Annotated in this window: 53 protein-coding genes and 1 rRNA gene (1 of these 54 only partly in view); 22 read left to right on the top strand and 32 right to left on the bottom strand. The window is 67.0% G+C overall.

Annotated features, from left to right (window positions below; translation table 11 throughout):
- Window positions 1-3: 3 nt before the first annotated feature.
- Window positions 4-116, top strand: a 5S ribosomal RNA gene (gene rrf / locus E6O51_RS12490).
- A 162-nt stretch (window positions 117-278) separates the two neighbouring features.
- Window positions 279-728: a MaoC family dehydratase gene (locus E6O51_RS12495; RefSeq protein WP_136385326.1), complete on the top strand. Its 450-nt coding sequence runs from the start codon at window positions 279-281 to the stop codon at window positions 726-728.
- Between the two features lie 69 nt (window positions 729-797).
- On the opposite strand, the gene folE2 is transcribed toward E6O51_RS12495, so the two are convergent.
- From folE2 to E6O51_RS12515, 4 genes are all read right to left on the bottom strand, one after another.
- Entirely contained in the window at window positions 798-1,607 is an 810-nt protein-coding gene (gene folE2, locus E6O51_RS12500; RefSeq protein WP_136385327.1) for a GTP cyclohydrolase FolE2, read from the bottom strand.
- A 72-nt stretch (window positions 1,608-1,679) separates the two neighbouring features.
- Window positions 1,680-3,542 carry a 1-deoxy-D-xylulose-5-phosphate synthase gene (gene dxs, locus E6O51_RS12505; RefSeq protein ID WP_136385328.1) on the bottom strand — a complete coding sequence of 621 codons (1,863 nt, stop codon included), beginning with the start codon at window positions 3,540-3,542 and terminating at the stop codon, window positions 1,680-1,682.
- Window positions 3,543-3,562: 20 nt separating this feature from the next.
- Window positions 3,563-4,462 carry a polyprenyl synthetase family protein gene (locus tag E6O51_RS12510; RefSeq protein ID WP_136385329.1) on the bottom strand — a complete coding sequence of 300 codons (900 nt, stop codon included), beginning with the start codon at window positions 4,460-4,462 and terminating at the stop codon, window positions 3,563-3,565.
- Window positions 4,459-4,698, bottom strand: coding sequence for an exodeoxyribonuclease VII small subunit (locus E6O51_RS12515; protein WP_136385330.1), 240 nt, complete (start codon window positions 4,696-4,698; stop codon window positions 4,459-4,461). The genes E6O51_RS12510 and E6O51_RS12515 overlap by 4 nt, the downstream gene beginning before the upstream one ends.
- Window positions 4,699-4,825: 127 nt before the next feature.
- Here E6O51_RS12515 and E6O51_RS12520 point away from each other — a divergent pair, with 127 nt between their 5' ends.
- Window positions 4,826-5,926 carry an aromatic ring-hydroxylating oxygenase subunit alpha gene (locus E6O51_RS12520; protein ID WP_136385331.1) on the top strand — a complete coding sequence of 367 codons (1,101 nt, stop codon included), beginning with the start codon at window positions 4,826-4,828 and terminating at the stop codon, window positions 5,924-5,926.
- Between the two features lie 55 nt (window positions 5,927-5,981).
- Here the strand turns inward: E6O51_RS12520 and ispH are convergent, their stop codons facing one another.
- The 7 genes from ispH to tsaE form a co-directional block, all read right to left on the bottom strand.
- Window positions 5,982-6,920, bottom strand: a complete 939-nt coding sequence (gene ispH, locus E6O51_RS12525; protein ID WP_136385332.1) for a 4-hydroxy-3-methylbut-2-enyl diphosphate reductase — start codon at window positions 6,918-6,920, stop codon at window positions 5,982-5,984.
- A gap of 80 nt (window positions 6,921-7,000) precedes the next feature.
- Window positions 7,001-7,429 (bottom strand): FKBP-type peptidyl-prolyl cis-trans isomerase, encoded by a 429-nt coding sequence (locus E6O51_RS12530; RefSeq protein WP_136385333.1) that lies wholly within the window; start codon window positions 7,427-7,429, stop codon window positions 7,001-7,003.
- A complete protein-coding gene (lspA, locus tag E6O51_RS12535) occupies window positions 7,426-7,938 on the bottom strand; it encodes a signal peptidase II (protein WP_230976784.1) in 513 nt (170 codons plus the stop codon). The genes E6O51_RS12530 and lspA overlap by 4 nt, the downstream gene beginning before the upstream one ends.
- The gene (gene ileS / locus E6O51_RS12540) at window positions 7,931-10,732 is read right to left on the bottom strand and encodes an isoleucine--tRNA ligase (RefSeq protein ID WP_136385334.1); all 2,802 of its coding nucleotides are present in this window, start codon (window positions 10,730-10,732) and stop codon (window positions 7,931-7,933) included. The genes lspA and ileS overlap by 8 nt, the downstream gene beginning before the upstream one ends.
- A gap of 12 nt (window positions 10,733-10,744) precedes the next feature.
- Window positions 10,745-11,695, bottom strand: a complete 951-nt coding sequence (locus tag E6O51_RS12545) for a bifunctional riboflavin kinase/FAD synthetase (protein ID WP_136385335.1) — start codon at window positions 11,693-11,695, stop codon at window positions 10,745-10,747.
- A gap of 71 nt (window positions 11,696-11,766) precedes the next feature.
- Window positions 11,767-13,092 (bottom strand): N-acetylmuramoyl-L-alanine amidase, encoded by a 1,326-nt coding sequence (locus E6O51_RS12550; protein ID WP_136385336.1) that lies wholly within the window; start codon window positions 13,090-13,092, stop codon window positions 11,767-11,769.
- Window positions 13,041-13,562, bottom strand: a complete 522-nt coding sequence (tsaE, locus tag E6O51_RS12555; protein ID WP_230976785.1) for a tRNA (adenosine(37)-N6)-threonylcarbamoyltransferase complex ATPase subunit type 1 TsaE — start codon at window positions 13,560-13,562, stop codon at window positions 13,041-13,043. The genes E6O51_RS12550 and tsaE overlap by 52 nt, the downstream gene beginning before the upstream one ends.
- A gap of 39 nt (window positions 13,563-13,601) precedes the next feature.
- On the opposite strand from tsaE, the gene queG reads away from it, so the two are divergent.
- Both queG and murI read left to right on the top strand, forming a co-directional pair.
- The gene (queG, locus tag E6O51_RS12560) at window positions 13,602-14,639 is read left to right on the top strand and encodes a tRNA epoxyqueuosine(34) reductase QueG (protein ID WP_230976789.1); all 1,038 of its coding nucleotides are present in this window, start codon (window positions 13,602-13,604) and stop codon (window positions 14,637-14,639) included.
- Between the two features lie 83 nt (window positions 14,640-14,722).
- Complete coding sequence (gene murI, locus E6O51_RS12565; protein ID WP_136385339.1) at window positions 14,723-15,526, top strand: glutamate racemase; 804 nt, start codon at window positions 14,723-14,725, stop codon at window positions 15,524-15,526.
- A gap of 15 nt (window positions 15,527-15,541) precedes the next feature.
- Here the strand turns inward: murI and E6O51_RS12570 are convergent, their stop codons facing one another.
- From E6O51_RS12570 to E6O51_RS12580, 3 genes are read right to left on the bottom strand one after another with little or no spacing between them, the layout of a single operon-like run.
- A complete protein-coding gene (locus tag E6O51_RS12570; RefSeq protein ID WP_136385340.1) occupies window positions 15,542-16,399 on the bottom strand; it encodes a sulfurtransferase in 858 nt (285 codons plus the stop codon).
- Window positions 16,396-16,758 carry a SpoIIAA family protein gene (locus tag E6O51_RS12575; RefSeq protein ID WP_136385341.1) on the bottom strand — a complete coding sequence of 121 codons (363 nt, stop codon included), beginning with the start codon at window positions 16,756-16,758 and terminating at the stop codon, window positions 16,396-16,398. The genes E6O51_RS12570 and E6O51_RS12575 overlap by 4 nt, the downstream gene beginning before the upstream one ends.
- A complete protein-coding gene (locus tag E6O51_RS12580; RefSeq protein ID WP_136385342.1) occupies window positions 16,755-17,684 on the bottom strand; it encodes a DMT family transporter in 930 nt (309 codons plus the stop codon). Before E6O51_RS12580 ends, E6O51_RS12575 begins: the two co-directional genes overlap by 4 nt.
- A 100-nt stretch (window positions 17,685-17,784) precedes the next feature.
- On the opposite strand from E6O51_RS12580, the gene glpK reads away from it, so the two are divergent.
- The gene (glpK, locus tag E6O51_RS12585; RefSeq protein ID WP_136385343.1) at window positions 17,785-19,287 is read left to right on the top strand and encodes a glycerol kinase GlpK; all 1,503 of its coding nucleotides are present in this window, start codon (window positions 17,785-17,787) and stop codon (window positions 19,285-19,287) included.
- Complete coding sequence (locus E6O51_RS12590; RefSeq protein ID WP_136385344.1) at window positions 19,284-20,834, top strand: glycerol-3-phosphate dehydrogenase/oxidase; 1,551 nt, start codon at window positions 19,284-19,286, stop codon at window positions 20,832-20,834. Before glpK ends, E6O51_RS12590 begins: the two co-directional genes overlap by 4 nt.
- Here the strand turns inward: E6O51_RS12590 and E6O51_RS12595 are convergent.
- Together E6O51_RS12595 and E6O51_RS12600 are read right to left on the bottom strand one after the other, a co-directional pair.
- Window positions 20,819-22,159, bottom strand: coding sequence for an ATP-binding protein (locus tag E6O51_RS12595; RefSeq protein ID WP_136385345.1), 1,341 nt, complete (start codon window positions 22,157-22,159; stop codon window positions 20,819-20,821). The two genes, E6O51_RS12590 and E6O51_RS12595, sit on opposite strands and share 16 nt — an antisense overlap.
- Complete coding sequence (locus E6O51_RS12600; protein ID WP_136385346.1) at window positions 22,156-22,926, bottom strand: response regulator; 771 nt, start codon at window positions 22,924-22,926, stop codon at window positions 22,156-22,158. The genes E6O51_RS12595 and E6O51_RS12600 overlap by 4 nt, the downstream gene beginning before the upstream one ends.
- 195 nt (window positions 22,927-23,121) lie before the next feature.
- On the opposite strand from E6O51_RS12600, the gene E6O51_RS12605 reads away from it, so the two are divergent.
- Window positions 23,122-23,679, top strand: a complete 558-nt coding sequence (locus tag E6O51_RS12605) for a Spy/CpxP family protein refolding chaperone (RefSeq protein ID WP_136385347.1) — start codon at window positions 23,122-23,124, stop codon at window positions 23,677-23,679.
- A gap of 103 nt (window positions 23,680-23,782) precedes the next feature.
- Here the strand turns inward: E6O51_RS12605 and aceA are convergent, their stop codons facing one another.
- From aceA to clpS, 4 genes are all read right to left on the bottom strand, one after another.
- Window positions 23,783-25,096, bottom strand: coding sequence for an isocitrate lyase (aceA, locus tag E6O51_RS12610; protein ID WP_136385348.1), 1,314 nt, complete (start codon window positions 25,094-25,096; stop codon window positions 23,783-23,785).
- 291 nt (window positions 25,097-25,387) lie between these two features.
- Window positions 25,388-25,867 (bottom strand): ribonuclease E activity regulator RraA, encoded by a 480-nt coding sequence (gene rraA / locus E6O51_RS12615; protein ID WP_136385349.1) that lies wholly within the window; start codon window positions 25,865-25,867, stop codon window positions 25,388-25,390.
- Between the two features lie 106 nt (window positions 25,868-25,973).
- Complete coding sequence (gene clpA / locus E6O51_RS12620; protein WP_136385350.1) at window positions 25,974-28,250, bottom strand: ATP-dependent Clp protease ATP-binding subunit ClpA; 2,277 nt, start codon at window positions 28,248-28,250, stop codon at window positions 25,974-25,976.
- Window positions 28,251-28,559, bottom strand: a complete 309-nt coding sequence (gene clpS, locus E6O51_RS12625) for an ATP-dependent Clp protease adapter ClpS (protein WP_136385351.1) — start codon at window positions 28,557-28,559, stop codon at window positions 28,251-28,253.
- A 448-nt stretch (window positions 28,560-29,007) separates the two neighbouring features.
- Between clpS and E6O51_RS12630 the strand changes: the two genes are divergently transcribed.
- Window positions 29,008-29,211 carry a cold-shock protein gene (locus E6O51_RS12630; RefSeq protein ID WP_136385352.1) on the top strand — a complete coding sequence of 68 codons (204 nt, stop codon included), beginning with the start codon at window positions 29,008-29,010 and terminating at the stop codon, window positions 29,209-29,211.
- A 134-nt stretch (window positions 29,212-29,345) separates the two neighbouring features.
- On the opposite strand, the gene rpmG is transcribed toward E6O51_RS12630, so the two are convergent.
- The 3 genes from rpmG to radC all read right to left on the bottom strand — a co-directional run bounded on the left by rpmG (window position 29,346) and on the right by radC (window position 30,569).
- A complete protein-coding gene (gene rpmG / locus E6O51_RS12635; protein WP_107493707.1) occupies window positions 29,346-29,513 on the bottom strand; it encodes a 50S ribosomal protein L33 in 168 nt (55 codons plus the stop codon).
- A gap of 40 nt (window positions 29,514-29,553) precedes the next feature.
- Window positions 29,554-29,790: a 50S ribosomal protein L28 gene (rpmB, locus tag E6O51_RS12640; protein WP_136385353.1), complete on the bottom strand. Its 237-nt coding sequence runs from the start codon at window positions 29,788-29,790 to the stop codon at window positions 29,554-29,556.
- Window positions 29,791-29,891: 101 nt separating this feature from the next.
- Window positions 29,892-30,569, bottom strand: a complete 678-nt coding sequence (radC, locus tag E6O51_RS12645) for a RadC family protein (RefSeq protein ID WP_136385354.1) — start codon at window positions 30,567-30,569, stop codon at window positions 29,892-29,894.
- Window positions 30,570-30,615: 46 nt separating this feature from the next.
- On the opposite strand from radC, the gene coaBC reads away from it, so the two are divergent.
- The 3 genes from coaBC to E6O51_RS12660 are packed head-to-tail and all read left to right on the top strand — an operon-like array spanning window position 30,616 to window position 32,707.
- Window positions 30,616-31,821, top strand: coding sequence for a bifunctional phosphopantothenoylcysteine decarboxylase/phosphopantothenate--cysteine ligase CoaBC (gene coaBC / locus E6O51_RS12650; protein WP_136385355.1), 1,206 nt, complete (start codon window positions 30,616-30,618; stop codon window positions 31,819-31,821).
- Between the two features lie 2 nt (window positions 31,822-31,823).
- A complete protein-coding gene (dut, locus tag E6O51_RS12655) occupies window positions 31,824-32,273 on the top strand; it encodes a dUTP diphosphatase (protein ID WP_136385356.1) in 450 nt (149 codons plus the stop codon).
- A complete protein-coding gene (locus tag E6O51_RS12660) occupies window positions 32,273-32,707 on the top strand; it encodes an NUDIX hydrolase (protein WP_136385357.1) in 435 nt (144 codons plus the stop codon). Before dut ends, E6O51_RS12660 begins: the two co-directional genes overlap by 1 nt.
- Before the next feature lie 22 nt (window positions 32,708-32,729).
- Here E6O51_RS12660 and aceK read toward each other — a convergent pair whose 3' ends face one another.
- Window positions 32,730-34,502, bottom strand: a complete 1,773-nt coding sequence (aceK, locus tag E6O51_RS12665) for a bifunctional isocitrate dehydrogenase kinase/phosphatase (protein WP_136385358.1) — start codon at window positions 34,500-34,502, stop codon at window positions 32,730-32,732.
- A gap of 434 nt (window positions 34,503-34,936) precedes the next feature.
- Here aceK and E6O51_RS12670 point away from each other — a divergent pair, with 434 nt between their 5' ends.
- From E6O51_RS12670 to E6O51_RS12680, 3 genes are all read left to right on the top strand, one after another.
- Complete coding sequence (locus E6O51_RS12670; protein WP_136385359.1) at window positions 34,937-37,168, top strand: NADP-dependent isocitrate dehydrogenase; 2,232 nt, start codon at window positions 34,937-34,939, stop codon at window positions 37,166-37,168.
- Between the two features lie 188 nt (window positions 37,169-37,356).
- Window positions 37,357-38,601, top strand: coding sequence for an NADP-dependent isocitrate dehydrogenase (icd, locus tag E6O51_RS12675; protein ID WP_136385360.1), 1,245 nt, complete (start codon window positions 37,357-37,359; stop codon window positions 38,599-38,601).
- Between the two features lie 224 nt (window positions 38,602-38,825).
- On the top strand, window positions 38,826-39,920 hold the full coding sequence (locus E6O51_RS12680; RefSeq protein WP_136385361.1) for an NAD(P)-dependent alcohol dehydrogenase: 1,095 nt from the start codon (window positions 38,826-38,828) through the stop codon (window positions 39,918-39,920).
- 602 nt (window positions 39,921-40,522) lie between these two features.
- Here the strand turns inward: E6O51_RS12680 and E6O51_RS12685 are convergent.
- The 4 genes from E6O51_RS12685 to E6O51_RS12700 form a co-directional block, all read right to left on the bottom strand.
- Window positions 40,523-40,891, bottom strand: a complete 369-nt coding sequence (locus E6O51_RS12685; protein ID WP_136385362.1) for a hypothetical protein — start codon at window positions 40,889-40,891, stop codon at window positions 40,523-40,525.
- A gap of 314 nt (window positions 40,892-41,205) precedes the next feature.
- Window positions 41,206-42,438, bottom strand: coding sequence for a pyridoxal-phosphate-dependent aminotransferase family protein (locus E6O51_RS12690; RefSeq protein WP_136385363.1), 1,233 nt, complete (start codon window positions 42,436-42,438; stop codon window positions 41,206-41,208).
- Between the two features lie 108 nt (window positions 42,439-42,546).
- Complete coding sequence (locus E6O51_RS12695) at window positions 42,547-43,182, bottom strand: LysE family translocator (protein WP_136385364.1); 636 nt, start codon at window positions 43,180-43,182, stop codon at window positions 42,547-42,549.
- 110 nt (window positions 43,183-43,292) lie between these two features.
- Window positions 43,293-44,192, bottom strand: coding sequence for a LysR family transcriptional regulator (locus E6O51_RS12700; protein WP_136385365.1), 900 nt, complete (start codon window positions 44,190-44,192; stop codon window positions 43,293-43,295).
- 129 nt (window positions 44,193-44,321) lie between these two features.
- Here E6O51_RS12700 and E6O51_RS12705 point away from each other — a divergent pair, with 129 nt between their 5' ends.
- The 5 genes from E6O51_RS12705 to E6O51_RS12725 all read left to right on the top strand — a co-directional run bounded on the left by E6O51_RS12705 (window position 44,322) and on the right by E6O51_RS12725 (window position 49,165).
- On the top strand, window positions 44,322-45,737 hold the full coding sequence (locus E6O51_RS12705; protein ID WP_136385366.1) for a form I ribulose bisphosphate carboxylase large subunit: 1,416 nt from the start codon (window positions 44,322-44,324) through the stop codon (window positions 45,735-45,737).
- A gap of 209 nt (window positions 45,738-45,946) precedes the next feature.
- Window positions 45,947-46,300 (top strand): ribulose bisphosphate carboxylase small subunit, encoded by a 354-nt coding sequence (locus tag E6O51_RS12710; protein WP_136385367.1) that lies wholly within the window; start codon window positions 45,947-45,949, stop codon window positions 46,298-46,300.
- A 210-nt stretch (window positions 46,301-46,510) separates the two neighbouring features.
- Window positions 46,511-46,765 carry a DUF4212 domain-containing protein gene (locus E6O51_RS12715; protein WP_136385368.1) on the top strand — a complete coding sequence of 85 codons (255 nt, stop codon included), beginning with the start codon at window positions 46,511-46,513 and terminating at the stop codon, window positions 46,763-46,765.
- A 14-nt stretch (window positions 46,766-46,779) separates the two neighbouring features.
- A complete protein-coding gene (locus E6O51_RS12720; protein WP_136385369.1) occupies window positions 46,780-48,636 on the top strand; it encodes a sodium:solute symporter family protein in 1,857 nt (618 codons plus the stop codon).
- Window positions 48,637-48,784: 148 nt separating this feature from the next.
- Entirely contained in the window at window positions 48,785-49,165 is a 381-nt protein-coding gene (locus E6O51_RS12725) for a hypothetical protein (protein WP_330997914.1), read from the top strand.
- Between the two features lie 42 nt (window positions 49,166-49,207).
- Here the strand turns inward: E6O51_RS12725 and E6O51_RS12730 are convergent, their stop codons facing one another.
- Window positions 49,208-49,861: an Lcl C-terminal domain-containing protein gene (locus E6O51_RS12730; RefSeq protein ID WP_168735263.1), complete on the bottom strand. Its 654-nt coding sequence runs from the start codon at window positions 49,859-49,861 to the stop codon at window positions 49,208-49,210.
- Between the two features lie 135 nt (window positions 49,862-49,996).
- Here E6O51_RS12730 and E6O51_RS12735 point away from each other — a divergent pair, with 135 nt between their 5' ends.
- Together E6O51_RS12735 and E6O51_RS12740 are read left to right on the top strand one after the other, a co-directional pair.
- Window positions 49,997-50,683 carry a response regulator transcription factor gene (locus tag E6O51_RS12735; RefSeq protein WP_136385371.1) on the top strand — a complete coding sequence of 229 codons (687 nt, stop codon included), beginning with the start codon at window positions 49,997-49,999 and terminating at the stop codon, window positions 50,681-50,683.
- Window positions 50,676-52,097 (top strand): sensor histidine kinase, encoded by a 1,422-nt coding sequence (locus tag E6O51_RS12740; RefSeq protein ID WP_136385372.1) that lies wholly within the window; start codon window positions 50,676-50,678, stop codon window positions 52,095-52,097. The genes E6O51_RS12735 and E6O51_RS12740 overlap by 8 nt, the downstream gene beginning before the upstream one ends.
- A 187-nt stretch (window positions 52,098-52,284) precedes the next feature.
- On the opposite strand, the gene E6O51_RS12745 is transcribed toward E6O51_RS12740, so the two are convergent.
- From E6O51_RS12745 to E6O51_RS12755, 3 genes are all read right to left on the bottom strand, one after another.
- A complete protein-coding gene (locus E6O51_RS12745) occupies window positions 52,285-54,003 on the bottom strand; it encodes a cation acetate symporter (protein ID WP_136385373.1) in 1,719 nt (572 codons plus the stop codon).
- The gene (locus tag E6O51_RS12750; RefSeq protein ID WP_136385374.1) at window positions 54,000-54,308 is read right to left on the bottom strand and encodes a DUF485 domain-containing protein; all 309 of its coding nucleotides are present in this window, start codon (window positions 54,306-54,308) and stop codon (window positions 54,000-54,002) included. The genes E6O51_RS12745 and E6O51_RS12750 overlap by 4 nt, the downstream gene beginning before the upstream one ends.
- A 307-nt stretch (window positions 54,309-54,615) precedes the next feature.
- On the bottom strand, window positions 54,616-54,786 hold the 3' portion of the coding sequence (locus E6O51_RS12755) for a DUF4212 domain-containing protein (RefSeq protein WP_136385375.1). Its footprint extends 90 nt past the window's final position; the window shows 171 of its 261 coding nt (coding positions 91-261); its start codon lies off the right edge, out of view — the gene reads right to left on this strand; its stop codon occupies window positions 54,616-54,618.

The raw sequence follows: 54,786 nt of genomic DNA on the forward strand, positions 1-54,786 counted from the left end.
CAGTCTGACGACCATAGCTGCTCGGTCCCACCCCTTCCCATCCCGAACAGGTCCGTGAAACGAGTACGCGCCCATGATAGTGAGGTTCCCCTCGCGAAAGTAGGTCATCGTCAGACTAACTCATACCCCGAACGCCGCTCGATCCACGTGATCCAGCGGCGTTCGGCCGTCTACGCCACGCGTGTGCCGTAGTTGTCAGGCAAATCCGCATCCACCGCGTATTCTCGAACCGTGCCTTGCGGCGCATACGAGATGAGAAAAGCTTGGAACATTGGACGATGAGTGCGGATCAACGAAACTTCAACGAATTCTACGGCCACGATTTCGAGGACCTGCGGCCCGGCATGAGTGCCGCGTACGGGCGCACCGTCAGCGAGGCGGACATTCTGACCTTCGCCGGCGTGTCCGGCGACACCAATCCGGTGCATCTGGATGGCGAATTTGCGGCGTCGACGATGTTCGGCGGGCGGATCGCGCACGGAATGCTGTCGGCCGCGTTCATTTCCACCGTGTTCGGGACCAAGCTGCCCGGGCCGGGTTGCATCTATCTGTCGCAGTCGCTGAAGTTCAAGGCACCGGTGAAGATCGGCGACACCGTCGTCGCGCGGGTGACGGTCAAGGAGCTGGTGCCGGAGAAGCGGCGCGCGATCTTCGATACGGTGTGCACCGTGGATGGGAAAATCGTGCTCGAAGGGCAGGCGGAAATCCTCGTGCCGGCGCGCGCCTGAAAGCTGCGCACACAAAAGAGGCGGCTACCGCGAACGCGGCAGCCGCCTCTTGGCATTGTGCGTGCCTGCTCAGCCGGCGCGGCGCTTGTCGCGTTCGATGAGCGCGTAGGCCGAGTGGTTGTGGATGGATTCGAAGTTTTCCGATTCCACCACGTAGGCGTCGATGCGCGGTTCGGCATTGAGCAGGCCGGCCACGTCGCGCACCATGTCCTCGACGAATTTGGGATTGTCGTAGGCGCGCTCGGTGACGAACTTCTCGTCCGGGCGCTTGAGCAGGCCGTAGAGTTCGCAGGAGGCTTGGCTTTCGACCAGTTGGATGAGATCCTCGATCCACAGATGCGCGTTGATGGTGGCAGTCACGGTGACGTGCGAGCGCTGATTGTGCGCACCGTACTCGGAGATCTTCTTGGAGCACGGGCACAGGCTGGTGACCGGAACCACGATCTTCATGTCGAACTGGTAGCGTCCGCCTTCGCGGATTTCGCCGGTGAAGGTGACCTCGTAGTCCATCAGGCTCTGCACGCCGGAAATCGGCGCCGACTTGTTGATGAAGTAGGGGAAGGTCATCTCGATGTGGCCGGTTTCCGCTTCGAGGCGCTTGACCATCTCGCGCAGCATGGGCTCGAAGGACTCGACCGATATCTCGCGTTCGTTGCCGTTGAGGATCTCGACGAAGCGCGACATGTGGGTGCCCTTGAAATTGTGGGGCAGCCCAACGTACATGTTGAATACCGCAATGGTGTGCTGGACGCCAACGTTCTTGTCCTTGACGCGGATCGGGTGACGGATGGCCTTGATGCCGACCTTGTTGATGGCGATCTGGCGGCTGTCGGCGCTATTCTGGACGTCCGGGATGGCGTGCGCCTCTACGGGTTTCATAGGCTGTTCTCTGCAAGAAGCTTGTGGCTGCTGGGGAATGTGGGTGCATCCTAGCATTCCCGACAAAAACGCTCAATTATTGGCCGGATAGGCTCGCTCAATGGCTGCCAGCACACCATCGGCATCGAGGCCGACCGCGTGCAGCAACTGGGCCTGGTCGCCATGGTCGACGAAGCGGTCCGGCAGGCCCAGGCGTAGCAGGCGGGGACGCTTCGCCAGGCCGTCGAGTACGCGGGCGACTTCGCTGCCTGCGCCGCCGATGACTGCGTTCTCCTCCAGCGTCACCAGCAGCTCGTGGGAGGCGGCCAGTTCGGCGATCAGCGCCTCGTCGAGCGGTTTGACGAAGCGCATATTCGCCACCGTGGCGTCCAGGCGCTCCCCGACGGTTTCCGCGGTCGGCACCAGGCTGCCGAAGGCGAGCAGCGCGATGCGCTTGCCGCTGCGGCGCACTTCTCCCTTGCCGATGGGCAGGGCGCCCATCGCCGCCTGGGGCGCAACGCCGGGACCGCTGCCCCGTGGATAGCGCACCGCGCTGGGGCCGTCGTGCTGAACGGCAGTGTAGAGCATCTGGCGACACTCGTTTTCGTCCGCTGGCGCCATGATGAGCATGTTGGGCACACAGGCGAGGAATGACAGGTCGAAGGCGCCGTGGTGGGTCGCGCCGTCGGCACCGACCAGGCCGCCGCGGTCGATGGCCAGCACCACCGGCAGGTTCTGCAGGGCGATGTCGTGAATGAGCTGGTCATAGGCGCGCTGCAGGAAGGTGGAGTAGATCGCCACCACCGGCTTCAGCCCTTCGCAGGCGAGGCCGGCGGCGAAGGTCAGGGCGTGCTGCTCGGCGATTCCCACATCGTAGTAGCGTCCGGGGTATTCCCTGGCGAAGCGCACCAGGCCGGAGCCTTCGCGCATGGCCGGGGTGATGCCGACGATGCGTGGGTCGGCGGCAGCCATGTCGCACAGCCAGTCGCCGAAGACCTGGGTGTAGGTAGGCTTGCCGCCCCCGGCGCTGCTCTGGATGCCGGCGGTGTGGTCGAACTTGGATACGCCGTGGTAGAGGATGGGGTCGGCTTCGGCGAGCTTGTAGCCCTGCCCCTTGCGGGTGATGACGTGCAGGAACTGTGGCCCCTTGAGGCGGCGCAGGTTCTGCAGCGTGGGAATCAGCGCGTCCAGGTCGTGACCGTCGATGGGGCCGTAATAGTGGAAGCCGAATTCCTCGAACAGGGTGCCGGGTGTGATCAGGCCCTTGACGTGCTCCTCGACGCGGCGCGCGAAGTCGAGCATGGGCGGCGCGACGCCGAGCACCTTCTCGCCGGCGCGGCGCGCGGCATTGTAGGTCGAACCCGACATCAGGCGCGCGAGGATCTTGGTCAGCGACCCCACCGGCGGGGAGATCGACATCTCGTTGTCGTTGAGGATCACCAGCAGGTTGACGTCGCTGATGTCGCCGGCGTTGTTGAGCGCCTCGAAAGCCATGCCGGCACTCATGGCGCCGTCGCCGATCACCGCGATCGCGCGGCGGTCCTCGCCGCGGTCGCGGGCGGCAACCGCCATGCCGAGCGCGGCCGAGATGGAGGTGGAGGAGTGGGCGGTGCCGAAAGTGTCGTACTCGCTCTCGCAGCGCCGCGGAAAGCCCGAAATACCGCCCCAGTGGCGCAGGCCGGCCATGGCCTCGCGCCGCCCCGTGAGCACCTTGTGGCCGTAGGTCTGGTGGCCCACGTCCCAGACGATGCGGTCTTCCGGGGTGTCGAAGACGTAATGCAGGGCGATGGTCAGTTCCACCGTGCCCAGGTTGGACGACAGATGCCCGCCGGTCTTCGACACCGACTCGATCAGGAAGGCGCGCAGTTGGTCGGCCAGGGGGCGCAGTTCACGGCGGTCGAGGGCACGGAGGTCGCCCGGGCTGGTGATGCGTTCCAGGAGTGGATAGGGGGACATGTCGGGGGAGATGGGATGGTTCAGAACGACCGCCGCGCGATGTATTCGGCCAGCGCCCGCAGGTGGATGGCGCGCGCGCCGAAAGGGGCGAGCGTGGCACAGGCGTCGGCGAGGAGCTCCTCGGCGTGCCGCTTGGCGTCGCCGATGCCGAGCAGGCTGACATAGGTCGGCTTGTCCTGTTCGGCATCCTTGCCCGCGGTCTTGCCGAGGGTGGCGGTGTCGGCTTCCGCGTCGAGGATGTCGTCGACAACCTGGAACAGCAGGCCGATCTGCTTGCCGTAGTGGTCCAGCCGTTCGAGTTCGTCCGCCGGCAGCGGGTGGCCGGCGCGTGCGCCCAGCAGCACCGCGGCGCGGATCAGGGCACCGGTCTTGTGGATGTGCATGAATTCGAGCTCGGCGCGGCTCAACTGCTTGCCTACCGCGGCGAGATCGATGGCCTGCCCGCCCGCCATGCCCTGTGAGCCCGAGGCCCGCGCCAGCAGGGCGAGCATGGCCAACTGGTCGGCGGGCACATCGGCCACCGGTGCGTCGGCAAGCAGTTCGAAGGCGCGCGTCTGCAGTGCGTCGCCCACCAGCAGGGCGGTGGCCTCGTCGTACTCCACGTGCACGGTGGGTTTGCCCCGGCGCAGCACGTCGTCGTCCATGCACGGCATGTCGTCGTGCACCAGGGAATAGACGTGGATCAGTTCCACCGCACAGGCGATGCGGTCGAGGCGAGGGGGATCGGCGTCGACCAGATGCCCGGCGCCATGGACCAGCAGCGGACGCACGCGCTTGCCGCCGCCCAGCGCCGCATAGCGCATCGCCTCGTGCAGGCGGTCGGGCGGACGGCTGGCGGGCGGCAGCAGGGTTTCCAGCGCGCTTTCTGTACGCTGCTGGATGCTTGTCATCCAGTGGACGAAGTCGGGCCGGGCGCTCATGGGTGGGCCTCGTCCTCGGGCGGCAGGGGCTGCAGGGCATCGCCTTCGAGGATGCGGACACGGTCTTCGGCCTGCGCCAGCATGTGCTGGCAGAACTTGAGCAGGCCGACGCCCCTCTGATAGCACTCGAGGGCACGTTCCAGCGGGAGGTCGCCGGATTCCATCTCGCGTACGATGGCCTCGAGCTCGGTGACGGCGGATTCGAAGTTTTCCGGGGCTGGCGCCGTTGTTGCCATTGATCAATACCGTCCGGCGTAAAGGAGGAAAAATAACCGATTGCGCTCTTGGCGGTCAAACTGACCCTGGCTTACACTTACCCGTTTGTTTATCCGGATTTCTGGCCCACTAGAGGAGGTTCGGGGGATGTCCGACATCGCTTCCAAGGCTCGCCTGGCCCCGGCTGTTTCGCAACTGCCGGTTTCGTGGTACTTCGACGAGAAAATCTTCGAACTGGAGAAGAAGCTCCTCTTCGATGCGAGTCCGGGGTACGTTGGCCATGAGCTGATGGTACCGGAAGTCGGCAGCTACCGTTCGCTCGAGTGGCTGGATCACGCCAAGCTGCTGTTCCGCACCGGCGAGGGCGTGCACCAGCTCTCCAATGTCTGCCGCCACCGCCAGGCCATCATGCTGCAGGGCGCCGGCAAGACCGACAACATCGTTTGTCCGATCCACCGCTGGACCTATGACCGGCAGGGTTCGCTGCTGGGCGCGCCGCACTTTCCCGAGAATCCCTGCCTGAACCTCAAGCGCGACGCGCTGGAGAACTGGAACGGGCTGCTGTTCAAGGGGCCGCGTTCGGCCGGGGCGGATCTGGCCGGCATGCAGGTGGCGGGGGAATTCGACTTCACCGGCTACAAGCTCGACCGCGTCGAAATCCACGAGTGCAACTACAACTGGAAGACCTTCATCGAGGTGTACCTGGAGGATTACCACGTGGTGCCCTACCACCCGGGCTTGGGCAACTTCGTTACCTGTGACGACCTGAGCTGGCAGTTCGGCGAGTGGTATTCGGTGCAGCGCGTGGGCATCACCTCGCTGGCCAAGTCCGGCTCCCCGGTGTACGAGAAGTGGCAGAAGGCGGTGCGCGACTACTACGGTGAGAAGAAGCCGGCGCAGGGCGCGGTATGGCTCACCTACTACCCCAACATCATGGTGGAGTGGTATCCCCATGTGCTGGTGGTGAGCACGTTGATCCCCACCGACGTCCATAAGACCACCAACGTGGTGGAGTTCTACTACCCGGAGGACATCGTCGAGTTCGAGCGCGAGTTCGTCGAGGCCGAGCAGGCCGCCTACATGGAGACGGCCATCGAGGATGACGACATCGGCGAGCGCATGGACCGCGGGCGGCTCGCGCTGCTCAGGGAAGGGCGCAACGAGGTGGGGCCCTACCAGTCGCCGTTCGAGGACGGCATGCAGCATTTCCACGAGTTCTATCGCCGGCTCGTCGAGCCGCATCTCTGAGCGGCCGGCAGGCGAGGACGAAGCCGGGCGCAGGCCCGGTTTTTTCATGGCCGCCTCAGGCGCCCTGCTGCAACTCCTTCGGCAGCGGGAAGGTGATCCTCTCGGGTACCCCCTCGAGTTGGCGGACCGTGCCGGCGCCCAGTTCCTTCAGGCGGTCGATGACCGCCTCCACCAGCACCTCCGGGGCCGACGCGCCGGCGGTCACGCCGATGCGGCGCTTGCCCGCCAGCCAGGCGGGGTCGATGCCGTCCGCGTTGTCCACCAGATAGGCCGGTACGCCGCGCAGGGCCGCCACTTCGCGCAGGCGGTTGGAATTGGAACTGTTCCTGGAGCCGACCACGAACACCACGTCGGCCTGCGGCGCCAGGAATTTCACCGCGTCTTGGCGGTTCTGCGTGGCATAGCAGATGTCGTCCTTCTTGGGGCCGGCGATGGCCGGGAAGCGCTCGCGCAGGGCGGCGACGATGGCCGCCGCGTCGTCCATGGACAGGGTGGTCTGGGTGACGTAGGCGAGTTGCTCGGGGGTGCGCACCTGCAGGCCGGCCACGTCGGCCACGGATTCCACCAGATGGATGCCGTCGCCCACCTGGCCCATGGTGCCTTCCACCTCCGGGTGGCCCTTGTGGCCGATCATGACGATCTCGCGCCCGGCGGCATGCTGGCGCGCGACCTCCAGATGGACCTTGGTGACCAGCGGGCAGGTGGCGTCGAACACGCGCAGGCCGCGGCGTTCGGCGTCGGCACGCACCGCCGGCGAGACGCCGTGGGCGCTGAAAATGACGGTGTTGCCGGCCGGCACTTCGTCCAGTTCCTCGACGAAGACCGCACCCTTGGCGCGCAGGTCGTCCACCACGAACTTGTTGTGTACCACTTCGTGGCGCACGTAGATGGGCGCGCCGAAGCGCGCCAGCGCCCGTTCGACGATCTCGATGGCGCGCTCCACGCCGGCACAGAAGCCGCGCGGGTTGGCGAGCAGCACTTCCTTGTCGTTCATCTGTCCTTGCTCTCTGTTGGTCCGCCGGTGGGGCAGATGCCCTTCGACAGGCTCAGGGCGAACGGGATTGCCTCTCTTCGCTACAGGATGCCGATCACTTCCACCTCGAAGCGGATGGATTTGCCGGCCAGCGGGTGGTTGAAGTCGATCAGCGCGGATTGGGCGTCGATCTCGCGTACCAGACCCGAGTAGCGCGAACCGTCCGGCGCGGTGAATTCCATGATGCTCAGCGCTTCGATGTCCTCGTCCGGCATGTGCTCGCGTTTGACCCGTTCGACGAGATCCTCGCGCCACGAGCCGAAAGCCTGCTCGGCGGCCAGCTCGAACGCCTTGCGCTGGCCCACCTGCAGGCCGGCGATCAGCCCTTCCAGCGTGGGCAGCAATTCGCCCGTGCCCAGTTGCAGCGTGGCCGGCGTGCCCTCGAAGGTGCTGACCAGCGGCTGGCCGTTGTCCAGTGCGATGCGGTAGTGCAGGGTGACGAGGTTGTCGGGTTGGACGGTCTGGCTCACGCATGGTTCTCCTGGTTGGGGTCGCGGGCGGGCGAACGGAAGCTCGCCCACAGCATCAGCGCCACGCCGGCGGTGATTGCCGAATCGGCGAGGTTGAAGGCCGGCCAACTGAAGCGGCCGATATAGAAGTGCAGGAAGTCCACCACCGCGCCGTGCATCAGGCGGTCCACCACGTTGCCCAGCGCGCCGCCGATGATCAGCACGAAGGCCGTGGGCAGCAGACGTTCGCGCTGGTGGCGGCGCAGCAACGCAGTGAGCCAAGCGCAGATCAGTGCCGCCAGGCCGGTGAAGAACCAGCGCTGCCAGCCGGGCTGGCCGGCCAGGAAGCTGAAGGCCGCGCCGGGGTTGTAGACCAGCACCAGGTCGAAGAAGGGCGTCACCGGCACGGCTTCGCCGTATTCCAGGCGGCCCAGCACGAGCTGCTTGGTGAGCTGGTCGAGCACGGCCACCAGCAGGGCGAGGCCCAGCCAGCCCGCCATGCGCGCCGACAGCAGGCGCTCGTCAGGCATGGCGGCGCTGCTCGCCCGCGCCGTACAGGTTGCCCGCGCAGCGCGGGCACAGCGTGGGATGCTCGGCATCGGTGCCCACGTCCGCCGAGTAGTGCCAGCAACGCTCGCACTTGGCGTGGGTGCTGGGCGTGGCGACGATCTGCGGTGTTTCCTCTTCCGGCGCCTGGGCCAGGGTCACGCGGGAGGTCATCAGGACGAACTTGAGGTCGTCGCCCAGGGAGGCCAGCGCGTTGTAGGCGTCCTCGTGCAGGCGCAGGTCGAGTTCCGCCTGCAGCGACGCCCCCACCTTGCCCTCGGTGCGCAGCGCCTCGATGATCTTGAGCGCCTCGGCGCGCACGCCGCGGACGATCTCCCAGCGCGCGGACAGGCCTTCCTCGCCCCCCTGCTCGGGCAGGGCGTGGAAGGTGTGCAGCATCACACTGTCTTCCTCGTTGCCGCCGTTGATCAGCGCCCAGGCTTCCTCGGCGGTGAAGGACAGCACCGGCGCCATCAGCCGCAGCAGGGTCTGGGTGACATGCCACAGGGCGCTCTGGGCCGAGCGCCGGGCCAGGGAGTTGGGCTGGGTGGTGTACAGGCGGTCCTTGAGGATGTCCAGGTAGAAGGCGCCCAGATCCTCGGCGCAGAACACCTGCAGGGCCTGCACCACGCGGTGGAATTCGAACTTGGCGTAGTCGGCCTCGCACTGGGCAGCGAGCCTGCGGGTGAAGGCGAGCGCGTAGCGGTCGATGTCCAGCCACTGCTCCAGCGGCACGGCGTCGGCGACCGGGTCGAAGTCGGCGGTGTTGGCGAGCAGGAAGCGCAGGGTGTTGCGGATGCGGCGATACACCTCCACCACCCGGTCGAGGATTTCCTTGCTGATGGAAAGTTCGCCCGAATAGTCGGTGGAAGCCACCCACAGGCGCAGGATTTCGGCGCCCAGCTTGCTCGTGACTTCTTGGGGCACGACCACGTTGCCCAGGGACTTGCTCATCTTGCGGCCCTGGCCGTCCACCGCGAAGCCGTGGGTCAGCAGCGCCCTGTAGGGCGGGTGGCCGTCGATGGCGCAGCCGGTCAGCAGCGAGGAGTGGAACCAGCCCCGGTGCTGGTCCGAGCCTTCCAGGTAGAGGTCGGCGCGGGGGCCTTCCGCGTGGCCGTCCGGGTGGGAGCCGCGCAGCACGTGCCAGTGGGTGGTGCCGGAGTCGAACCACACGTCCAGGGTGTCGGAGATCTTGTCGTACTGGGGGGCCTCCGCGCCGAGCAGTTCGGTGGGGTCGAGTTTGAACCAGGCCTCGATGCCTTCCTGCTCCACCCGCTTGGCGACTTCCTCCATCAGCTCCGCGGTGCGCGGATGCAGCTCGCCGGTTTCCCTGTGCAGGAAGAAGGGGATGGGCACGCCCCAGTTGCGCTGGCGCGAGATGCACCAGTCCGGGCGGTTGGCGATCATGGCGTGCAGGCGGGCCTGGCCCCAGGCGGGGAAGAAGCGCGTGGCCTCCACGCCGCGCAGGGCGCGCTCGCGCAGCGTGGAGCCGTCGGCGACCGGCTTGTCCATGCCGACGAACCACTGGGCGGTGGCGCGGTAGATCAACGGCGTCTTGTGGCGCCAGCAGTGCATATAGCTGTGGGTGATCTTCGCCTCGGCGAGCAGGTGGCCCACCTCGCGCAGCTTGGCGATGATCTCCGGGTTGGCCTTCCAGATGTTGAGGCCGCCGAAGAAGGGCAGGTCGGCGGCGAAATGGCCGTCGCCGGTCACCGGGGTCAGGATCTGGTCGCTCTCCATGCCGTTGGCGCGGCAGGACTGGAAGTCTTCCAGGCCGTAGGCCGGGGCGCTATGTACGATGCCGGTGCCGGCGTCCAGCGTGACGTAGTCGCCCAGATACACCGGCGAGTTGCGGTCGTAGAAAGGGTGGCGGAACACCACGTGGTCCAGGGCCGCGCCCTTTACCGAGGCGACGATGCGCCCGTTGAGCCCGTAGCGTTCCAGGCAGGCAGCCACCAGGTCGTGGGCGAGCAGCAGGTAGCGCTCGCCGGCATCCACCAGGGCGTAGTCGAATTCCGGGTGCAGATTCAGGGCCTGGTTGGCGGGGATGGTCCACGGGGTGGTGGTCCAGATCACCGCCAGCACCGGTTTGCCGAGCGTGCCGACACCGAAGATGTCGGCCAGACGTTCCGGTTCGGCACAAGGGAAGCCCACGTCCACGGCCGGCGACTGCTTGTCGGCGTATTCCACCTCGGCCTCGGCCAGCGCCGAGCCGCAGTCGAAACACCAGTTCACCGGTTTCAGGCCCTTGAACACGTAGCCGGCCCTGACCATCTCGGCCAACGCGCGGATTTCGCCCGCCTCGTTGGCGAAGGCCATGGTTTTGTACGGATCGTCCCAGTCGCCCAGCACGCCCAGGCGGATGAAATCCGTCTTCTGGCCCTCGATCTGCTCGGCGGCGTAGGCGCGGCACAGCTCGCGCACCTTGTCGGCGGGCAGGTTCTTGCCGTGGGTGACTTCCACCTTGTGTTCGATGGGCAGGCCGTGGCAGTCCCAGCCGGGCACGTAGGGAGCGTCGAAGCCCGCCAGGGTGCGCGAGCGCACGATGATGTCCTTGAGGATCTTGTTCAGCGCGTGGCCGATGTGGATGCTGCCGTTGGCGTAGGGCGGGCCGTCGTGCAGGATGAACTTGGGGCGGCCGGCCGAAGCCGCGCGAATCTTCTGGTACAGCTTCTTCTGCTGCCACTGGGCGATCCAGCCCGGCTCCCGCTTGGCGAGGTCGCCGCGCATCGGGAAGGGAGTGTCGGGCAGGTTCAGGGTCTTGCGGTAGTCAGCCATGGCGGTCTTCTTTCAGCCTTGGGAAGCGGTGGAATTCAGGTGGGCGGCGAACCAGGCGCGTGCGTCCTCGGCGTCGCGCACGATCTGGGCGGTGAGGGCGTCCAGGGAGGCGAAGCGCATCTCGTCGCGCTGCTTGCGCAGGAAATGCACGCGCAGGTGGGCACCGTAGCAGTCCTGCTGCCAGTCGAAAAGATGCACTTCCAGCGTGGGGCGCCGGGTGCCGGTGACGGTGGGGCGCACGCCCACGTTGGCCACGCCGGCCACGGGGCGTTCGGCCAGGCCTTCGACGGTGACGGCATACACACCGGACAGGGCCGGCTTGCGGTGCTTCATCTGGATGTTGGCGGTGGGGTAGCCCAGTGTGCGGCCCAGCTTGTCGCCGTGGATCACGCGTCCGGCGATGCCGTAGGGGCGGCCGAGCAGGCGCGCGGCGTGGTCCATGTCGCCCTCGGCCAGCGCGGCGCGTACCGCGGAGCTGGAGACGCGCTCGCCTGCCACGTCCAGGGTGGGCATGGCTTCCACGCCGAAGCCGCGCTGCATTCCGGCGGCGGCCAGCATGGCGAAGTCGCCCTGGCGGCGGGCGCCGAAGCGGAAGTCGTCGCCGATGAAGAGGTGGCGTACGTGGAGCCCGCCGATCAGGATGTCGTCGATGAAGGCGTCGGCCGACAGGGCGGCCAGACGCGCGTCGAAACGGCACACGTGTACCCGGTCCACGCCCGCGGCGGCGAGCAGCAGCAGCTTTTCCCGCAGCGTGGACAGGCGGGCGGGGGCGTCGACGGGGGAGAAAAATTCGCGCGGATGCGGCTCGAAGGTGAGCACGACGGCGGGCAGGCCCAGCGCACGGGCCTTGGCCGTGAGCAACTGGAGCAGTGCCTGATGGCCCCGGTGCACGCCGTCGAAATTGCCGATGGTCAGCACCGAACCCTGTGATGCGTGCGGCGGAATCCCGCGAAAAACCTGCATAACCGCCTGATAAAAAAGCTGCAATTATAGCGGCAAAGGCGGCCTGGCGGTGCGTGATGGCACCGGCCGGATCACTCCAGGCTGGCCACGCGGGTGCGGGTGATGGGCGGATTTTCCTCGAAGTAGCGCTTGATGCCGCGCAGGATGGCGTCGGCCATCTTGTCCTGGTAGGCATTGTCGTTCAGCCGGCGTTCTTCTTCCGGGTTGCTGATGAAGGCGGTCTCCACCAGCACCGAGGGAATGTCGGGCGCCTTCAGCACGGCGAAGTTGGCCTGCTCCACCTCGGACTTGTGCAGCGTGTTGACGCCGCCCAGCTCACCCAGCACGGCGCGGCCGAGCTTGAGGCTGTCGTTGATTGTGGCGGTCTGGGACAGGTCCAGCAGGGTACGGGCGAGGTGGCCTTCCTGCTTGGCGAGGTTCACCCCGCCGATCAGGTCGGCATCGTTCTCTTTGTCCGCCAGCCAGCGCGCGGCGGAGCTGGAAGCACCCCGCTCCGAGAGCACGAACACCGAGCTGCCGCGCGCATCGGGGCGCACGAAGGCATCCGCGTGGATGGACACGAAAAGGTCGGCCTGCACGCGGCGGGCGCGCGCCACGCGCTGGTAGAGGGGCACGAAGTAGTCGCCATCCCGCGTGAGCACGGCGCGCATGCCGGGGTCGGCGTCGATCTTGCGTTTGAGGCGCTTGGCGATGGACAGGGTGACGTTCTTCTCGCGGCTGCCGCGCCGGCCGAGCGCGCCGGGGTCCTCGCCGCCGTGGCCGGGGTCGAGCGCCACCGTGTAGATGCGGTTGACCTGCGGCGCCGTACGGGCCGTCTGCGGCGGACGCTGCTGGGTGGCCGCCGGCTGGGCGATTTCCGTGTCGCCTGCGTCGCCGGAAGCGGCTTCCATGGGCGAGGACTTCTCGATCAGCGCGAGCAGCGGATCGACGGGCTGGGCGGGATAGAGGTCGAGCACCAGGCGATGGCCGTAATCGCCCACCGGCTGCAGCGTGAACACCTGCGGGTTGATCTCCGCCTTCAGTTCCAGCACCACCCGCACCACGCCCGGGCGGTTCTGCGCGGCTCGCACCAGGCGGATGTAGGGATCGCTGTCGAGCACCTTGGAGGGCATGCTCTGGAGCACGTTGTCGAGCTCCACGCCTTCCAGGTCGATCACCAGGCGGTCAGGGCCTTGCAGGGTGAGGTACTTGTATTTCAGCTCGCTGCCGGCTTCCAGCGTGACCCGGGTGTATTCCGGCGCCGGCCATACGCGCACCGCGAGCAGGCCGGCCGCTGCCGCGTGTCCCGTGGGGCTCACCAGCAGCGTCAGCGCCGCGCCGGCGAGCTTGAGCCAGTCGCGCCGGTTCAGCCCGGTGCCGGGTTTGCCCCCAAAACTGTCGTCAATTTGCCCAGACATGTCCGTCCCGCCTCCGTCCGCGCCGTCAGTTCGACCTGCCGGCCCGTGCCGGCAACAGTGAGTGCCACCTCGAGGTCGGGCGGGGCGAGATAGGGGTGCGCCTTGTCCGGCCATTCGACCAGGCAGACCCCTTGTCCGGCGAAATATTCGTCCAGCCCGGCATCGAGGAATTCTTCGGCTGAGGTGAAGCGATAAAAATCAAAGTGATATAAGTCTAATCTAGAAACTACGTAAGGTTCAATCAAGGTGTATGTGGGACTTTTCACACTGCCGGTGTGACCGAGGGCCCGAAGCAGGCCGCGGACCAGCGTGGTCTTGCCCGCGCCCAGGTCGCCCTGCAGCCAGATCACCAGCCCTTTTTCGACCACGGCGCCCAGCGCGGCGCCCAGCGCGGCGGTGTCCGATTCGGCCGGCAAGTGCGCGGTGAGGCCGGCCCCGCTATCATCGGCAGGGTGCAAAAGCTCGATCATCAGAATCTCTCCGGAGGGCCGCCCGCGGATGCCGGCGCGCTGCAGGAACTGAAGCGGCGCGTCGGGGCGTGGGGCAGGGAACTCGGTTTCGACGCCGTCGGCGTGAGCGGCGTCGATCTGGGCCCGGCCGAAGCAGGCCTGGCGGCCTGGCTGGCGGCGGGGTTTCACGGCGAAATGGATTATATGGCGCGCCACGGCACGAAACGCACCCGCCCGGCCGAACTGCTGCCCGGCACCCTGCGCGTGATCAGCGCGCGCATGAACTACTGGCCGGAGGCCGCCGACGCGCAGGAGAACCTCGCCGACGGGCGGCGTGCCTATCTGTCGCGCTACGCCCTGGGGCGCGACTACCACAAGGTGTTGCGCCACCGCCTGCAGAAGCTCGCCGAGCGCATCGGTGCCGAGGCGCCCCACGGCTACCGGGTGTTCGTCGATTCGGCGCCGGTGCTGGAGGTGGAGATCGCCACCCGCGCCGCGCTGGGCTGGCGCGGCAAGCACAGCCTGTTGCTGGACCGGGAAGCCGGGTCGTGGTTCTTCCTCGGCGAGATCTTCACCGACCTGCCGTTGCCGGAAGACGAGCCGCCGACCCCCCACTGCGGGCGCTGCACCGCCTGCCTGGACGCCTGTCCGACCAGGGCCATCGTCGCCCCCTACGAGGTCGACGCGCGGCGCTGCATCTCCTACCTCACCATCGAACTGCACGGTCCGATTCCCGCGGAGCTGCGCCCGGCCATCGGCAACCGCATCTACGGCTGCGACGACTGCCAGCTCGTGTGTCCGTGGAACCGCTTCGCCCGACTGGGTGCCGAGATGGATTTCGCGCCCCGCCACGGGCTGGATCGCGCCAGCCTGGCGGAACTGTTCGGCTGGTCGGCGGAGGACTTCGCCGGCCGCATGGCGGGCAGCGCCATCCATCGCATCGGCTACGAGCGCTGGCTGCGCAACCTGGCGGTGGCGCTGGGCAACGCGCCGACCTCGGCCGAAGCGGTGGCGGCGCTGCGCGCGCGGGCGGACGATCCGTCGCCGCTGGTGCGGGAGCACGTGGCCTGGGCCCTCGCCCGGCATGGCGCGCAATGAATGCTCACGGTCGCACCGGGGCCGCCTCTGACAATCCGGGTAGAATGCCGTCCTTTCTCCGGCTGCCGCGAAAGGCTGCATTCATGGATTCATCCCGCCCGATAGGCGTTTTCGATTCCGGCGTCGGCGGCCTGACCGTGGTCAGGGCGCTGATGGAGCGCCTGCCGCTGGAGAGCATCGTCTACTTCGGCGACACCGCCCGCGTGCCCTACGGGGTCAAGTCGGTGGCGACCATCGAGCACTTCACCGCCCAGATCGTGGATTACCTGCTCGGCCAGCAGGTGAAGATGCTGATCGTGGCCTGCAACACCATGGCCGCGGCGGCCGCCCACGTGGTCAAGGCGCGGGCGGGCGACGTGCCGGTGCTGGACGTGATCGAGGCCGGCGCCCAGGCGGCGGTGCGCGATTCGGGGCTGCGGGGCATCGGCGTGATCGGTACGCCGACCACCATCAACAGCAACGCCTACGCGCGCCGCATGCACCAGCTCGACCCCACGGTGCGCGTCTATTCGCAGGCCTGCCCGCTCTTCGTGCCGCTGGTGGAGGAAGGCTGGCTGGACCACCCGGTGACCCGGCTCACCGCGCAGGAATACCTCAAGCCGGTGCTGGCCGAGGAAGTGGACAGCCTGGTGCTGGGTTGCACCCACTATCCCCTGCTCAAGCCGCTGCTCAAGGACGTGGTGGGGGAGGGCGTGCGCCTGGTCGATTCGGCCACCACCACGGCGGAACTCGCCGCCGCCCGCCTGCACGAACTGGGGCTCGCCAGCCGCGGGGAGCGGCCAGCGCACTATCGCTACGTGGTCACCGACGTGCCGCTGCGCTTCCAGACCATAGGGGAACGCTTCCTCGGCCGCTCGCTCGGCGCGGTCGAACGGCTGGAGTGGTAGGCCGGGCCGTCGCCCTTACTGCGGACCGGTGGTGACCGGCCGGGTCGGATCGGCGCACCACTCGCTCCAGGAGCCCGGATACAGGCGCGAGCCGGTGAGGCCCGCGCTCTCCATGGCCAACTGGTTGTGGCAGGCCGTCACCCCCGAGCCGCACTGATGCACGACCTTGCGCGGATCGCGCCCGCGCAGCACGGTGGCGAATTCCTCGCGCAGCACCGAAGCCTGCTTGAAGCGCCCGTCCGCGCCCAGGTTGTCCTTGAAGAAGCGGTTCAGCGCGCCCGGAATGTGGCCGCCGACGGGGTCCAGGTTCTCGTTTTCGCCGCGGAAGCGGTCCGGGCTGCGGGCGTCCACCAGCACCATGTCCGGGTGGCCGAGATGCTGCTCCACGTAGGCGGCATTGACCGCGCCGGCAGGCTGCAGCACCGGTTCGAAACGGGCGGGCACGGCGCGGGGTAGTTCGGTGGTCAACACCTTGGCGGCCGCGCACCAGGCCTGGAAGCCGCCGTCGAGCACGGCGACCGGATGGTGTCCCATCCAGCGCAGCAGCCACCACAGGCGCGCCGCGAACATGCCGCCGGCGTCGTCGTAGGCCACCACCTGGGTGTCCCGGTCCACGCCGCACGCGCCCAGGCGGTGCGCCAGGCGTTCCGGGTCCGGCAGCGGGTGGCGGCCGTTGGTGCCCGTCATGGGGCCGGACAGGTCCTCGTCCAGGTGGAAGAACCACGCTCCCGGCAGATGGCCGCGTTCGTAGGCTTCGCGGCCGAAGGACGGATTGGCCAGATCGTGGCGGCAGTCGATCAGGCACCACCGCGGCTGGCCGAGGTGGTGGGCCAGTTCGTTGGCCTCGATCAGCGTGGTGAATGCGTTCGTCACTGCGCGGGCGCCTCCGCTTCCGCCAGCCAGGCGCGCGCCTCGTCCTCGTCCTGGAACACCAGGATGTCCGCTTCGACGAAGATCTGCGTGAGCCACGCGCTCCAGGTCAGCCACTGGTCGTCGGTCAGCACGGCGACACGGCCGAAATCATGGGAATGGCGGCGCGAGAACTTGATCTCCTCCCACGCCACGTCGAGGGTGAAGCCGGCCATCTCGCGCAGGTCGAAGAGCAGATTCACCGGCCCCTCGAACTTGATCTTGTAATTGACCAGTTCCTCGAACTCCTTGTAGTCGGCCAGCGTGAACTCGCCGAAGACCGAGACGGCGACGAGGTGCGGGCCGTGGTCGATGCTGATCATGGCAGCCTCCGGAAGGCGGGTGGATCGTGCGGACTACTATAGCCCTCGCCGCCGGGGCGTTCAATTGGCGGGCCGGGGCGCCGGGCCGGGCTGCGCGTGGCGAGGCTGGTCATCACGCCGCTGGCGACGATGAGGGCGATCGCCAGCAGCGCGGCCGGCGGCAGGGTCTCGTCCCACAGCAGCATGCCGAACAGGCTGGAGAAGATCACCGTGGTGTAGGCCAGACTGGCCGAGACGATGGTCTTGCCCAGGCGGTAGGCGCGGGTCATCGCCAGTTGCGCGCCGCCGCCGAACAGGCCGATGCCGGCGATCACCAGCACGCCGCGCAGGTCGAGCGTGGCGAGATTGCCGCCGGCCACCAGCCACGGCAGGCCGAGCAGCGCGGTGAGCGCGGAGAACCAGAACACCGTGCGTACCTCCGGTTCGCCGGCGCGGCCCAGTTCGCGCACGCTGACGTAGGCCAGGCTGGACACCAGGCCGGCCCCCAGGCCGACCAGCGCACCCAGCCATTGATCCGCCTGCAGCGTCGGGCGCAGCAGCAGGACGATGCCGACGAAGCCCGTGCCCACCGCCAGCAGCACGCCGGGCCGCAGCCGTTCGCCGAACATCAGCGCCAGCAGCAGGGCGACGAAGATCGGCGACGTGTACGACAGGGTGACCGCGGTGGCCAGCGGCAGCAGGCCGATGGCGACGAAGTAGCACATCAGCGCGAACGAGCCCGACAGCCCGCGCGACAACTGCAGCCGCCACAGGGGCGTGGCCAGGCGCACGCCCTGCGCGCGGGCGAGCACGCCGACCATCAGCACGCCGACCAGGCCGCGCCAACTCACCATCTCGCCCGCGGAGAACTGCGTGCTGCCGAGCTTCACGCATACGCCCATACAGGCGAACAGCAGGCTGGCGACGATCATCCAGAGGGATTGCATGGCGGTCCGTATTGCAGTGCGGCAAAAAACGCGATCATAGCCGCTTGTGCCATCCCCTGCCGTTCGCGGTAAGCTGCCGGCATCCACGGGAGACTTGCGCATGGGCTATCTGCTGACCCTGGACCAGGGCACGACCAGTTCCCGGGCGATGGTGTTCGATGCCGAGGGCAGGGTGCGCGGCGTCGCCCAGCGCGAATACGTCCAGCACTATCCGCGCCCGGGCTGGGTGGAGCACGATCCGCAGGACATCCTCGCCACCCAGTTCGACTGTGCCCGCCAGGTGCTGGCCGACACGGGCGTCACCGCGGCCGAACTGGCCGGCATCGGCATCACCAACCAGCGCGAGACCTCGTTGCTGTGGGAGCGCGCCAGCGGTCGCGCGCTGGCCCCGGCCATCGTGTGGCAGGACCGCCGTACTGCCGCCGCCTGCGAGCGCCTGCGGGCGCAGGGGCTGGCACCTCTGGTGCGCGAGCGCACCGGCCTGGAGCTGGACCCCTATTTTTCCGCCACCAAGCTCGCCTGGCTGCTGGACCACGTGCCCGGCGCGCGGGCACGTGCGGAAGCCGGGGAGCTCGCCTTCGGCACGGTGGATAGCTGGCTGGTCTGGCATCTCACCGGCGGGCGGCTGCATGTCACCGACTGCAGCAACGCCTCGCGCACCCTGCTCTACGACATCCACCGTGGCGACTGGGACGCCGAGCTGTGCGCCGCGCTGGGCATTCCGCCCGCCCTGTTGCCGCACGTGGTGGACAGCATCGGCGTGTGCGGCGAGACCGACCCGGCCGTGCTCGGCGCGGCGGTGCCCATCGCCGGCATCGCGGGCGACCAGCAGGCCGCCACCTTCGGCCAGGCCTGCTTCGCGCCTGGCATGGCGAAGAACACCTATGGCACGGGCTGCTTCCTGGTGATGAACACCGGCAGCCGGCCGGTGACCTCCAGCCACCGCCTGCTGACGACGGTGGGATGGCGCGGACGGGGGCTCGTCGCCTATGCGCTGGAAGGCAGCATCTTCATGGGCGGCGCCATCGTCCAGTGGCTGCGGGACGGCCTCGGCCTGATCCGCAGCGCGGCCGAGATCGAGGCGCTCGCCGCCAGCGTGCCGGACAGCGGCGGCGTGGTGCTGGTGCCGGCCTTCACCGGACTGGGCGCACCCTGGTGGGACGCCTATGCCCGCGGCACGCTGATCGGGCTGACCCGCGGCAGCACGGCGGCCCACGTGGCGCGCGCCGCGCTGGAAGCCATCGCCCTGCAGACGGTGGACCTGGTCGAGGCGATGAAGGGCGACGGCGCCGCGCCCCTCACCGAACTGCGCGTGGACGGCGGCGCGGCGGCCAACGACCTGCTGATGCAGATCCAGGCCGACCTGCTCGGCGTGCCGGTGGTGCGTTCGCGCATGCTGGAAACCACCGCCCTGGGCGCCGCCTGCATGGCCGGGCTGGGGGTGGGGATGTGGAGCGGCACGGACGAGCTGACCGCGCGCTGGCAGGCCGAACGGCGCTTCGAGCCGGCACAGCCGGCGGCCCGCTGCGAGGCCCTTCGGGCGCGCTGGCACCGCGCCGTCGAGCGCAGCCGTGGTTGGGCCGAGGAGGACGAGGAAGGATGAGTCCTCCGGCCGATCTCTCCCGCGCGGTCCTGCTCGGCCGCCTGGCTGAGGCGCGGGTCTGGGACGTGGTGGTGATCGGCGGCGGCTCCACCGGGCTGGGCTGCGCGGTCGATGCCGCGGCGCGCGGCTACGCCACGCTGTTGCTTGAGGCGCACGATTTCGCCAAGGGCACCAGCTCGCGCGCCACCAAGCTGATCCACGGCGGCGTGCGCTATCTCGCCCAGGGCAATCTGCCGCTGGTGCGCGAGGCGCTCGCCGAACGGGCCGTTCTGCTCGCCAACGCGCCGCATCTGGTGCATCCGCAGCGTTTCGTGGTGCCGGCCTACCACTGGTACGACAGGCCGATGCTGGGCGTGGGTCTGGGCCTTTACGACCTGCTCGCCGGCGCCCGCGGCCTCGGCCGCTGCCGCGTGCTCGACCCGGCGCGCACGGTGGCGGCCCTGCCCACCGTCAATCCGCAGGGGCTGTGCGGCGGCATCGCCTACTGGGACGCGCGCTTCGACGATGCGCGCATGGCTGTGGCGCTGATGCGCACGCTCCTCGATCTTGGCGGGCTCGCCCTCAACCACATGCCGGTGCAGGGGCTGATGGTCGAGGATGGCAAGGTGCGCGGCGTGCACGCGGTCGACGGGGAGACCGGCACGGCCTTCAAGGTGGCGGCCCGCGTGGTGATCAACGCCACCGGCGTGTGGGCCGACGCCGTGCGGCGCTGGGAACGCCCCCGGGCGCCGGCGCTGCTGCGCCCCAGCCAGGGCGTGCATGTGGTGGTCGGGCACGAATTCCTGCCCGGCACCGATGCCATGCTGGTGCCCAGGACCGAGGACGGCCGGGTGCTGTTTGCGATTCCGTGGCAGGGCCGCGTGCTGCTCGGCACCACCGATACGCCGCGCCCGGACCTGCCGCTGGAGCCGCGGCCGCTGGAGGGCGAGGTGGATTTCATCCTCGCCACCGCGGGGCGTTACCTCGCCCGTGCGCCCACGCGTGCGGACGTGACCAGTGTGTTCGTCGGCCTGCGCCCGCTGATCGGCGCCGGCGACGCCTCGCCCACCCGCAGCCTGTCGCGAGAACATGTGATCGAAGTCTCGTCCGGCGGACTGGTCAGCATCACCGGCGGCAAATGGACTACCTACCGTCACATGGGGGCGGATGCGGTGGACAGCGCGCGTTCGGTGGCTGGCCTGCCGGCGCGGGATTCGGTGACCGCAGACCTGCGCCTGCACGGCACGACCGCCGGCCCCAGCGACGACCCCTACGGCAGCGACCGCGCCGAGGTGCAAGCGCTGCCCGGCGCCGGCATTCCCATCCTAGACGGGTTGGACCTGAGCGAGGCCGAGGTGCGCTTCGCCGTGCGCCGCGAACTGGCGCGCACCGTGGAGGACGTGCTGGCGCGCCGCCACCGGGCCCTGTTCGTCGATGCCGCGCTGGCCGCCGCGGCCGCGCCGCGGGTGGCCGCCCTGCTGGCGGAGGAGTTGGAGCGCGACGAAGCCTGGGCCGCCGCCCAGGTGGCGGCGTTCGAGGCCCTGGCGGCGGGTTACCGGCTGGCCTGAGGGCGGGCGCCGCCCAGCAGCGTCACGGTGGCGAGCAGCCCGCCGTCAGGGTGGTTCGCCAGGCTCACTTCGCCGCCCTGGGCGCGCAGCAGGTTGCGCGCGATGGCGAGCCCGAGGCCGGTGCCGCCGGTTTCCCGGTTGCGCGAGGACTCGGTGCGGTAGAAGGGTTCGAATACCTTTTCCAGCTCCTCGGCGGGCAGGCCGGGGCCGTGGTCGTGGATGTGCAGGACGGTGTTTTTCGCCGTCTGTTCCACGTCGATATCCACGCGTTCGCCGAATTTGATTCCGTTTTCCACCAGATTCCACAAGGCGCGACGCAACGCCACCGGCTGGGCCGGGCAGGGCGCCGCGGCCCGGCCGCTGACCGCCACGGCCCAGCCCATCTCCGCCGCATCGTTGGCGAGGGCTTCCAGCAGACCGTTGATGTCCACCGGCTGCAGCGGCGCGCTGCTGTCGCGGCTGCGTGCGTAGTCCAGCCCCTCGCGTATCAGTGCCTGCATGGCGTCGAGGTCGGCCTGGAAGCGGGTGCGCAGATCGTCGTCGTCGACCATTTCGGCGCGCAGGCGCAGGCGGGTGATGGGTGTCTGCAGATCGTGGGAGATGGCCGCCAGGATGCGCGTGCGTTCGGTGATGTGTTCGCGCACGCGCTGCTGCATCTGGTTGAACGCGCCCGCGGCCTGGGCGACTTCGGTGGGGCCGCGGGTGTCCAGCGGCGGGCTGCGGTCGGGTTCCTCGCCGAGCCGGCGCGCGGCCTCCGCCATGCGCGACAGGGGCCGGGTGGCGATGCGCACTGCCACCCAGGTCAGCACCAGCACGCCGCCCACCAGAGCGAGTAGGGCGGAGAGCAGCCGTTCCGGCGCTGGTAGGGAAAACTCCGGCGTGGGCGGAATGCCGGGCAGGCGCACGTGCAGCGGGCTGCCGTCGGCGAGGCGCACGGTGACCAGCAGGGCGCCGTGGGGGCCTTCGCCGCGGTGATGGACGTAGAGCGCGATGTCGCGCTCGGGCATGGCGGCGCGCAGTGCGGGCACCAGCGGGTGGTTGCGCGGCAGTTCGCGCAGGTGGTCGGGCAGGGGGCGCAGCGACAGGCGCAGACGGCGGCGGCCCAGTTCCTCGATCCAGCGCTCGCGCTCGGCCGGGCCGAGGCGGTCGAGCACGTCGGCGGTGGCAGCGATCTGCTGGGCGATGCCTTCGAAGAGCGCGCTGCGTCCGACGCGGTCGCGCTCGCCGACGAAAAGCGCGAAGCTCACCGCCAGCACCAGCGCGATACCCACTAACCAGATCAACATGAGGCGGGCGAACAGGCTGCGCGGCAGGGGCAGCTTCATCGGGCCTTCCCTTCCGCGCTGGCGGCGACCGCGCTGACCTCGCAGGCCAGCACGTAGCCTTCGTTGCGCACGGTCTTGATGATGGCCGGCTCGCGTGCGTTGTCGGCCAGACGCTGGCGCAGGCGGCTCACCAGCAGGTCGATGGAGCGGTCGAACACGTCGGCCTCGCGGCCCTGGGTGAGTTCCATCAACTGGTCGCGGCTCAGTACACGCTGCGGGTGGGCGAGGAACACGCCCAGCATGCGGTATTCGGCGCCGGACAGGGGCACCACGGTGCCGGCGCTGTCGATCAGGTGGCGGTTCGCCGTATCGAGCCGCCAGTGGGCGAAATGCAGTTCGCGCGCGTTGGCCGGCGGGGCGGCTTCCAGGTTGGGCGGGAGCGCCCGGGCGCGGCGCAGGATGGCGCGGATGCGGGCGTACAGCTCGCGCGGCACGAAGGGCTTGGGCAGGTAGTCGTCGGCGCCCATCTCCAGGCCGATGATGCGGTCCATGTCCTCGCCGCGCGCAGTCAGCATCAGGATGGGGATGTTGGCCTGGGGGCCGCCGCCGGCGCGCAGGTTGCGGCACAGGCTCAGGCCGTCCTCGCCCGGCATCATCAGGTCGAGCACGATCAGGTCGATGCGGTGGCGTTCGAGGGTGGCCTTCATCTCGCGCCCGTCGGCGGCCGCGGTGCAGCGCAGTCCCTGCTTTTCCAGATAGTCGGCGAGCAGGCTGCGGATCTCGCGGTCGTCGTCTACGATCAGCACGTGGTCTTGCTGGTTGCTCATGGGGCGTTCTCCTTGGCCGGCATATTAAGCCTGCGGCCCTGCGGTTTTGTATCCCAGCGTATCCGCCGCGGGGGTAGAGACATGGGGGTGCAAAACGGCGGCCTGCGGACAAATGCGGCTTACATCCGGGTGATGAAATGGCTCCGTCGCCCGAGACAGCGGGCGCAAGGAACCGACAACGGAAAGGAGAACACCATGAAGACCTGGATGAAGACCACCCTGGCTGCCTCCCTGATCGCCATCACCGGCGTGGGTGCCACTGCGGCCCTGGCGCGCGGCGGCGATTGCGACGGCTTCGGTCCGCACGGCGGCAAGGCCGGCTGGCACCGCGGGGCGCCCGAGGACATGCAGAAGCGCATGGCCGAACGCGCCGAATTGCGTCTGGCACGCCTGGAACTGGCGCTCGCGCTCACGCCCCAGCAGCAGCCGGCGTGGAGCGCGTTCAAGAGCACGCTGGCCGGCCAGGCCGAGCGCACCTCCGCCGAATGGGCCAAGCGCGCGCAGCAGGAAGCGCCGAAGACCGCGCCCGAACGCCTGCAGCGCGCGGAAGAGCTGGGCAAGCTGCGCCAGGCCGAGTTGGCCGAGACGCGCAAGGCGGTGGAAAGCTTCTACGCCACGCTGTCGGATGCGCAGAAGAAGGTGTTCGACGCCGATTTCGGCGGCAGGGGGCCCGGCGGCAAGGGCGGTCACTACGGCGGTCCGCGCGGCGACGGTCCGCGCGACGGCGGCAAGAGGGGCGTTGAGCGCGGCTGAATCCCGGTAGTCGCCCGTTAAAGCACAAGGCCACCGCATACGGTGGCCTTGTTGCGTTGTGCTCTGTAGCCTGCCGGCATGGGCCGGCAGGCGCATGCCCGTCTTAGTGGAACTGCTCTTCTTCGGTGGAGCCGGTCAGTGCCTTGACGCTGGACGAGCCGCCCTGGATGACGGTGGTCACATCGTCGAAGTAGCCGGCGCCGACTTCCTGCTGGTGCGACACGAAGGTGTAGCCTTGGTCACGGGCGGCGAATTCCGGTTGCTGAACCTGTTCCACGTAGTGCTTCATGCCTTCGCCGCGGGCGTAGTCGTGCGCGAACTTGAAGGTATTGAACCAGTTGATGTGGATGCCGGCCAGGGTGATGAACTGGTACTTGTAGCCCAGCGCCGAGAGTTCGTCCTGGAAGCGGGCGATGGTCTTGTCGTCCAGGTTCTTCTTCCAGTTGAAGGACGGCGAGCAGTTGTAGGACAGCAGCTTGCCCGGATGGGCGGCCAGCACGGCCTGAGCGAACTCGCGGGCGAAGCCCAGGTCCGGGGTGCCGGTTTCACACCACACCAGGTCGGCGTAGGGGGCGTAGGCGACGCCGCGGCTGATGGCCTGTTCCAGACCGTTCTTGACGCGGTAGAAACCTTCCTGGGTGCGTTCGCCGGTCAGGAAGGGCTTGTCGTTGGCGTCGTGGTCGGAGGTCAGCAGGTTGGCAGCCTCAGCGTCGGTACGGGCCAGGATCAGGGTCGGCACGCCCATGACGTCGGCGGCGAAACGCGCGGCGATCAGCTTTTCGACGGCTTCCTGGGTCGGCACCAGCACCTTGCCGCCCATGTGGCCACACTTCTTCACCGCGGCGAGCTGGTCTTCGAAGTGCACGCCCGCGGCACCGGCGGCGATCATGTTCTTCATCAGTTCGAAGGCGTTCAGCACGCCGCCGAAGCCGGCTTCCGCGTCGGCCACGATGGGCAGGAAGTAGTCGACGAATTCCTTGTCGCCCGGGTTGATACCGCGGGACCACTGAATTTCGTCAGCGCGCTTGAAAGTGTTGTTGATGCGGCGAACCATGGTCGGCACGGAATCGTAGGCGTACAGCGACTGGTCCGGATACATGGTTTCGGAGGTATTGCCGTCGGCGGCGACCTGCCAGCCGGACAGGTACACGGCTTCCAGGCCGGCCTTGGCCTGCTGCATGGCCTGGCCCGCGGTGATCGCGCCGAAGGCATTCACGTAGCCCTTCTTGGCGCCGCCGTTGACCTTTTCCCACAGCTTTTGCGCGCCGCGCTGGGCCAGGGTGTATTCGGGCTGCAGGCTGCCGCGCAGGCGGACCACGTCGGCGGCGGCGTAGCCGCGTTTGGTGCCCTTCCAACGGGGGTTTTCGGCCCAGTCCTTTTCGAGGGCGGCGATTTGCTGTTCGCGGGTCAGAGTCATGTCGATTCCTTACTGGCTGACGATGGATCGGGTGGGGAGGTCTGCCTGCCGGCCGTGGCCGGAAGCGTTCTCTTCGTCTCGGTGCCCTGCGGAATGCGGCCGGCAAGGCATCGAACGCCAAAACAGTATAGGAAGAATCTGGCTCTGCAACAATGGGTCTTATATAAGATATAAGAAAAAAATTCTACATATTAAACAGTGTGTTGTGAACGTGTTTTCACTATAAGAAACGAAAACCGACTCTGTGAAATGGTGAACTGGTGCGCCGCACAGCGGCGGCGCCGTTCCGGGTCAGAGCAGGCCCTGCTCGGCGACGATCACGCCGTCCTCGTCCGCATAGACGTGATGCCCCGGCACGAAGGTGACGCCGCCGAAGGTAACGGGGATGTCGCGCTCGCCCACGCCGCGCTTGATGCTCTTCAGCGGGTGGGTGGCCAGCGCGAAGGCGCCGATGTCCATGCCGCCGATGGCCTTCGAGTCGCGGATGCAGCCATATACGATGACGCCGGCCCAGCCGTTCTTGACCCCCAGCAAGGCGAGTTGGTCGCCCACCAGCGCGCAGCGCAGCGAGCCACCGCCGTCGATCACCAGCACGCGGCCCTCGCCGGGGCCTTCCAGCGCGGTGCGTACCAGCGAGTTGTCCTCGAAGACCTTCAGCGTGGCAATCGGGCCGCCGAAAGCGGTGCGTCCGCCGTAGCTGCGGAACAGGGGGGCGACTACGTGCACGCGGCCTTCGTTGGCGTCGCACAGGTCGGCGGTCTGGATGTCCATGGCATCTCCCGGGAGGGTTGAGGGATACGCGGATGATAAACCAGCCGCCAGCACAAAAAGGAAGCGGCCCATTGCGGGCCGCTTCGTGGCGCGGGATGGGGCGCGGTCAGACGGTGGCGACCTCTTCCTCGTCGAAGGAGAGCTTCACCTTGCCGTCGTCGTCCAGGTCGATGGTCACCTTGCCGCCATTGACTAGGCGCCCGAACAGCAGTTCGTCGGCCAGCGCGGAGCGGATGGTGTCCTGGATCAGGCGGGCCATCGGGCGCGCACCCATCAGCGGATCGAAGCCGTTTTCGGCCAGCCAGGCCTTGAGCTCGTCGGTGAAGTGGGCTTCCACCTTCTTCTCGTGCAACTGGCCTTCCAGCTCGATGAGGAACTTGTCCACCACCCGCATGATGATCTCGTTGTCCAGCGCCTTGAAGGAGATCGTGGCATCCAGCCGGTTGCGGAACTCGGGCGAGAACATGCGCTTGATCTCCGCCATCTCGTCGCCCACCTCGCGCTTGGCGGAGAAGCCGATCACCGCCTTCTGCATGGCCTCGGCGCCCGCGTTGGTGGTCATGATGATGATCACGTTGCGGAAATCCGCCTGCCGGCCGTTGTTGTCGGTCAGCGTGCCGTGGTCCATGACCTGCAGCAGGATGTTGTAGATGTCCGGATGCGCCTTCTCGATCTCGTCCAGCAGCAGCACGCAATGCGGCTTCTTGGTGATCGCTTCGGTGAGCAGCCCGCCCTGGTCGAAACCGACGTATCCCGGCGGTGCGCCGATCAGCCGGCTCACGGCGTGGCGCTCCATGTACTCCGACATGTCGAAGCGCACCAACTCGATGCCGAGCGTATAGGCGAGCTGGCGAGCGACCTCGGTCTTGCCTACACCGGTGGGGCCGGAGAACAGGAAGGAGCCGATGGGCTTGGCCGGGTTGCCCAGGCCGGAGCGCGACATCTTGATGGCCTTGGCGAGCGCCTCGATGGCTTCGTCCTGGCCGAACACCACGTTCTTCAGATCCCGGTCCAGCGTCTTCAGCGCGGCCTTGTCGTCGTTGGACACGGTGCGCGGCGGGATGCGCGCGATCTTGGCGACGATCTCCTCGATCTCGTTCTTGCCGATGGTCTTCTTCTGCCGGGATTTGGGCAGGATGCGCTGGGCCGCACCGGCCTCGTCGATGACGTCGATGGCCTTGTCCGGCAGGTGACGGTCGTTGATGTATTTGGCCGACAGTTCCGCCGCGCTCGACAGGGCCGCGGTGGAATACTTGATGCCATGGTGCTCCTCGAAGCGGCTCTTGAGTCCCTTGAGGATTTCCACCGTCTCGGCCACGGTCGGCTCGACCACGTCGATCTTCTGGAACCGGCGCGACAACGCGTGATCCTTCTCGAAGATCTGGCGGTATTCGGTGTAGGTGGTCGCGCCGATGCACTTCAATTGGCCGGAGGAGAGCGCCGGCTTGAGCAGGTTGGACGCATCCAGCGTGCCGCCCGAGGCCGCACCCGCGCCGATCAGGGTGTGGATCTCGTCGATGAACAGGATGGCGTTCTGGTGCTCGACCAGTTGCTTGAGCACCGCCTTCAGGCGCTGTTCGAAGTCGCCGCGGTACTTGGTGCCGGCCAGCAGGGCGCCCATGTCGAGTGCATAGACCTGGGCGTCTTCGAGGATTTCCGGCACCCGGCCTTCCACGATGCGGCGCGCCAGGCCTTCAGCGATGGCGGTCTTGCCGACGCCGGCCTCGCCGACCAGCAGCGGATTGTTCTTGCGCCGCCGGCACAGGGTCTGGATGACGCGCTCGACTTCCTTCTCGCGTCCGATCAGCGGATCGATCTTGCCCACCAGCGCCTGCTGGTTGAGGTTCTGCGTGTAGTTTTCCAGCGCACCGCCGGCGGACTGGGGTTCCTGCTCCTGCTCGCCCTGTTCCGCGGGCTCGCTCCGGTTTGGTGCGCTCGCACCGTGCTGGGGCGTCTTGGCAATGCCATGGGAGATGTAGTTCACCACGTCCAGACGCGAGATGTTCTGCCGTTGCAGGAAGTACACCGCGTGGGAATCCTTTTCGCCGAAGATGGCCACCAGCACATTGGCGCCGGTGACTTCCTTCTTGCCCGAGGATTGAACGTGGAGGATCGCGCGCTGAATGACGCGCTGGAAGCCGAGGGTGGGCTGCGTGTCGATTTCGTCGCTGCCTTCCACCTTGGGCGTGTGCTCGTTGATGAAGCCGGTCAGCTCACGGCGCAGTTCGTCGATGTTGGCGTTGCAGGCACGCAACACCTCCGCCGCCGACGGATTGTCGAGCAGGGCTAGTAGCAAATGCTCCACGGTGATGAATTCGTGTCGCTTTTGCCTCGCCTCGACGAAGGCCATGTGCAGGCTGACTTCAAGCTCTTGCGCGATCATTCAGTTTTCCTCCATCACGCATGCCAGCGGATGCTGGTGCTGGCGAGCAAAGGAGACGACCTGTTCCACCTTGGTCGATGCGATGTCCCTCGGGAAGACGCCGCATACCCCCATGCCCTCTCTGTGGACTTGGAGCATGACCCGCGTGGCACGTTCGCGGTCCATGCCGAAAAATTTCTGCAACACGACGACAACGAAATCCATTGGTGTGAAGTCGTCGTTGAGCAATAGCACCTTGTATAACGGCGGAGGTCTGGTGCTTGTACGTTCCGCCTCGAGTACGAACTCGTCCTGCTTGTGCGTGGCCATGCAACCCATTCTAATCAAGTCGAAGCAGAGTGCAACAGCGCCGCCTTGGCTTCTATCTGGGGGTTCCGTGCCGAAATACAACAGCCTTTCGACGCCCGTTTCGGTGCACCGCAAACGGCACCATTCGCAATGAGTGCAAGCCAATCCCGTGCCAGTTTGCACGGCGGTCGGTGGAGCGATCCGGGTCGTGTTGCAGCGCGCAAGCGCCGGGGGTGAAGAAATGCGGAAGAAATGCTTGACGCTGTGCCGTCAGTTGCGTAAAAGCACTTCCGTATGTCGTGCAAGGTGCAACGCGCTGGCTCCGTCTGGTGTGGCTACGCGTGCAGTCTGCGCCAGGGGGGCTGCGTCGGTTCTTCCGTTGCGGCAGTGCTGGTTCCGGGTCCTTCGCATCGACATGCCCGCCGGGCTACCCGGTACGTTTCGTGCACTCTTGAAGGATTGACGCAATATGGCAACTGGCACTGTTAAGTGGTTCAACGACGCCAAGGGTTTTGGTTTCATCACCCCGGACGACGGCAGCGAAGATCTCTTCGCGCATTTTTCCGCGATCAACATGGGCGGCTTCAAGACCCTGAAGGAAGGCGAGAAGGTCTCCTTCGAGGTCACCCAGGGCCCCAAGGGTAAGCAGGCTTCCAACATCCAGAAGGTGTAAGAAGCCGGTCAATCGCGGAACGCCGTACCGCTGCGTTGCAGTAGCCGGGTACGGTTCCCCAAAGACAAGAGGCCGCCGGAATTCCGGCGGCCTCTTGTCGTCTGGAGCGCTCTCGCCCCGGTGGGGCGTGCTGCTTACTTCAGCTTGATTTCCTTGTACAGGACGTGCTTGCGCGCGACCGGATCGTACTTCTTGAACTCGAGCTTCTGCGGGGTGGTGCGCTTGTTCTTCGAGGTGGTGTAGAAGTGGCCGGTGCCGGCAGTCGACTCCAGCTTGATCTTCTCGCGAATGCCTTTTGCCATGTTGCTCTCCGTTCAGTGCGTGGCGAGTCCGGGGACGGCCTCAGATTTTCTCGCCGCGGGCGCGAAGTTCGGCAACGACTTCGTCAATGCCCTTCTTGTCGATGGTGCGCAGGCCGGCATTCGACACACGCAGGCTGATCCAGCGGTTCTCGGCCTCGCTCCAGAACCGGCGGTTCTGCAGGTTGGGGAGGAAACGACGCTTGGTCTTGTTGTTGGCGTGGGAAACATGATTTCCCACCATCGGTGCTTTACCGGTCACTTGGCAGACGCGAGCCATACGATGCTCCAGGGAATTCGGATTGCGAAAACCGCGGAGGATACTCCATGGGGCCGGTCCGACGCAAGTGCCTGAGGCGCGATGTCAGGCGGGCGCAGTGCTCACAACAGGCCGCGTTCGGCGAACGACAGCGGCGCGCCGTGGGCGGTGACGACGAAGTGGTCGAGCACGCGGATGTCCACCAGCGCGAGTGCCTGCTTGAGGCTTGCGGTGAGCAACTCGTCGGCGTGGCTCGGTTCGGCGGCGCCGGAAGGGTGATTGTGCGCCAGGATCACCGCGGCGGCGTTGTGGGCCAGTGCCAGCTTGACGACTTCGCGGGGGTATACGTTGGTCTGGGTGAGGGTGCCGCGGAACAGTTCGACCGCTTCGATCAGGCGGTTGCGCGCGTCGAGCAGCAGCACCGCAAACACCTCGTGGGGCAGGCTGCCCAGGCGCAGCCGCAGCCAGTCGCGCACCGCGCCGGGCGTGTCGAGCACGTCGCGTTCGGCCATTTCCTCGCCCAGTGCGCGCCGTGCCAGTTCCATCACCGCCTGCAGTTGGGCATACTTCGCCAGCCCCATGCCGGGAAGGCGAGCAAAATCGGCTGCGGAAGCGTTGCACAGGCAGGTGAGGCTGCCGAAGTGGGCGAGCAGGTCGCGCCCCAGGTCCACTGCGCTGCGCCCGCGCACGCCGACGCGCAGGAACAGGGCGAGCAGTTCGGCGTCGCTCAGGTTGCGCGCGCCGCGTGCCAGGAGTTTTTCGCGCGGACGCTCGTCCGCCGGCCAGTCGGTGATCGCCATGGGTGGTCATCTGATTTGAACGGAATCTCGATTAGACCCTAATGTCATGAACGAACTCAAGGGCAGGAAGCTCGTACTCGGCGTCACCGGCGGCGTGGCGGCCTACAAGGCGGCCGAGCTGACCCGGTTGCTGACCAAGGCGGGTGCGGAGGTCCACGTGGTGATGACCGAGGCGGGCACGCACTTCGTCACGCCGGTCACCTTCCAGGCCCTGTCCGGCCACACGGTGTGGACCGACCTGTGGGACGGGCGCATGGGCAACAACATGGCGCACATCGATCTGACGCGCGGCGCCGACGGCATCCTGATCGCGCCGGCCTCGGCCGATACTATCGCCAAGCTGGTGCACGGCCTGGCGGACGACCTGCTGTCCACGCTGTGCCTGGCGCGGGATTGCCCGCTGATGGTGGCACCGGCGATGAACCGGCAGATGTGGGAGAACCCGGCCACCCGCCGCAACGTGGCTCAGCTCGCCGCCGACGGCGTGGCGGTGTTCGGCCCGGCCGAGGGCGACCAGGCCTGCGGCGAGATTGGTCCCGGACGCATGCTGGAGCCGGAGGAACTGCTGGAGTCCGTCATCGCCTTCTTCCAGCCCAAGCTGCTGGCCGGGCGCAAGGTGGTGCTGACGGCGGGGCCGACCTTCGAGGCCATCGACCCGGTGCGCGGCATCACCAATTCCAGTTCCGGCAAGATGGGCTACGCGCTGGCGCGAGCCTGTGCGCGGGCGGGGGCGGAAGTGGTGCTGGTCAGCGGTCCCGTGGCGCTCCCGGCGCCGGTGGGGGTGCGGCGCGTTGCGGTGCAGAGCGCGCTGGAGATGCGCGACGCGGTGTTCGCCAACCTGTCCGGTGCATCGATCTTCATCGGCGTCGCCGCGGTCGCCGACTACCGCCCGCTCAAGGCGGCCGAGCACAAGGTCAAGAAGTCCGGTGACACGATGCAACTGACGCTCACGCTCAATCCGGACATCCTCGCCGAGGTCGCGGCCCTGCCCGAACCGCCGTTCTGCGTGGGCTTCGCCGCGGAAAGCCGCGAGCTGGATACCTACGCGCAAGGCAAGCGGGTGGCCAAGCGCCTGCCGCTGCTGGTCGGCAACCTGGTGCAGGACGGGCTGGGGGGCGACGACAACGAGGTGGTGCTGTACGACGAGAACGGGCGCTATCCGCTCGGGCGGTCGTCCAAGGCGGAACTGGCGAAGCGCATCGTGGACCATCTGGCCGCGCTGCTGAACGGTGGTGCGCAAAGGGAGGAATGAGCATGCACAAGATCGACGTGAAACTGATCGACCCCCGCCTGCGCAGCCACGCGCCGGCCTACGCCACGCCGGGGGCGGCGGGGCTGGACCTGCGCGCCTGCATCGACGTCTCCCTGACCCTGCATCCGGGCGAGACCGCGCTGGTGCCGAGCGGCCTGGCCATCCACCTGGCGGACCCGGGGCTGGCGGCGATGATCCTGCCGCGCTCCGGGCTGGGCCACAAGCACGGCATCGTGCTCGGCAACCTGGTCGGGCTCATCGATTCCGACTATCAGGGGCAGATCTTCGTCTCGGTGTGGAACCGCGGGCGCGAGACCTTCACCATCCAGCCCATGGAACGCATCGCCCAACTGGTGGTGGTGCCGGTGCTGCAGGTCGGTTTCAACGTGGTGGACGAATTCGCGCGCTCCGAGCGTGGCGGCAACGGCTTCGGCAGCACCGGCAAGCATTGATGACAGGGCAGCCGCATCCGGGCATTCCGGTCGGGGTACACGTCGTGGTGGAGCGCGACGGCCGGGTGCTGATGATGCGCCGCGCCGGCACCGGTTTCTTCGACGGACTGTACAGCCTGCCGGGCGGGCACGTGGAGGCGGGTGAATCCATCGCCCGCACCGCGGCGCGGGAGATCGGCGAGGAGACCGGCCTGCTGCTGCGGGAAGCGGACGTGGTGCCGCTGGGTGTGGTGCATCGCCTGTCGGACACCAACCGCATCGACTTCTTCGTCCGCGCCCGGGCCTGGGCTGGCGAACCGCGCATCTGCGAGCCCCTCAAGTGCGACCGGCTGGAATGGTTCGCCCCCGACGCGCTGCCTGAGACCACGGTGCCCTACGTGCGCCGCGCGCTGGCGGAGGGTTCCGGCCCCTGGCTGCTCGAACTGGGCTGGTGAGCCGGCGCCGTTCGTAGTTCGTTCAGGCCGCGGCCCCTTCCGCGGGCGCGGCGGGAAACAGGTTGCGGAAGCGGATTTCCTCCGGATAGGGGAAGAAATCCTCCACGTAGCCGCTGCGTATGGTTTCCTGCGCCCGCTGCCAGAAGCCGGGCTCCAGCAGGTCCCGGTGGTACTTCAGGAAGGCCTTGCGCACGCGCGGCGAACCGAGCAGGAAGGTGGCGAATTCTTCCGGGAACACATCCATGGGGGCGGCGGAATACCAGGGCTCGCCCGCCAGTTCCATCTCCGGGTAGGGCGCGGGCGGAATCTTGCGGAAGTTCATGTCGGTCATGAACTCGATCTCGTCGTAGTCGTAGAACACGATGCGCCCGTAGCGCGTCACGCCGAAGTTCTTCCACAGCATGTCGCCGGGGAAGATGTTGGCGATGGCCAGTTCCCGGATGGCGTTGCCGTATTCGCGCACCGCGTGCTCCACCTCCTCGTCGCTGGATTTCTCCAGGTAGATGTTGAGCGGCGTCATGCGGCGCTCGATGTAGAGGTGCTTGATGACCACCGAGTCGCCGTCGATCTCGAAGGAGGAGGGGGCGAGTTGCGCCAGTTCCTCCAGCAGCTCCGGGTGGAAGCGCGACAGGGGCAGCGCCGCGTTGGAGTATTCCAGCGTGTCGGCCATGCGCCCGACCCGGTCCACCTGCTTCACGATCTGGTACTTGCGCTTGACCGTGGCGCGGTCCATGTTCTTCGTGCTGCCGAACACGTCCTTGATGATCTTGAAGACGTAGGGGTAGGACGGCAGCGTGAACACCAGCATGACCATGCCGCGGATGCCCGGCGCGACGATGAAGCGGTCGTTGGAATGGCGCAGATGGGCCACCAGGTCGCGGAAGAACATGGTCTTGCCCTGCTTGCCCAGGCCCAGCATGGTGTAGAGCTCGCTTCTCGGCTTGTGGGGCATGATGGAGCGCAGGAAGTGCACGTAGCCGGAGGGCACTTCCATATCCACCAGGAAGTAGGCGCGCGACAGGGAAAACAGCACCGAGATGCGCCATGGGTCCAGGATGATGGTGTCGATGTAGAGCCTGCCGGCGGCGTTGTGGCGCACCGCCAGCGCGAAGGGCGTCTCCTGGTAGCCGTTGACGCCCTTGCCGATGATGTAGGCCGTCTTGTTGCGGTAGAAGGCGGAGAACAGCACCTGGACCTGGCAGTTCACCTCCATCGCCGGCCACGACCCCAGGTACTGTTCGGTGGCGCGCAGCACGTGGTCGATGTCCCGCTCCAGGTCCTCGAAGGGGCGCTGCCAGTCGAAATCCTCCACGATGCGCCGCACCGTGGCGCGCAGGCCCTCGTCCTGGGGGTAGTAGCTGCTGTACACCGGCGGGAAGGATTCGATGTATTCGGTGGCGATGGCCGGGCGAGCGAAGATGTAGTCGTTGTTGTAATAGGTGCGGTGCAGGATCTTGCAGCACACGGAGTTGAAGAAGGTCTCCGCCAGCTCGGGCTGCTTGTGGCGGATCAGCATGCCGATGTAGTGCAGCTTGACCTGCTGCCAGGTGGCGTCGTCCAGGGAATCGGCGTCGAACTCCTGGTGCAGGCGGTGCACGGCCTCGTCCACGCGGTCGTCGTAGAACTGCACGCGGTCGCGCACGGCGTCGAGCTGGCCCTGCCAGTCGGCGGCCTCGAAGCTCTCCTTGGCGCGCCGGCTGGTGTCGCGAAAGATGCGGTAGTGCTTGTTGAAGCCTTCGATCAGCGCCTGCGCGATCGCCTGCGCCACCGGGTTCTCACCGGAAACTGCGTCCATCGTTCTTCCCCTGCATGCCGGGCGGACGGGGTAAGTGTCGCACTGGGCGGGGCGGAAGGGCTAGAGCGCACGCTCCGGATTCCGCCTTGCGATTCCGTCCGGGCTGCGGGCGGCAGTCTTCTATCATTTATCTATTTCATGATGTGAGATGTCTTTTTGCAGAGATCGATGAACGCCGTTCACGGGGCTATAATGCGGCGTTCGAAAAGTCGGTTGGAAGTCGCCAGGCCTCGCAGAGCGGAATACCGCCGCCCGGCCTGCAGTGGCTGCGCGGAGGGCCGGGCCAGGGCACGAGGGGGCGTGCCGGCCGGGCCGTGGCTCCGCAGCTCCAATGTCTTTCAACGCGCCAGGCGCAGCCCTGCCTTCTGCGTCCGTTTCCTGACCGCACCGGTATTGCGGGCGGTTCTATCGTGACGACGAGGGAGTGAGTAGCCATGCCATCCAAGCAGCCGACCATCATCTACACCATCACTGACGAAGCGCCCATGCTGGCCACCGCCGCCTTCCTGCCGGTGGTGCGAACCTTTGCCGGGGCTGCCGGCATCGAGGTCGAGGCGGCCGACATTTCGGTGGCGGCGCGCGTGCTGGCCGAGTTCTCCGACTATCTCACCGACGAGCAGAAGGTGCCCGACACCCTGGCCGAGCTCGCCCGCCTGACCCTGGAGCCGGACACCAACATCATCAAGCTGCCCAACATCAGCGCCTCGGTGGGGCAGTTGAAGGCCGCGATCAAGGAACTGCAGGGCAAGGGCTACAAGATCCCCGACTACCCGGAAGACCCCAGGACCGAAGAAGAAAAGGCGCTCAAGACGCGCTACTCCAAGTGTCTGGGCTCCGCGGTCAACCCGGTGCTGCGCGAGGGCAACTCCGACCGCCGCGCGCCGGCCGCGGTCAAGAACTACGCGAAGAAGCACCCGCATTCCATGGGCGAATGGAAGCAGTGGTCGCAGACCCACTGCTCGCACATGGAGCACGGCGACTTCTACCACGGCGAGAAGTCGCTCACGCTGGACAAGGCCCGCGACGTGAAGATGGAGCTCATCACGAAGAGCGGCAAGAGCATCGTGCTCAAGCCCAAGGTCGCGCTGCTGGACGGCGAGATCATCGACTCCATGTTCATGAGCAAGAAGGCCCTGTGCGAGTTCTACGAGAAGGAACTCGACGACTGCCGCGATGCGGGCATCCTGTTCTCGCTGCACGTCAAGGCGACGATGATGAAGGTCTCCCACCCCATCGTCTTCGGCCACTGCGTCAAGATCTACTACAAGGAAGCGTTCGAGAAGCACGGCAAGCTGTTCGACGAACTGGGCATCAACGTCAACAACGGCATGATCGACCTGTACGAGAAGATCAAGACCCTGCCCGAATCCCAGCGCGACGAAATCATCCGCGACCTGCACGCCTGCCACGAGCACCGTCCCGAACTGGCCATGGTGGATTCCGCCAAGGGCATCACCAACTTCCACTCGCCCAACGACATCATCGTGGACGCCTCCATGCCGGCCATGATCCGGCAGGGCGGCAAGATGTGGGGCGCCGACGGCAAGCCCTACGACTGCAAGGCCGTGATGCCGGAATCCACCTTCGCCCGCATCTATCAGGAGATGATCAACTTCTGCAAATGGCACGGCAACTTCGACCCGAAGACCATGGGCACCGTGCCCAACGTGGGCCTGATGGCACAGAAGGCGGAGGAATACGGCTCCCACGACAAGACCTTCGAGATCCCCGAAGACGGCGTGGCCAACATCACCGACATCGCCACCGGCGAAGTGCTGCTGTCGCAGAACGTGGAAGCCGGCGACATCTGGCGCATGTGCCAGGTCAAGGACGCGCCGATCCGCGACTGGGTCAAGCTCGCCGTGACCCGCGCGCGCAACTCCGGCACCCCCGCGGTATTCTGGCTGGACCCCTACCGCCCGCACGAGAACGAGCTGATCAAGAAGGTGCAGAAGTACCTCAAGGACCACGACACCACCGGCCTGGACATCCAGATCATGAGCCAGGTGCGCGCCATGCGTTACACGCTGGAGCGCGTCGCCCGCGGCCTTGACACCATCTCCGTCACCGGCAACATCCTGCGCGATTACCTCACCGACCTGTTCCCCATCATGGAACTGGGCACCAGCGCCAAGATGCTGTCCATCGTCCCGCTGATGGCCGGCGGCGGCATGTACGAGACCGGCGCCGGCGGCTCGGCGCCCAAGCACGTGCAGCAACTGCTGGAAGAAAACCACCTGCGCTGGGATTCCCTGGGCGAGTTCCTCGCCCTGGCGGTGTCGCTGGAAGACCTGGGCATCAAGGAGAACAACGCCCGCGCCAAGCTGCTGGCCAAGACCCTGGACGAAGCCACCGGCAAGCTGCTCGACGAGAACAAGTCCCCCTCGCGCCGCACCGGCGAGCTGGACAACCGCGGCAGCCAGTTCTATCTGTCCCTGTACTGGGCTCAGGCGCTGGCCGCGCAGAAGGACGATGCGCAACTCGCCGCCAAGTTCGGCCCGCTCGCCAAGGCCCTGGCCGAGAACGAGCAGAAGATCGTGGCCGAGCTGAAGGCGGTGCAGGGCAAGCCGGCCGACATCGGCGGCTACTACCTGCCGGACGCCGGCAAGTGCAGCGCGGTGATGCGCCCCAGCGCCACCTTCAACGCGGTGATCGCCTCGGCCTGAGGAGGTCTGCGCAGCCCGGCCCGGCGCCTGCAAGGGCGCCGGGTTTGGGGGATAATCGCGGGGCAACTGCCGCCCCGGGCCGGCAGCGGCCCGGGGCGTTTTCTTTTGGGCGACGCCCACACTGCCGGCCTGAGCGCGTTGAAACAACGGAGACTGTTACACGCACGTCAACCAGGAGGGGAGTACGCATGAGCGCATCCAAGATCACGGTTCCGGCAGGCGGACAGAAGATCATTCCCGGCCAACCCGTTCCCGACAATCCCATCATCCCGTTCATCGAAGGCGACGGCATCGGCATCGACATCACCCCGGTGATGATCAAGGTCATCGATGCGGCGGTGGCCAAGGCCTACGGCGGCAAGAAGAAAATCCACTGGATGGAGGTCTATGCCGGGGAGAAATCCACCCGCATCTACGGCCCCGACGAGTGGCTGCCCAAGGAGACCTTCGACGCCCTGAAGGAATTCTCCGTCTCCATCAAGGGCCCGATGACCACCCCGGTGGGCGGCGGCATCCGCTCGCTCAACGTCGCCTTGCGCCAGGAACTGGACCTCTACCAGTGCGTGCGCCCCGTGCGCTACTTCAAGGGCGTGCCCAGTCCGCTGAAGAACCCGGAACTGACTGACATGGTCATCTACCGCGAGAACACCGAGGACATCTACGCCGGCATCGAATGGCAGGCCCTGTCCGACGGCGCAAGGAAGGTCATCGCCTTTCTGCAGAACGAGATGGGGGTCAGGAAGATCCGCTTTCCGGAAACCTCCGGCATCGGCATCAAGCCCGTCTCCATCGAAGGCACCAGCCGCATCGTGCGCGCCGCCATCCGGTACGCCATCGACAACGACCGCAAGTCGGTCACGCTGGTGCACAAGGGCAACATCATGAAGTTCACCGAGGGCCTGTTCCGCGACATCGGCTACAAGGTCGCCCAGGAGGAATTCGGCGCCCAGCCCATCGACGGGGGCCCGTGGTGCAGTTTCGAGAACCCCGGGACCGGCCGCGAGATCATCGTCAAGGACGCCATCGCCGACGCCTTCCTGCAGCAGATCCTGCTGCGTCCGGCGGAATACGACGTGATCGCCACCCTCAACCTCAACGGCGACTACGTCTCCGACGCGCTGGCGGCCCAGGTCGGCGGCATCGGCATCGCGCCGGGGGCCAACATCTCCGACCAGTACGCCTGCTTCGAGGCCACCCACGGCACTGCGCCCAAGTACGCCGGCCAGGACAAGGTGAACCCCGGCTCGCTGATCCTTTCCGCCGAGATGATGCTGCGCCACCTGGGCTGGAAGGAAGCCGCGGACCTAGTCATCAAGGGCATGGAAGCGGCCATCGCCGACAAGCAGGTCACCTACGACTTCGCCCGCCTGATGGAAGGTGCCAACGAGATCTCCTGCTCGGCCTTCGGCGACGCGATGATCGCGCGCATGTAGGCAGGCGGCTGGCCGTCTCCGTATTCCCGGCGAGGCTCCCGCGTTGCGGGGGCCTCTTTCTTTGTGCGCGGCCGGCGCCTTGTCTCCGCGAACCGCCGCATCATTGTGGTTTCATGACGGCGGTGGCGCTTTCCGTTGACCGAGGTCAACCCCCGTGAGCGGGCAGAAATCGCAGTCTGGCCTAAACTGTGAAGGTTCTTTGGCCGATCCAGGAGGAAAGCCCCATGACCATGATGAAAGCAACCGTTTTCGTAGCGCCGGGCCGTATCGAACTGGTAGACAAACCGATTCCGGACGTCGGGCCCAACGACGCCCTGATCCGCATCACCACTACCACCATCTGCGGCACCGACGTACACATCCTCAAGGGCGAATACCCGGTCAAGCCCGGCCTCACCATCGGCCACGAGCCGGTGGGCGTGATCGAGAAACTGGGCAGCGCCGTGCAGGGCTACACCGAAGGCCAGCGCGTGATCGCCGGCGCCATCTGCCCCAATTTCAACTCCTACGCCGCGCAGGACGGCGCCCCCTCCCAGGACGGCAGCTACCTCATCCCCAGCGGGCAGTGCGGCCGCCACGGCTACAAAGCCACCGCCGGCTGGCGCTTCGGCAACCTCATCGACGGCACCCAGGCCGAATACGTGCTGGTGCCCGACGCCCAGGCCAACCTGGCACCCATCCCCGACGGCCTCACCGACGAACAGGTGCTGATGTGCCCGGACATCATGTCCACCGGTTTCAAAGGCGCCGAGAATGCCAACATCCGGCTCGGCGACACGGTGGCCGTGTTCGCCCAGGGCCCCATCGGCCTGTGTGCCACCGCCGGCGCCCGCCTGCTGGGGGCGACCACCGTCATCGCGGTGGACGGCAACGACCACCGGCTGGGCGTCTCGAAAGTGATGGGCGCGGACGTGACGCTGAACTTCCGCAACTGCGACGTCGTCGATGAAATCCTCAAGCTCACCGACGGCCGCGGCGTCGATTCCGCCATCGAGGCGCTCGGAACCCAGGGCACCTTCGAATCCGCCCTGCGCATACTCAAGCCCGGTGGCACGCTTTCCAGCCTGGGCGTGTACTCCAGCGACCTGAAGATTCCCCTGGGCGCCTTCGCCGCCGGCCTCGGCGACCACAAGATCAACACCGCCCTGTGTCCCGGCGGCAAGGAACGCATGCGCCGGCTGATGAACGTGGTCGCCTCCGAGCGCGTGGACCTGGGCGTGCTGGTCACGCACCGCTACAAGCTCGACGACATCGTGGCCGCCTACGAACTGTTCGCCAACCAGCGCGACGGGGTGCTGAAGGTCGCCATCCAGCCCTGATCCGCGTCCGTTCAGTGCATCGGTAACGCCCGGCCCTTACCGGCCGGGCGTTTTCATCCATAGATGGGGATGTTCAGCCGTATTGCGCTGGATGGCATACGGCACGTATCGACATTCGGCGCAATGCCTTTTGGTTATTGCGCCCTATGCGGGCTGGAGGCTTTGGCGCCGAGGTCACCAGGACCATTCCTCAATGAACCTCGCGGCCGCTCGTTCATTCACCACTGATATCTCACAGTGCACAGAATAGAGAAGAGAGCCCCGGAAGATGGCGACATATCGTTCGCCGCCGCCAGGGCGCGGCGGCCAGCTCTCCAGGGTGGCACCGTGCATCCGGGCTTTCTCGCCTATCGCATCGAATGGTTCGCCCCTTGAAACTGTCGAGCAGAACTCGGTGGCCTTGTGCAATGCCTTTCGGTCGAAGAATGCACCCGCAAAGAAATACGCAACCGGCAACAGAATCGCCATGCATGTGGTGACGGCGACGACACGAACTGCCCTCTTTGCCAATTTCGGGCTCGTGCGTTTACAGCGGGGTCAATGCCATGTCAGTCGTGGCCGAGCAGCTTATCGATGACGGGGTCCATTGTTTGCTCCTTTCATCATTTCCACTTTGCGGAGGCAATGACAATGAGAAGAAGAAATGCAGAGATTGCCCACATGACGACGGCCTCTGCGTGATTGCCGACAAACCGGTGGGCAATCTCGAATGCCCATGACATGCGTCCGCTGTAAGGTGGCTGATGGGGCCATAGCCAATCGTGGATCCCCATGACGGCGAACACTGCGGATAAGCCGATGAGTATGGGTGCGTCCGAACCCGGCTTTGGCGTCCAGCCGTTCTTCAGCTTTTCGCGCGGCATGGGCTCTACCTTCTCATTCGCGAGCCTGTGCCTGTCCCACCTGATGAAGGCGAGGAGGATGAGAAATGGGGAAACGGCGGCGAGCAATATGATCGTCAGGAGAAACATGGAGTGCTCTTGTCCAGGGGGCGTGTGGTAGTCGGACTTGCTTGCCGGGCGGCCTGAAAGGCCCGCTTGGTTCCCTGGGGTAAATGCTTCGCAGGGCACTCCCATACGTTGGCGGCCCATGTAGAACGTCGTCGTACGTGGTCAGGATATCGCGTCGCAGCCTTCGAGCAAACGTGCGCCTCGCCGTAATGTGCGGAGCCGCGTGATCGGCCTCACGGGCTGGCGCTGCATATGCCTGCAGGCAATGAGTGTAGAGTCGGACAGCGAAGAATTGGTGGTTGCCGGGCCACTCATACAGCCCGGCGGGTTCAACATCAGCCCGCGGTGATGAGATGCTGCTCAGCGTAAGCCCGATGCGCCGCGGCCGCGGCCGCGGTAGCGCCGGGAACGGTCTTGTGGCCCGCTTGGGACAGAACCTGCTCCAGCGCCCCGAGTGCGGCAAACACGTTCTCCTCCCGCGCCGAATACCCCATCAGACCCACGCGCCACACTTTGCCCGCCAGCGGCCCCAGGCCGGCGCCGATTTCCACGGCGTGGTCCTGCAGCAGGGCGCGGCGCACGGTGAGGTCGTCCACGCCGGCGGGTACGCGCACAGCGTTCATCTGGGGTAGGCGGGCGGCTTCCGGCACGATGAACTCCAGCCCCAGGGCTTCCAGGCCGGCTTTCAGGGCGTGGTGGTGGTGGCGGTGGCGGGACCAGGCGTTTTCCAGGCCTTCCTCGGCGAGCAGGCGCAGGGCTTCGTGGAGGCCGTAGAGGCTGTTGCCGGGGGCGGTGTGGTGGTAGGTGCGCTGGGTGGCGCCCCAGTAGTCGAGCACCAGGGTGAGGTCCATGAACCAGCTTTGCACCTTGGTCTTGCGGGCGCGCACCTTGTCGATGGCAGCGGTGCTGAAGGTGACTGGGGCGAGGCCGGGGGTGCAGGACAGGCATTTCTGGCTGGCGGAATAGGTGGCGTCCGCGCCCCATTCGTCCACCTTGACCGGGGTGCCGCCGAGGGAGGTGACGGCGTCTACGATGGTGAGGCAGCCGTGCTCGCGGGCGATGCGGCACAGGGTGGCGGCGTCCGACTGGGCGCCGGTGGAGGTTTCCGCATGGACGAAGGCGACGATGCGCGCGTCCGGGTGGGCGCGCAGGGCGTCTTCCAGTTTCTGCGGGTCGATGGGGCGGCCCCATTCTTCTTCCACGATCACGGCCCGGCCGCCGCTGCGTTCGACGTTCTCGATCATGCGCCCGCCGAACACGCCGTTGCGGCAGACGACGACCTTGTCGCCCGGCTCGACGAGGTTCACGAAGCAGGTTTCCATGCCCACCGAGCCGGGGCCGGAGAGGGGGAAGGTGAGGGGATTGGCGGTCTGGAAGGCGTAGCGCAGCAGGGTCTTGAGTTCTTCCATCATGCCGACGAAGACCGGGTCCAGGTAGCCGATCACGCCCTGGCCCAGCGCGGCCATGACGCGGGGGTGGAGGTCGGAGGGGCCGGGGCCGAGCAGGATGCGGCGGGGCGGGTGGAAGGCGTCGATGGCGCGTTCCGGGACGGTGCTGATGGCGTTCATGGCTCCTCCTGATCTTCTTGTGGATGTCCAAGGATCATAGCAGCCGGCCGCCTGCTGGCTGGTACCGCCATGCGTCAAAGCCCGCGGGACGTCCGCCGCATCCCGGGATCAGCCCTGCCTGTCCAGCGCCAGCCGCACGCCCAGATAGACGAAGACGGCGCCCACGCTGCGGTTGAGCCAGACCGCCGCCCGGCTGCCGCTGCCCAGTGCGCCGATGCGCGCGGACGCCCACGCCAGGAAGAGGCACCAGAGCGTGCCGTTGAAACTGAACAGGGTGCCGAGAAAGATGAAGGCGAGCGCCTTGTCGGGCGCGGACGGTTCGATGAACTGCGGAACGAAAGCCAGGAAGAACAGGGCGACCTTCGGGTTCAGGACGTTCGTGAGCAGCCCCTGCGCGAACACGGTGCGCAGGGATGCCGCAGGGGGCAAGGCGGTGCCGGCCTGGGCCGATGCGGGCCGGGAACGCAGCAGGAGGGACAGCCCGACATAGACGAGATAGGCGGCCCCGGCGAATTTGACGGCGGTGAAGGCTGCGGAGGACGTGGCGAGAAGCGCCGACAGCCCGAAGGCCGCGGCGCAGATGTGGACGTAGCAGCCCGCGCTGATGCCGAGCGCGGCTGCAATGCCGGCCCTCACCCCCTGGGTCGCGCTGCGGGTGGCGATGTACAGCGAATCGGCGCCCGGCGTGATGTTGAGCAGTATCCCGGAGAGGATGAAGAGGGGCAGATCGTGAGTGCCGAGCATGGCGGGACCGGTTTACATGGACTGGCCCGGCGCGGATTGCGTCCGGGCGGGCTCGTGGGGGTTGCGGGCGGCGAGCATCGACACCGAGACCTTGCGCACCAGGCTCTCCGCTACGTTGCCCGGCCTTCGCGCAACAGGAAATCCAGGAAGGTCGCCGCCGTCAGGCTCAGGCGTTTGCCGGCCAAGTGTACCGCATGCCACATGCGCGCGAGGGGCAGGCCTTCCACCGGCAGTTGCACGATGCGACCGGTTTCCAGTTCCAGGCCGAGCCCGGAGCGCGACATCACCGACACGCCCAGGCCGGCCATGACGCCATGCTTGATCGCCTCGCTGGAGCCCAGTTCGATGTACACCTGCGCTTCCAGGCCGTGGGCGGCGAACAGCCGTTCGGTGGCGGCGCGGGTGCCGGAGCCCTGTTCGCGCATCAGGAAGCGTTCGGCGGCGAAGCGGGCCAGCGGGATGTGCGTCTCCCGCGCCAGCGGGTGATCCGGGTGGGCGATGGGCACCAGCGGGTTTTCCAGGAAGGGGTGCACCGCCAGCGGGAGCCGTTCCGGCACGCCGCCCATGATGACGAAATCGTCCTCGTTGCCGGCCAGGCGCTCCACCACGCTGGACCGGTTGGTCACCGTGAGCTGGGGCTGCACCTCGGGCCAGGCGCGCAGGAAGCGGCCGAGGAAGTCCGGCATGAAATAGGTGGTGGAGGACACCGCCGCCACCTTGAGCGGGCCGGCCACCTTGCCCTTCATGTCCGCCACCGTGCCGGCCAGGCCGCGCAGGCGGCCGACCACGTCCCCCGCGGCGGCGAACACCTCCTCGCCCGCGCGGGTCAGGAAGAGCCGCTTGCCCACCTGCTCGAAGAGCGGCAGGCCGATGCTCTCTTCCAGGCGTTTGACCTGGATGGAGACCGCGGGCTGGGTCAGGTGCAGTTCCCCGGCGGCGCGGGTGAAGCTGCGGTGGCGGGCGACCGCTTCGAAGAGGCGGAGCTGCTGCAGGGTCCAGTGGCGGATCATATGGATTTGTATATGGTTTCTATTTGAACAATTAACTGTTGTTTATTTGTTCGCTTCCTTAAAGTCAAGCCGAACCCACCGCGCCCTGCGGCCGGTGGCAAGGCAAACCCGAGACCAAAGGAGCGAGACATGGCCACGACCTACCAGGCGGGCGTCAAGGAATACCGGGAGATCTACTGGGAACCCGACTACACGCCCAAGGAATCCGACCTGCTGGCAGCATTCAAGATCGTGCCGCAGGCCGGCGTGCCGCGGGAGGAGGCCGCGGCGGCGGTGGCGGCGGAATCCTCCACCGCCACCTGGACCACGGTGTGGACCGACCTGTTGACCGACCTGCAGTACTACAAGGGCCGCGCCTACCGGATCGAGGACGTGCCGGGCGACGACGAGGCCTTCTACGCCTTCATCGCCTACCCCATGGGCTTGTTCGAGGAGGGGTCGGTGGTGAACGTGTTCACCTCCCTGGTGGGCAACGTGTTCGGCTTCAAGGCGGTGCGGGCGCTGCGCCTGGAGGACGTGCGCTTTCCCCTGTGGTTCGTCACCACCTGCCCGGGACCGCCCCACGGCATCCAGGTGGAGCGCGACAAGCTGGACAAGTACGGCCGCCCGCTGCTGGGCTGCACCATCAAGCCCAAGCTGGGGCTTTCCGCCAAGAGCTACGGGCGCGCGGTGTACGAGTGCCTGCGCGGCGGGCTGGATTTCACCAAGGACGACGAAAACGTGAATTCCCAGCCCTTCATGCGCTGGCGCGACCGCTTCCTGTTCTGCCAGGAGGCCATCGACAAGGCCGAGGCCGAGACCGGCGAGCGCAAGGGCCACTACCTGAACGTCACCGCCGCGACCATGGAGGACGTGTACAAGCGCGCCGAGTTCGCCAGGGAGATCGGCAGCAAGATCATCATGAGCGACTACCTGACGGTGGGCTGGGCGGCGCATACCAGCCTCTCCAAGTGGTGCCGCGACAACGGCATGCTGCTGCACGTGCACCGCGCCATGCACGCGGTGATCGACCGCAACCCGCGCCACGGCATCAACTTCCGCGTGCTCGCCAAGATGCTGCGCCTGATGGGCGGCGACCACCTGCATTCGGGCACCGTGGTGGGCAAGCTGGAAGGCGACCGGGAAGCCACGCTGGGCTGGATCGACATGCTGCGCGAGCGCTACACCAGGGAAAACCGCGCCCGCGGCATCTTCTTCGACCAGGACTGGGGCCAGATGCCCGGCGTGCTGCCGGTGGCGTCCGGCGGCATCCACGTGTGGCACATGCCGGCGCTGGTGTCCATCTTCGGCGACGACTCGGTGATGCAGTTCGGCGGCGGAACGCTGGGCCACCCCTGGGGCAACGCCGCCGGGGCCGCGGCCAACCGGGTGGCGCTGGAAGCCTGCGTGCAGGCCCGCAACGAAGGCCGCGAACTGGATAAGGAGGGCAGGGACGTGCTGCTGCGCGCGGCCGAATCCAGCCCCGAACTGAAGATGGCCATGGAGACTTGGAAGGAGATCAGGTTCGAGTTCGACACCGTGGACAAGCTGGCCGTGGCCGCCTGAGGGCTGCCCCCGGATTCCACTTAGCAGGTTCCTTCCCCTTCAAGGGGAAGGACAGAATGGGGATGGGTTTCGGTTCAGCCCGTCGATAGACCCATCCCCACCCCGGCCCTCCCCTTGAAGGGGAGGGAGAAGGACTCCCGGCGCCTCGGCCAGCCGGAACGGTAATCAACTGCCGGGCCGATCCGGCACACGACATTCAGGAGATACCCATGACCGAAATCCAGGACTACCCCTCCCGCCTCGACGACCCGGCCAGCCGCCGCTTCGAGACCTTTTCCTACCTGCCGCCGATGGACGACGCGGCGCTGCGCCGCCAGGTGGCCTACATCGTCGCGCGCGGCTGGAGCCCGGCGGTGGAGCACTGCGAGCCGGCGCACGCCATGAGCCACTACTGGTACCTGTGGGAGCTGCCCCTGTTCGGCGAGACCGACGTGGACCGCATCCTCGGCGAATGCCGGCGCTGCCGCGACGCCAACCCCGGCAACCTGGTCCGGCTGATCGGCTACGACAGCAAGCGCCAGACCCAGGGCACGGCGATGCTGGTGTTCCGTCCGGCGGCCTGAACACCGGGCGGGTGCTTCCCTTCCACCCACCCGGCAGCGCGCTGTCGGCGCGCACCTTTGCTGATCTCCGTGCATGAAATCAATCAGAAAGTTGTAAGTATTGAGTAAGAACTCCGTTCCTATAATCGCCTCGCAGTCCCTGCCGGCCGTCTTGCGTCCACGCGCACGGCAGAGCCGGCGGTTTCCATCAAAACAAGGCAAGGAGGAGTTATGGACAGCAACGGAGACGCCTACTGGAAGGCGACGCTGGGCCTGCTGACCAAGGTACTGGTCGTCTGGTTCGTCGTGTCCTTCGGGGCCGGCATCATGTTCAAGCCGGCGCTCGATGCCATCAGCCTGGGCGGCTATCCGCTGGGCTTCTGGTTCGCCCACCAGGGTTCGATCTACATCTTCATCGTGTGCATCTTCTACTACGCGAAGAAGATGGGCGAGATCGACCGCAAATTCGACGTGCACGAAGACTGAGGGGACACTTACTCATGGATCTGCAAACTCTGACCTATCTGGTCGTCGGCGCATCGTTCGCGTTGTACCTGGGCATCGCCTACTGGACGCGCGCCGGCTCCACCAGCGATTTCTACGTGGCCGGCGGCGGCGTGCATCCCATCACCAACGGCATGGCCACCGCGGCCGACTGGATGTCCGCTGCCTCCTTCATCTCCATGGCCGGCCTGATCGCCAACATGGGCTACGGCGGCGGCCTGTTTCTGATGGGCTGGACCGGCGGCTACGTTCTGCTGGCCATGCTGCTGGCGCCGTATCTGCGCAAGTTCGGCAAGTTCACCGTGCCCCAGTTCATCGGCGACCGCTTCTACTCCAAGACGGCCTCCACCGTGGCGGTGGTCTGCCTGCTGACCGCGTCCATCACCTACGTGATCGGCCAGATGACCGGCGTGGGCGTGGCCTTCTCGCGCTTCCTCGGCGTCTCCAACGCGGTGGGCGTGTATGTGGGCATGGGCATCGTGTTCGTGTATGCGGTGTTCGGCGGCATGAAGGGCATCACCTACACCCAGGTGGCGCAGTACATCGTGCTGATCTTCGCCTACGTGATCCCGGCGATCTTCATCTCCCTGCAGCTCACCGGCAACCCGATCCCGCAACTGGGCCTGGGTTCCGACATCTCCGGTACCGACGTATCGCTGCTGGACAAGCTGAACCTGGTCGTGTCCGACCTCGGCTTCAGCGAGTACACCAGTTCCGTGCCGGGTTCCTACCTCAACATGTTCGTGTACACCATGTCGCTGATGATCGGCACCGCCGGTCTGCCCCACGTGATCGTGCGCTTCTTCACCGTGCCCAAGGTGGCGGATGCGCGCAGCTCGGCGGGCTGGGCGCTGATCTTCATCGCCATCCTGTACACCACCGCGCCGGTCGTGGCCGGCATGGCCAAGCTGAACCTGCACGGCACGGTCAATACCGCGGTGGGCCTGGAAACGGACGCCGCCGGCAAGCTGGTGGTGAACCCGGACACGGTGAAGGCCAATGCCGACCTGTACGCCGCCGAGGCCAGCCTGGTCTATGAACAGCGTCCGGACTGGATGAAGCGCTGGGAGCAGACCGGCCTGCTGAAGTGGGCGGACAAGAATGGCGACGGCCGCATCCAGTACTACAACGACAAGACCGCCAACGCGGACGCCAAGGCGCGCGCCGAGGCCGCGGGCTGGCAGGGCAACGAACTGTCGGTCAACGCCGACATCATCGTGCTCGCCAACCCGGAAATCGCGCTGCTGCCCAACTGGGTGATCGCCCTGGTGGCGGCCGGCGGTATCGCTGCGGCGCTGTCCACCGCGGCCGGTCTGTTGCTGGCGATCTCCGCGGCCGTGTCCCATGACCTGATCAAGAACGTCATCAACCCGGACATCTCGGAGAAGGGCGAACTGCTCGCGGGCAAGCTGTCCATGGTCGCGGCGATCGTGCTGGCCGGCTACCTGGGCCTCAACCCTCCGGGCTTCGCGGCCGGTACGGTGGCGTTGGCCTTCGGTATCGCGGCGGGTTCGCTGTTCCCGGCGATCATGATGGGCATCTTCTCCAAGAAGATGAACAAGGAAGGCGCCGTGGCTGGCATGCTGGCGGGCCTGATCGTGACCTGCTTCTACGTGTTCGCGCACAAGGGCCTGTTCTTCATCCAGGGCACCGAGTTCACCGACCTCATCGGCGGCCCGAACTCCTTCTTCGGCATCGTGCCGGAAGCCTTCGGCGCCATCGGCGCGCTGGTGAACTTCGCCGTCGCCTTCGCGGTGGACAAGGTCACCAAGGAACCGCCGGAGCACATCCAGCACCTGGTCGAGAGCGTGCGCATTCCGCGTGGCGCCAAGGCCGTGGATGGCGCCCACTGAGGCGCGTGTCTGAAACCGCGGAGCGGGGCGCCGTTGCGGCGCTCCCCCGCGCAAACGAAAACCCCGCCGGTTCGTCCGGCGGGGTTTCTCAAGCAAGGCAATATCGCGGACCGGCGTGCCGGCCTCCGCAGGCAAACTGGAGCAAGCCATGACTGCAATGGCCCCTCACATTCATCTGGTGCTGAACTGGATCCTGTTCCTCGCCCTGTTCCCCATCGCCTTCGTCTGGCTGCGGCGGGCATGGCGCATCATCGCCAGGCGCGATTTTTCCGAAGTCGCGCTCAAGCGCGGCGAACCACCGGAAAATCCCGCCAAGTTCGCGCCCTTCTGCGCCGCCATCAACCTGCTCGGCGGCATCGTCGTCGTATGGCTGATCTTCGGGGTCGCGGCCGGCCTGTTCGCCCACGAAACCTGGACGAGCATCGGCGGCATCACCATCTGGTCCAAGTTCCTGTTCGATTTCGCCCTCAGCCGCCAGGCCCACATGCCCAGGCTGGGCCGGGCCGCGGCAGCCGCCGCCCGGAAGTGAGGCAGGCCCTCGCCGCCCGCCCCTGCAGTCGGCGATGGACGTTCAGCGCGCGTCGCGCACCAGGCGGACGTACACGTAGTCATTGCGCGCGCCGGTGCCGGTTACCCCCGTATTGAACGAAACCCCCCAGGCGCTGTAGGAAAACTGCGGGTGGGGCGTATCGCTCCAGAAGTTGCCCACCGGCGTTTGCGGAAACACGGCAGGCAGTATCGCCGGGCTGTGGTACCGGCCGGCGCAGCCGCCGCCCGCGCCGTCGCGGTCGAGCTGTTTGCGCATGCCGCTGCTGCAATGGACCAGCCCGTACAGCTCGGTCCGGGCCGGCAGGCGCCAGTCCGCGTGGCCGCCGAAGCGGGCTCCAGCGGCCGCCTCCTGGGCCTGATTCCAACTGTAGCGCTGCGCTTCGCCAGTGCAGGTGCCGCCGTCCCATTGCTGCCCCAGGCTGCAGCGCATCCACAGCAGGCCGGCTGCGGTTTCCCGCACGGTGCCGTCGTCGCGCGCCTCGAAGCGCGCCAGCGCCGCGGCCTCCAGCCTCGCCAGACGCTGTTCCTCGGCCTGCGTGCGCGCCGGAGCGGCAGCGGGCAGGGGGCCGATCGTCGTTTCGCCAGCAGGTTCGGGGGCCGGGCCGCAGGCCGCCAGCAGACATGCCGCCGCGCACAGCGCGCTGCCCGTGAAACTTCGCTTCGCCTGGATGCCCACCCGTCTCCCCCGTTTGTGGTCTTGTTTGAACGCCGCGCCTGTGGCCGCGGCGGCGACATTCTGACACAGGGCGTTGTCGTGCCGGCAATGGCAAAATACGTCCGTTGCGCTTCCATGCCGCCGGCGGAGAAAAACATGCATGTTCTATTGGTCGAAGACGATCCCGAGCTGTCGGACGGGATCGCCTGTTTTCTGCGCGGCCAGGGCGACACCGTGGTGCAGGAGAGCGACGGCATGCGGGCGGACCAGTTGCTGCAGAACCAGCGCTTCGACTTCGCCCTGGTCGATGCCGGCCTGCCCGGCCTGGGCGGCTACGAGGTGGTGCGGCGCGTCCGCCACCGCAGCCAGACCCTGCCGATGATGCTGATCACCGCGCGCAATACGCTGGACGACCGCATCTACGGCCTCGACCTGGGGGCCGACGACTATCTGACCAAACCCTTCCAGCTCGCCGAACTGACCGCGCGCATGCGCGCCGTGCTGCGCCGGGGCGGGCACGGCGGCGCGGGGGGTGGCACGGGCGGGCGGGAAATCGTGTTCGGCCCGCTGACCCTGGACGCGGACGGCCGTCTGGCCTCGCTCAACGGCGAACCGCTGACCCTGACCGCGCGCGAATGGGCGCTGCTCGAAGTGCTCGCCGGCGCCGACGGGCGCACCGTGCCCAAGGAGTCCCTGCGCGCGGACGCCAGCGGCAATGCGGTGGAGGTCTACGTCTCCCGCCTGCGTCCCCGCCTGGAGCCCGCCGGCCTGCTGATCCGTACCGTGCGGGGCTTCGGCTACCGCCTGGAACTGAAGAACGCGGACAAGCGCGCCGATGCCTAGCCTGCGCCACAAGCTGGCACAGGCGCTGGGCACGCCCAGCCTGGTGCTGACCGTGGCCGCCGGCGGGCTGGCCTACGGGGTGTCCAGCAGCGTGGTGAGCACCTCCTACGACCAGAACCTGCTCAACCTCGCGCACGCCACCTCGCTCCACGTGCTGGCCGACGGCGGCGTGCTGAGCCACAGCCTGACGCCCGCGGCCGAACTGGTGCTGCGCAGCGACACGGTGGACAGCATCTTCTTCCGCATCTCCGATCCGGCCGGGAAGGTGATGGCCGGCGATGCCGACCTGCCGTGGCCGGAAGAGCCCTCCCAGCCCACCGACCCCTACGGCGCACTGCAAGCCGGCGCCTACCCGCGCACGGTCACGCCGCGCCCGCAGGGCAGCACTTTCTTCAACGCCACCTACCAGGGCCTGCGCGTCCGCGCGGTGCGCATCTATCGCGAGCGGGAGAAGCACGGCTACTACGTCACCGTGGCGGAGACGCTGGAAAAGCGCCGCGGGGCGATGGAGCACCTGCTGCTGGGCTTCGTCTGCGCCGCGGTGCTGATCGCGGCGGCGGCGGAACTGGCGGTGCATTTCGGCATTCCGTCCGCGCTCGCGCCGCTGAAGAAACTGGAGACGGCGCTGGCCGCGCGCTCCGGCGCGGACCTGTCGCCCATCGCCCCGGACAGCGTGCCGCTGGAAATCCGCGAACTGGTGCGGGCACTCAATGCCCTGTTCGAACGCCTGCGCAAGGCCAGCGAGCACCAGCGTCAGTTCCTGCAGGACGCCGCGCACCAGTTGCGCACGCCGCTGGCGAGCCTGCAGATGCAGGTGGAGCTGCTGGAGGCCGACCCCAACGATACCACCGCCCTCAAGCGCCTCAAGCAGTCCATCGCCCGCAGCACCCGGCTGGCGAATCAGTTGCTGGCGCTGGCCCGCGCCGAAGCGGGCAGCGGCATGATGGGCACGCCCCAGCGGGTGGAGCTCGCCGGCATCATCGACGGCATGGTGGAGGACTGGCTGGCCCAGGCCGACGCCAAGGCCATCGATTTCGGCATCGACCGCGAGCCGGCCACGGTGGAGGGCGACCCGGTGCTGCTGCGGGAACTGCTGGCCAACGTGGTGGACAACGCCCTGCGCTACACCCCCGACGGCGGCGAAGTATCCCTGCGCTGCCGGCCGGCCGGCGAGGTGGTGGAGATCGAGGTCAGCGACAGCGGGCCGGGCATCCCGCCCGCCGAGCGCGAGGCCGTGTTCGAGCGCTTCTACCGCCTGCCGGACACCACGCTGCCGGGTACCGGGCTGGGCCTGCCCATCGCCCGCGAGATCGTCGCCGGCCATCACGGCACGATCACGCTGGACACGGCGGAGAACGGCCACGGCACGCTGGTGCACATCGTCTTGCCGAACGCTGGGGGGCACCTCCCGTAGGAGCGGCCTTGGCCGCGATGCGATCTGCGCAAGAACGAACGCCGCATCGCGGCCAAGGCCGCTCCTACAGGTCCCGCAAACCCGTTGCATTCGGGAACCAAAAGCACGACGGCCGTGGGCGCATTGCCCACGGCCGTCGTTTGTTGCGATACCGCCGCCGCGGTTGCGGCGGCAGCGTTGCTGCGGCTCAGTGCCCGGAAGCCCCGGCCGCGCCGATGCCCGTTTCCGAGCGCACCGACTGGGCCAGATAGCCGGCACGGTCTTCCTTGGCACGGGCGCTGTTGTCCAGGATGGAGAACAGCCAGATGCCGATGAAGCCCGCGGCCATCGAGAACAGGGCCGGCGAGGTGTAGGGGAACAGCGCGGAACCCTTCGGGTTGCCCAGCGTGGCTTCCCACACCGAGGGCGACACCACGGTCAGCACCACGGCCACGATCAGGCCGAGGAAACCGCCCCAGCACGCGCCGCGGGTGGTGCAGTCCTTCCACAGCACGGACATGAACAGCACCGGGAAGTTGGCCGAAGCGGCGATGGCGAAGGCCAGGGACACCATGAAGGCGATGTTCTGCTTCTCGAAGGCGATGCCCAGCACGACGGCGATGATGCCCAGCGCCACCGTGGTGATGCGGGACACGCGCAGTTCGGAGGCCGAATCCGCCTTGCCCTGCTTGAACACCGTGGCGTACAGGTCGTGCGAAACCGCCGAGGCGCCCGACAGGGTCAGGCCCGCCACCACCGCGAGGATCGTCGCGAACGCAACCGCGGAGATGAAGCCGAGGAAGATGTTGCCGCCGACCGCGTTGGCGAGGTGGATGGCCGCCATGTTGCCGCCGCCCAGCAGGCCGCCCTTGGCGTCGAGGAACTGCGGGTTGGTGGACACCAGCACGATCGCGCCGAAGCCGATGATGAAGGTGAGGATGTAGAAGTAGCCGATCCAGGTGGTGGCCCAGAACACGGACTTGCGGGCTTCCTTGGCGTCCGGCACGGTGAAGAAGCGCATCAGGATGTGCGGCAGGCCGGCGGTGCCGAACATCAGCGCCATGCCGAAGGAGATCGCGGAGATCGGGTCCTTGATGAAGGAACCCGGCCCCATGATCGCCTGGCCTATCGTGCCCGCCTCTTCGATCGACTTGCCGGCCGCGATGGCGGAATCGGCCTTGACCTTGACGGCCGCGGCGAACAGTTGCTCCGGCGAGAAGCCGTAGTTGTACATCACCACGAAGGCCATGAAGGTCGCGCCGCCCAGCAGCAGGCAGGCCTTGATGATCTGCACCCAGGTGGTCGCGGTCATGCCGCCGAACAGCACGTAGATCATCATCAGCGCGCCGACGATGACCACGGCGATCCAGTACTCGAGGCCGAACAGCAGCTTGATGAGCTGGCCGGCGCCGACCATCTGCGCGATCAGGTAGAAGGCCACCACGACCAGCGTGCCCGAGGCCGCGAAGGCGCGGATCGGGGTCTGCTTGAAGCGGTAGGCGGCCACGTCGGCGAAGGTGAACTTGCCCAGGTTGCGCAGCTTTTCGGCCATCAGGAAGGTGATCACCGGCCAGCCCACGAGGAAGCCGATCGAGTAGATCAGGCCGTCGTAGCCGTTCATCATCACCGCCGCGGAGATCCCGAGGAAGGAGGCCGCCGACATGTAGTCGCCGGCGATCGCGAGGCCGTTCTGGAAGCCGGTGATGCCGCCGCCGGCGGTGTAGAAGTCCGCCGCCGAGCGGGTGCGGGCGGCTGCCCACTTGGTAATCCACAGCGTGGCGAGGACGAAGGCGCCGAACATGGTGATCGCGGTCCAGTTGGTGGCCTGCTTCTCCACCTGGCCGAGATCACCGCCGGCCGCCAGCGCGGCTGCGGACAGCAGGGCGAGCGCGAGGCCGCCGAAGACACGTACTTGACGGCCGCTCATTTGCCGCTCTCCTCGATGATTTCGTGGGTCAACTGATCGAATTCGGAGTTCGCCCGGCGCACGTAGATGCCGGTGATGATGATCGTGAACACGATCACGCCGAAGCCGATCGGAATACCCACCGTCATGACCCCTTCGCCGAGGCGAGCGGCCAGCGACTCCTTGTCGAAGGCGATGAGGGCGATGTAGCCGTAGTACACGATCATCATGATCGCGGTCAGGATCCAGCCATAGCGCGAGCGCGTGCTCACGAGGTGCTGGTATTTCGGGTTGGCGACGATCTTCGCCACCGAATCGTTTTCCATGTCTCCCCTCCAGTACGGGTGTTGATCGAACCGGGCGCCGGCCCGGGTGATCGCACGTTAGAGGGGGAGACTTACGTTTTACTTACGTACCCATAAAAAAATCTTTTGATAACAATAGCTTGCTAAAATCTGAATTATTCCTGAGTCAATGCAAGAATGTGGAAGGTATGGATTTCCGGCCTCCACGGTCCTTCCTGTAGGAGCGGGCTTGCCCGCGATGCGGCGTTCATCCTTCCCGGAGGCCGCATCGCGGGCAAGCCCGCTCCCACGCGGGTGCGCCGCGCCGGGGTGTGGCCTGCGGCCCGGCTCAGCGCCGTTCGCCGACGCCGTAGGCGCGGTCGAGGCGGCTCATCGCGTACACGTAGATGGCGATGATCACCAGGTAGATGATCAGCACACCCTGGGCATAGGCGTAGAAGCCCAGCGGAAAGCCGAACAGCTCGAACTCGTTGAGCGCGACGGCGTAGTAGGCGCCGAC

It is taken from the genome of Pseudothauera rhizosphaerae, from assembly GCF_004801305.1.
In the GTDB taxonomy this organism is placed as follows: domain Bacteria; phylum Pseudomonadota; class Gammaproteobacteria; order Burkholderiales; family Rhodocyclaceae; genus Pseudothauera; species Pseudothauera rhizosphaerae.

Excerpts from the sequence above, each read along its gene's own strand:
- clpS (WP_136385351.1), bottom strand. The coding sequence starts at position 28,559 with ATGGCCACGCACAAGCAGGACGAGTTCGTACTCGAGGCGGAACGTACA.
- rpmG (WP_107493707.1), bottom strand. The coding sequence starts at position 29,513 with ATGGCAAAAGGCATTCGCGAGAAGATCAAGCTGGAGTCGACTGCCGGC.
- E6O51_RS12750 (WP_136385374.1), bottom strand. The coding sequence starts at position 54,308 with ATGGAAAACGATTCGGTGGCGAAGATCGTCGCCAACCCGAAATACCAG.
- E6O51_RS12600 (WP_136385346.1), bottom strand. The coding sequence starts at position 22,926 with ATGAGCAACCAGCAAGACCACGTGCTGATCGTAGACGACGACCGCGAG.
- E6O51_RS12700 (WP_136385365.1), bottom strand. The coding sequence starts at position 44,192 with ATGATCCGCCACTGGACCCTGCAGCAGCTCCGCCTCTTCGAAGCGGTC.
- ileS (WP_136385334.1), bottom strand. The coding sequence starts at position 10,732 with ATGGCTGACTACCGCAAGACCCTGAACCTGCCCGACACTCCCTTCCCG.
- E6O51_RS12630 (WP_136385352.1), top strand. The coding sequence starts at position 29,008 with ATGGCAACTGGCACTGTTAAGTGGTTCAACGACGCCAAGGGTTTTGGT.
- E6O51_RS12590 (WP_136385344.1), top strand. The coding sequence starts at position 19,284 with ATGAGTCCTCCGGCCGATCTCTCCCGCGCGGTCCTGCTCGGCCGCCTG.
- E6O51_RS12690 (WP_136385363.1), bottom strand. The coding sequence starts at position 42,438 with ATGAACGCCATCAGCACCGTCCCGGAACGCGCCATCGACGCCTTCCAC.
- E6O51_RS12510 (WP_136385329.1), bottom strand. The coding sequence starts at position 4,462 with ATGAGCGCCCGGCCCGACTTCGTCCACTGGATGACAAGCATCCAGCAG.
- E6O51_RS12605 (WP_136385347.1), top strand. The coding sequence starts at position 23,122 with ATGAAGACCTGGATGAAGACCACCCTGGCTGCCTCCCTGATCGCCATC.
- E6O51_RS12725 (WP_330997914.1), top strand. The coding sequence starts at position 48,785 with ATGACTGCAATGGCCCCTCACATTCATCTGGTGCTGAACTGGATCCTG.
- E6O51_RS12715 (WP_136385368.1), top strand. The coding sequence starts at position 46,511 with ATGGACAGCAACGGAGACGCCTACTGGAAGGCGACGCTGGGCCTGCTG.
- murI (WP_136385339.1), top strand. The coding sequence starts at position 14,723 with ATGGATTCATCCCGCCCGATAGGCGTTTTCGATTCCGGCGTCGGCGGC.
- lspA (WP_230976784.1), bottom strand. The coding sequence starts at position 7,938 with ATGCCTGACGAGCGCCTGCTGTCGGCGCGCATGGCGGGCTGGCTGGGC.
- E6O51_RS12710 (WP_136385367.1), top strand. The coding sequence starts at position 45,947 with ATGACCGAAATCCAGGACTACCCCTCCCGCCTCGACGACCCGGCCAGC.
- aceA (WP_136385348.1), bottom strand. The coding sequence starts at position 25,096 with ATGACTCTGACCCGCGAACAGCAAATCGCCGCCCTCGAAAAGGACTGG.
- E6O51_RS12495 (WP_136385326.1), top strand. The coding sequence starts at position 279 with ATGAGTGCGGATCAACGAAACTTCAACGAATTCTACGGCCACGATTTC.
- radC (WP_136385354.1), bottom strand. The coding sequence starts at position 30,569 with ATGGCGATCACCGACTGGCCGGCGGACGAGCGTCCGCGCGAAAAACTC.
- glpK (WP_136385343.1), top strand. The coding sequence starts at position 17,785 with ATGGGCTATCTGCTGACCCTGGACCAGGGCACGACCAGTTCCCGGGCG.
- E6O51_RS12740 (WP_136385372.1), top strand. The coding sequence starts at position 50,676 with ATGCCTAGCCTGCGCCACAAGCTGGCACAGGCGCTGGGCACGCCCAGC.
- E6O51_RS12685 (WP_136385362.1), bottom strand. The coding sequence starts at position 40,891 with ATGTTTCTCCTGACGATCATATTGCTCGCCGCCGTTTCCCCATTTCTC.
- E6O51_RS12580 (WP_136385342.1), bottom strand. The coding sequence starts at position 17,684 with ATGCAATCCCTCTGGATGATCGTCGCCAGCCTGCTGTTCGCCTGTATG.
- E6O51_RS12595 (WP_136385345.1), bottom strand. The coding sequence starts at position 22,159 with ATGAAGCTGCCCCTGCCGCGCAGCCTGTTCGCCCGCCTCATGTTGATC.
- E6O51_RS12575 (WP_136385341.1), bottom strand. The coding sequence starts at position 16,758 with ATGATCAGCATCGACCACGGCCCGCACCTCGTCGCCGTCTCGGTCTTC.
- tsaE (WP_230976785.1), bottom strand. The coding sequence starts at position 13,562 with ATGATCGAGCTTTTGCACCCTGCCGATGATAGCGGGGCCGGCCTCACC.
- E6O51_RS12660 (WP_136385357.1), top strand. The coding sequence starts at position 32,273 with ATGACAGGGCAGCCGCATCCGGGCATTCCGGTCGGGGTACACGTCGTG.
- folE2 (WP_136385327.1), bottom strand. The coding sequence starts at position 1,607 with ATGAAACCCGTAGAGGCGCACGCCATCCCGGACGTCCAGAATAGCGCC.
- E6O51_RS12515 (WP_136385330.1), bottom strand. The coding sequence starts at position 4,698 with ATGGCAACAACGGCGCCAGCCCCGGAAAACTTCGAATCCGCCGTCACC.
- ispH (WP_136385332.1), bottom strand. The coding sequence starts at position 6,920 with ATGAACGACAAGGAAGTGCTGCTCGCCAACCCGCGCGGCTTCTGTGCC.
- E6O51_RS12745 (WP_136385373.1), bottom strand. The coding sequence starts at position 54,003 with ATGAGCGGCCGTCAAGTACGTGTCTTCGGCGGCCTCGCGCTCGCCCTG.
- E6O51_RS12720 (WP_136385369.1), top strand. The coding sequence starts at position 46,780 with ATGGATCTGCAAACTCTGACCTATCTGGTCGTCGGCGCATCGTTCGCG.
- E6O51_RS12680 (WP_136385361.1), top strand. The coding sequence starts at position 38,826 with ATGACCATGATGAAAGCAACCGTTTTCGTAGCGCCGGGCCGTATCGAA.
- E6O51_RS12695 (WP_136385364.1), bottom strand. The coding sequence starts at position 43,182 with ATGCTCGGCACTCACGATCTGCCCCTCTTCATCCTCTCCGGGATACTG.
- dxs (WP_136385328.1), bottom strand. The coding sequence starts at position 3,542 with ATGTCCCCCTATCCACTCCTGGAACGCATCACCAGCCCGGGCGACCTC.
- E6O51_RS12520 (WP_136385331.1), top strand. The coding sequence starts at position 4,826 with ATGTCCGACATCGCTTCCAAGGCTCGCCTGGCCCCGGCTGTTTCGCAA.
- E6O51_RS12705 (WP_136385366.1), top strand. The coding sequence starts at position 44,322 with ATGGCCACGACCTACCAGGCGGGCGTCAAGGAATACCGGGAGATCTAC.
- E6O51_RS12545 (WP_136385335.1), bottom strand. The coding sequence starts at position 11,695 with ATGCAGGTTTTTCGCGGGATTCCGCCGCACGCATCACAGGGTTCGGTG.
- rraA (WP_136385349.1), bottom strand. The coding sequence starts at position 25,867 with ATGGACATCCAGACCGCCGACCTGTGCGACGCCAACGAAGGCCGCGTG.
- E6O51_RS12735 (WP_136385371.1), top strand. The coding sequence starts at position 49,997 with ATGCATGTTCTATTGGTCGAAGACGATCCCGAGCTGTCGGACGGGATC.
- dut (WP_136385356.1), top strand. The coding sequence starts at position 31,824 with ATGCACAAGATCGACGTGAAACTGATCGACCCCCGCCTGCGCAGCCAC.
- coaBC (WP_136385355.1), top strand. The coding sequence starts at position 30,616 with ATGAACGAACTCAAGGGCAGGAAGCTCGTACTCGGCGTCACCGGCGGC.
- clpA (WP_136385350.1), bottom strand. The coding sequence starts at position 28,250 with ATGATCGCGCAAGAGCTTGAAGTCAGCCTGCACATGGCCTTCGTCGAG.
- E6O51_RS12670 (WP_136385359.1), top strand. The coding sequence starts at position 34,937 with ATGCCATCCAAGCAGCCGACCATCATCTACACCATCACTGACGAAGCG.
- icd (WP_136385360.1), top strand. The coding sequence starts at position 37,357 with ATGAGCGCATCCAAGATCACGGTTCCGGCAGGCGGACAGAAGATCATT.
- rpmB (WP_136385353.1), bottom strand. The coding sequence starts at position 29,790 with ATGGCTCGCGTCTGCCAAGTGACCGGTAAAGCACCGATGGTGGGAAAT.
- aceK (WP_136385358.1), bottom strand. The coding sequence starts at position 34,502 with ATGGACGCAGTTTCCGGTGAGAACCCGGTGGCGCAGGCGATCGCGCAG.
- E6O51_RS12550 (WP_136385336.1), bottom strand. The coding sequence starts at position 13,092 with ATGTCTGGGCAAATTGACGACAGTTTTGGGGGCAAACCCGGCACCGGG.